Annotated in this window: 51 protein-coding genes (2 of these 51 running past the window's edge); 20 read left to right on the forward strand and 31 right to left on the reverse strand. The window is 75.2% G+C overall.

Going from position 1 to position 57,019, the window contains the following annotated elements:
• Positions 1-3,022, reverse strand: partial view of an exodeoxyribonuclease V subunit gamma gene (gene recC / locus LQ327_RS06350; RefSeq protein ID WP_230730664.1) — the 5' portion only. Its footprint begins 332 nt before the window's first position; the window shows 3,022 of its 3,354 coding nt (coding positions 1-3,022); its start codon is at positions 3,020-3,022; its stop codon lies off the left edge, out of view.
• A 101-nt stretch (positions 3,023-3,123) separates the two neighbouring features.
• Here recC and LQ327_RS06355 point away from each other — a divergent pair, with 101 nt between their 5' ends.
• Positions 3,124-3,564 (forward strand): DUF3293 domain-containing protein, encoded by a 441-nt coding sequence (locus LQ327_RS06355; RefSeq protein ID WP_230730665.1) that lies wholly within the window; start codon positions 3,124-3,126, stop codon positions 3,562-3,564.
• 6 nt (positions 3,565-3,570) lie between these two features.
• Here LQ327_RS06355 and LQ327_RS06360 read toward each other — a convergent pair whose 3' ends face one another.
• Entirely contained in the window at positions 3,571-4,050 is a 480-nt protein-coding gene (locus LQ327_RS06360; protein WP_230730666.1) for a hypothetical protein, read from the reverse strand.
• A gap of 77 nt (positions 4,051-4,127) precedes the next feature.
• The gene (locus LQ327_RS06365; protein ID WP_230730667.1) at positions 4,128-4,778 is read right to left on the reverse strand and encodes a hypothetical protein; all 651 of its coding nucleotides are present in this window, start codon (positions 4,776-4,778) and stop codon (positions 4,128-4,130) included.
• A gap of 38 nt (positions 4,779-4,816) precedes the next feature.
• Between LQ327_RS06365 and LQ327_RS06370 the strand changes: the two genes are divergently transcribed.
• Together LQ327_RS06370 and LQ327_RS06375 are read left to right on the forward strand one after the other, a co-directional pair.
• Entirely contained in the window at positions 4,817-5,239 is a 423-nt protein-coding gene (locus LQ327_RS06370; RefSeq protein ID WP_230730668.1) for a nitroreductase family deazaflavin-dependent oxidoreductase, read from the forward strand.
• A gap of 363 nt (positions 5,240-5,602) precedes the next feature.
• Complete coding sequence (locus LQ327_RS06375; RefSeq protein WP_230730669.1) at positions 5,603-6,202, forward strand: L,D-transpeptidase; 600 nt, start codon at positions 5,603-5,605, stop codon at positions 6,200-6,202.
• Positions 6,203-6,280: 78 nt separating this feature from the next.
• Here the strand turns inward: LQ327_RS06375 and LQ327_RS06380 are convergent, their stop codons facing one another.
• The 5 genes from LQ327_RS06380 to LQ327_RS06400 form a co-directional block, all read right to left on the reverse strand.
• Positions 6,281-8,812: an HAD-IC family P-type ATPase gene (locus LQ327_RS06380; protein ID WP_230730670.1), complete on the reverse strand. Its 2,532-nt coding sequence runs from the start codon at positions 8,810-8,812 to the stop codon at positions 6,281-6,283.
• A gap of 96 nt (positions 8,813-8,908) precedes the next feature.
• Positions 8,909-9,685 carry an FAD:protein FMN transferase gene (locus LQ327_RS06385; RefSeq protein ID WP_230730671.1) on the reverse strand — a complete coding sequence of 259 codons (777 nt, stop codon included), beginning with the start codon at positions 9,683-9,685 and terminating at the stop codon, positions 8,909-8,911.
• On the reverse strand, positions 9,682-10,167 hold the full coding sequence (locus tag LQ327_RS06390) for an FMN-binding protein (RefSeq protein ID WP_230730672.1): 486 nt from the start codon (positions 10,165-10,167) through the stop codon (positions 9,682-9,684). The genes LQ327_RS06385 and LQ327_RS06390 overlap by 4 nt, the downstream gene beginning before the upstream one ends.
• An 8-nt stretch (positions 10,168-10,175) precedes the next feature.
• Entirely contained in the window at positions 10,176-11,594 is a 1,419-nt protein-coding gene (locus tag LQ327_RS06395) for a ferredoxin reductase family protein (RefSeq protein WP_230730673.1), read from the reverse strand.
• 113 nt (positions 11,595-11,707) lie between these two features.
• Entirely contained in the window at positions 11,708-12,250 is a 543-nt protein-coding gene (locus tag LQ327_RS06400) for a MarR family winged helix-turn-helix transcriptional regulator (protein ID WP_230730674.1), read from the reverse strand.
• Positions 12,251-12,382: 132 nt separating this feature from the next.
• Between LQ327_RS06400 and LQ327_RS06405 the strand changes: the two genes are divergently transcribed.
• A complete protein-coding gene (locus tag LQ327_RS06405; protein WP_230730675.1) occupies positions 12,383-13,015 on the forward strand; it encodes an FMN-dependent NADH-azoreductase in 633 nt (210 codons plus the stop codon).
• Between the two features lie 15 nt (positions 13,016-13,030).
• On the opposite strand, the gene LQ327_RS06410 is transcribed toward LQ327_RS06405, so the two are convergent.
• Together LQ327_RS06410 and LQ327_RS06415 are read right to left on the reverse strand one after the other, a co-directional pair.
• Positions 13,031-13,705, reverse strand: coding sequence for a DUF427 domain-containing protein (locus LQ327_RS06410; protein WP_230730676.1), 675 nt, complete (start codon positions 13,703-13,705; stop codon positions 13,031-13,033).
• A 55-nt stretch (positions 13,706-13,760) separates the two neighbouring features.
• A complete protein-coding gene (locus tag LQ327_RS06415; RefSeq protein ID WP_230730677.1) occupies positions 13,761-15,044 on the reverse strand; it encodes a cytochrome P450 in 1,284 nt (427 codons plus the stop codon).
• A gap of 32 nt (positions 15,045-15,076) precedes the next feature.
• On the opposite strand from LQ327_RS06415, the gene LQ327_RS06420 reads away from it, so the two are divergent.
• The 3 genes from LQ327_RS06420 (at position 15,077) to LQ327_RS06430 (ending at position 17,735) form a co-directional block, all read left to right on the forward strand.
• Positions 15,077-15,790 (forward strand): uridine kinase family protein, encoded by a 714-nt coding sequence (locus LQ327_RS06420; RefSeq protein WP_230730678.1) that lies wholly within the window; start codon positions 15,077-15,079, stop codon positions 15,788-15,790.
• Positions 15,787-16,767 (forward strand): EcsC family protein, encoded by a 981-nt coding sequence (locus LQ327_RS34595; protein WP_230730679.1) that lies wholly within the window; start codon positions 15,787-15,789, stop codon positions 16,765-16,767. Before LQ327_RS06420 ends, LQ327_RS34595 begins: the two co-directional genes overlap by 4 nt.
• A 128-nt stretch (positions 16,768-16,895) precedes the next feature.
• Positions 16,896-17,735, forward strand: a complete 840-nt coding sequence (locus LQ327_RS06430; RefSeq protein ID WP_230730680.1) for an EcsC family protein — start codon at positions 16,896-16,898, stop codon at positions 17,733-17,735.
• Between the two features lie 9 nt (positions 17,736-17,744).
• On the opposite strand, the gene LQ327_RS06435 is transcribed toward LQ327_RS06430, so the two are convergent.
• Entirely contained in the window at positions 17,745-19,640 is a 1,896-nt protein-coding gene (locus LQ327_RS06435) for a hypothetical protein (protein ID WP_230730681.1), read from the reverse strand.
• 139 nt (positions 19,641-19,779) lie between these two features.
• Here LQ327_RS06435 and LQ327_RS06440 point away from each other — a divergent pair, with 139 nt between their 5' ends.
• The 3 genes from LQ327_RS06440 to soxR all read left to right on the forward strand — a co-directional run bounded on the left by LQ327_RS06440 (position 19,780) and on the right by soxR (position 22,214).
• Positions 19,780-20,982: a DUF2786 domain-containing protein gene (locus LQ327_RS06440; protein WP_230730682.1), complete on the forward strand. Its 1,203-nt coding sequence runs from the start codon at positions 19,780-19,782 to the stop codon at positions 20,980-20,982.
• A 48-nt stretch (positions 20,983-21,030) separates the two neighbouring features.
• The gene (locus LQ327_RS06445) at positions 21,031-21,459 is read left to right on the forward strand and encodes a hypothetical protein (RefSeq protein ID WP_230730683.1); all 429 of its coding nucleotides are present in this window, start codon (positions 21,031-21,033) and stop codon (positions 21,457-21,459) included.
• A gap of 314 nt (positions 21,460-21,773) precedes the next feature.
• A complete protein-coding gene (gene soxR / locus LQ327_RS06450; RefSeq protein ID WP_230730684.1) occupies positions 21,774-22,214 on the forward strand; it encodes a redox-sensitive transcriptional activator SoxR in 441 nt (146 codons plus the stop codon).
• Between the two features lie 51 nt (positions 22,215-22,265).
• On the opposite strand, the gene LQ327_RS06455 is transcribed toward soxR, so the two are convergent.
• Positions 22,266-23,150 carry a TroA family protein gene (locus tag LQ327_RS06455; RefSeq protein ID WP_230730685.1) on the reverse strand — a complete coding sequence of 295 codons (885 nt, stop codon included), beginning with the start codon at positions 23,148-23,150 and terminating at the stop codon, positions 22,266-22,268.
• 105 nt (positions 23,151-23,255) lie between these two features.
• Here LQ327_RS06455 and LQ327_RS06460 point away from each other — a divergent pair, with 105 nt between their 5' ends.
• Positions 23,256-24,029, forward strand: a complete 774-nt coding sequence (locus LQ327_RS06460; protein WP_230730686.1) for an EI24 domain-containing protein — start codon at positions 23,256-23,258, stop codon at positions 24,027-24,029.
• Here the strand turns inward: LQ327_RS06460 and LQ327_RS06465 are convergent.
• Complete coding sequence (locus LQ327_RS06465) at positions 24,001-25,182, reverse strand: DUF2399 domain-containing protein (protein WP_230730687.1); 1,182 nt, start codon at positions 25,180-25,182, stop codon at positions 24,001-24,003. The two genes, LQ327_RS06460 and LQ327_RS06465, sit on opposite strands and share 29 nt — an antisense overlap.
• Positions 25,183-25,233: 51 nt before the next feature.
• On the opposite strand from LQ327_RS06465, the gene LQ327_RS06470 reads away from it, so the two are divergent.
• Positions 25,234-25,671, forward strand: coding sequence for a VOC family protein (locus LQ327_RS06470; protein WP_230730688.1), 438 nt, complete (start codon positions 25,234-25,236; stop codon positions 25,669-25,671).
• A gap of 1 nt (position 25,672) precedes the next feature.
• On the opposite strand, the gene LQ327_RS06475 is transcribed toward LQ327_RS06470, so the two are convergent.
• The 4 genes from LQ327_RS06475 to LQ327_RS06490 all read right to left on the reverse strand — a co-directional run bounded on the left by LQ327_RS06475 (position 25,673) and on the right by LQ327_RS06490 (position 33,562).
• Complete coding sequence (locus LQ327_RS06475) at positions 25,673-26,833, reverse strand: TIGR02678 family protein (RefSeq protein ID WP_230730689.1); 1,161 nt, start codon at positions 26,831-26,833, stop codon at positions 25,673-25,675.
• Positions 26,830-28,356: a TIGR02677 family protein gene (locus LQ327_RS06480; RefSeq protein ID WP_230730690.1), complete on the reverse strand. Its 1,527-nt coding sequence runs from the start codon at positions 28,354-28,356 to the stop codon at positions 26,830-26,832. The genes LQ327_RS06475 and LQ327_RS06480 overlap by 4 nt, the downstream gene beginning before the upstream one ends.
• Positions 28,353-32,570, reverse strand: coding sequence for a TIGR02680 family protein (locus tag LQ327_RS06485; protein ID WP_230730691.1), 4,218 nt, complete (start codon positions 32,568-32,570; stop codon positions 28,353-28,355). The genes LQ327_RS06480 and LQ327_RS06485 overlap by 4 nt, the downstream gene beginning before the upstream one ends.
• Positions 32,571-32,632: 62 nt before the next feature.
• Positions 32,633-33,562 (reverse strand): aminoglycoside phosphotransferase family protein, encoded by a 930-nt coding sequence (locus LQ327_RS06490; protein WP_230730692.1) that lies wholly within the window; start codon positions 33,560-33,562, stop codon positions 32,633-32,635.
• Between the two features lie 101 nt (positions 33,563-33,663).
• Between LQ327_RS06490 and yaaA the strand changes: the two genes are divergently transcribed.
• Positions 33,664-34,395: a peroxide stress protein YaaA gene (yaaA, locus tag LQ327_RS06495; protein WP_230730693.1), complete on the forward strand. Its 732-nt coding sequence runs from the start codon at positions 33,664-33,666 to the stop codon at positions 34,393-34,395.
• A gap of 44 nt (positions 34,396-34,439) precedes the next feature.
• On the opposite strand, the gene LQ327_RS06500 is transcribed toward yaaA, so the two are convergent.
• From LQ327_RS06500 to LQ327_RS06510, 3 genes are all read right to left on the reverse strand, one after another.
• Entirely contained in the window at positions 34,440-35,258 is an 819-nt protein-coding gene (locus LQ327_RS06500) for a serine hydrolase domain-containing protein (protein WP_230730694.1), read from the reverse strand.
• Between the two features lie 24 nt (positions 35,259-35,282).
• Positions 35,283-36,185: a serine hydrolase gene (locus tag LQ327_RS06505; protein WP_230730695.1), complete on the reverse strand. Its 903-nt coding sequence runs from the start codon at positions 36,183-36,185 to the stop codon at positions 35,283-35,285.
• 98 nt (positions 36,186-36,283) lie between these two features.
• A complete protein-coding gene (locus tag LQ327_RS06510; protein WP_230730696.1) occupies positions 36,284-37,300 on the reverse strand; it encodes a mechanosensitive ion channel family protein in 1,017 nt (338 codons plus the stop codon).
• Positions 37,301-37,449: 149 nt separating this feature from the next.
• On the opposite strand from LQ327_RS06510, the gene LQ327_RS06515 reads away from it, so the two are divergent.
• From LQ327_RS06515 to LQ327_RS06525, 3 genes are all read left to right on the forward strand, one after another.
• Positions 37,450-38,820 carry a sodium/calcium exchanger protein gene (locus LQ327_RS06515; protein WP_230730697.1) on the forward strand — a complete coding sequence of 457 codons (1,371 nt, stop codon included), beginning with the start codon at positions 37,450-37,452 and terminating at the stop codon, positions 38,818-38,820.
• Positions 38,817-39,812, forward strand: a complete 996-nt coding sequence (locus LQ327_RS06520) for a hypothetical protein (RefSeq protein ID WP_230730698.1) — start codon at positions 38,817-38,819, stop codon at positions 39,810-39,812. The genes LQ327_RS06515 and LQ327_RS06520 overlap by 4 nt, the downstream gene beginning before the upstream one ends.
• 62 nt (positions 39,813-39,874) lie before the next feature.
• Complete coding sequence (locus tag LQ327_RS06525; RefSeq protein WP_230730699.1) at positions 39,875-40,735, forward strand: hypothetical protein; 861 nt, start codon at positions 39,875-39,877, stop codon at positions 40,733-40,735.
• A 104-nt stretch (positions 40,736-40,839) separates the two neighbouring features.
• Here the strand turns inward: LQ327_RS06525 and LQ327_RS06530 are convergent, their stop codons facing one another.
• From LQ327_RS06530 to LQ327_RS06555, 6 genes are all read right to left on the reverse strand, one after another.
• Positions 40,840-42,456: a glycoside hydrolase family 13 protein gene (locus LQ327_RS06530; protein WP_230730700.1), complete on the reverse strand. Its 1,617-nt coding sequence runs from the start codon at positions 42,454-42,456 to the stop codon at positions 40,840-40,842.
• Between the two features lie 199 nt (positions 42,457-42,655).
• Positions 42,656-43,297, reverse strand: coding sequence for a TenA family protein (locus tag LQ327_RS06535; RefSeq protein WP_230730701.1), 642 nt, complete (start codon positions 43,295-43,297; stop codon positions 42,656-42,658).
• Positions 43,298-43,466: 169 nt separating this feature from the next.
• A complete protein-coding gene (locus tag LQ327_RS06540; RefSeq protein ID WP_230730702.1) occupies positions 43,467-44,300 on the reverse strand; it encodes an aldo/keto reductase in 834 nt (277 codons plus the stop codon).
• 116 nt (positions 44,301-44,416) lie between these two features.
• Entirely contained in the window at positions 44,417-45,976 is a 1,560-nt protein-coding gene (asnB, locus tag LQ327_RS06545; protein WP_308286259.1) for an asparagine synthase (glutamine-hydrolyzing), read from the reverse strand.
• A gap of 125 nt (positions 45,977-46,101) precedes the next feature.
• Entirely contained in the window at positions 46,102-46,773 is a 672-nt protein-coding gene (locus LQ327_RS06550; protein WP_230730703.1) for an NUDIX hydrolase, read from the reverse strand.
• A complete protein-coding gene (locus LQ327_RS06555; RefSeq protein WP_230730704.1) occupies positions 46,770-47,054 on the reverse strand; it encodes a DUF3024 domain-containing protein in 285 nt (94 codons plus the stop codon). Before LQ327_RS06555 ends, LQ327_RS06550 begins: the two co-directional genes overlap by 4 nt.
• A 218-nt stretch (positions 47,055-47,272) precedes the next feature.
• On the opposite strand from LQ327_RS06555, the gene LQ327_RS06560 reads away from it, so the two are divergent.
• Genes LQ327_RS06560 through LQ327_RS06570 form a run of 3 tightly spaced genes read left to right on the forward strand, consistent with a single transcriptional unit; the run spans position 47,273 to position 49,274 of the window.
• Entirely contained in the window at positions 47,273-47,782 is a 510-nt protein-coding gene (locus tag LQ327_RS06560; protein ID WP_230730705.1) for a hypothetical protein, read from the forward strand.
• A 19-nt stretch (positions 47,783-47,801) separates the two neighbouring features.
• On the forward strand, positions 47,802-48,407 hold the full coding sequence (locus tag LQ327_RS06565) for a peroxidase-related enzyme (protein ID WP_230730706.1): 606 nt from the start codon (positions 47,802-47,804) through the stop codon (positions 48,405-48,407).
• A 9-nt stretch (positions 48,408-48,416) separates the two neighbouring features.
• Positions 48,417-49,274, forward strand: coding sequence for an NAD(P)-dependent oxidoreductase (locus LQ327_RS06570; RefSeq protein ID WP_230730707.1), 858 nt, complete (start codon positions 48,417-48,419; stop codon positions 49,272-49,274).
• 66 nt (positions 49,275-49,340) lie between these two features.
• Here the strand turns inward: LQ327_RS06570 and LQ327_RS06575 are convergent, their stop codons facing one another.
• The 4 genes from LQ327_RS06575 to LQ327_RS06595 form a co-directional block, all read right to left on the reverse strand.
• Positions 49,341-50,345, reverse strand: coding sequence for a glycoside hydrolase family 6 protein (locus tag LQ327_RS06575; protein ID WP_230730708.1), 1,005 nt, complete (start codon positions 50,343-50,345; stop codon positions 49,341-49,343).
• Positions 50,346-50,551: 206 nt separating this feature from the next.
• A complete protein-coding gene (locus LQ327_RS33695; RefSeq protein WP_269069160.1) occupies positions 50,552-53,959 on the reverse strand; it encodes a glycosyltransferase family 2 protein in 3,408 nt (1,135 codons plus the stop codon).
• A 335-nt stretch (positions 53,960-54,294) separates the two neighbouring features.
• A complete protein-coding gene (locus LQ327_RS06590; RefSeq protein WP_230733108.1) occupies positions 54,295-54,825 on the reverse strand; it encodes a metallophosphoesterase family protein in 531 nt (176 codons plus the stop codon).
• Between the two features lie 21 nt (positions 54,826-54,846).
• Positions 54,847-55,245, reverse strand: coding sequence for an SRPBCC family protein (locus tag LQ327_RS06595; RefSeq protein WP_230730709.1), 399 nt, complete (start codon positions 55,243-55,245; stop codon positions 54,847-54,849).
• Positions 55,246-55,390: 145 nt separating this feature from the next.
• Here LQ327_RS06595 and LQ327_RS06600 point away from each other — a divergent pair, with 145 nt between their 5' ends.
• Positions 55,391-56,707, forward strand: coding sequence for a cytochrome P450 (locus LQ327_RS06600; RefSeq protein WP_230730710.1), 1,317 nt, complete (start codon positions 55,391-55,393; stop codon positions 56,705-56,707).
• A gap of 14 nt (positions 56,708-56,721) precedes the next feature.
• Here LQ327_RS06600 and LQ327_RS06605 read toward each other — a convergent pair whose 3' ends face one another.
• Positions 56,722-57,019, reverse strand: the 3' portion of a protein-coding gene (locus LQ327_RS06605) for a hypothetical protein (protein ID WP_230730711.1). Its footprint extends 17 nt past the window's final position; the window shows 298 of its 315 coding nt (coding positions 18-315); its start codon lies off the right edge, out of view; its stop codon occupies positions 56,722-56,724.

Genomic DNA, 57,019 nt, shown 5'->3' on the forward strand with positions numbered 1-57,019 from the left:
CGGCGAGCACGGCGCGGGCGTGCTCGGGGTCGATCCGGTCGATCTTCTCGGTGCGGGGTCCGTCCTGGCCCTTGCCGATCGTCGCCGACGACCACGCCTCGTCCGGGTGCGCGACGGCCAGCGCCAGCAGCTGGACCCACGCCCCGACGCGGTGCTTCGCGCCGAGACGGGAGAACGTGACCGAGGCGAGGGTCGAGCCGCGGACCCCGGGCACCGTCCCGACCACGGTGGAGCCGTCGTCGAGCGCCGCGGAGATCGTGAGGTCGCGCGCCGGGGCCTCCCACAGCGGCGTCGCGGTCCGGACCAGATCCTCGGCCTGGCGCCCGATCGAGCGGACCAGCCGGTTCCCCAGGGCACCGGGCGGGAGGGTCCCGCGCCGCATCTCGGCCGACAGACAGGCGGTGACCCCGTGCCCGGCGAGCCGGTCGGTCAGCAGCCGCTCCCCGATCGCCCAGCGCGCCAGGCCGTCGGGCTCCACCGGGAGGGCCTCGTCGGGCTCGTCCTCGTCGCCCCGCGGGATCAGCGAGAGCCGCTGGCGCAGGAACGCCTTCACCGGGTGCTCGACGAAGCGCACGAGATCGACCAGGTCGACCTCCTCGGGGCCCGCCGCGGCCGGCAGCGGGCCGTCGAGGAACCGCGGTGGCGTGGCCCGGCCGGAGAGCAGCGCCCGGGCCCCGGCCAGCTGGGTGGCGTCGAAGCTGAACGGCCGGCCCGCGCGGGTGCTGAACTCCGCCGCGGCGAACGGCTGCAGGGGGTGCCGCCGCACGACGTGCTCGCGAGCCGGCCGCCCGTCGACGGACACGGTCCGGTCCAGCGTGTCGAGCAGTTCCCCGACCGGGACGGCCGGCGGGCGCGGCGCGTTGGTGCGCTCGTCGGCCCCGGAGTGCACGACGACGAGCCGCTCGGTGGCCGCGAGGATCGCGTCGAGGAGCAGCTGGCGGTCCTCCGCGGCGGCGTCCCGTTCCCCCACGCACGGGTCCCGGGCGAGGACGTCGTCGCCGTCGGTGCGGGTCTCGCGGGGGAAGACCTGGTCGTCGAGACCGAGCAGGCACACCACCCGGTGCGGCACGCTGCGCATCGGCAGCAGGGTGGCCACGGTCAGCGTGCCGGTGCGGAAGTTCGCCCGGGTGGGCCGGCCGGCGAGGTGGTCGGCGAGCACCGCGCGGAGGTCGTGCAGCGTCAGGGCGGGAGCCCCGGCGTCCGCGGCACCCGAGCCCCGGACCTCGGCGAGCACCGCCCGGGTCTGGGTGAGCTGCCAGACGTCGGCGGGCGGGGTCGCGGTGAGCCCCTCGACGGCGAGGGTGAGCGCGTCGAGCCAGGCGTCGAGGGGCTGCGCGCCGGTGTGCCCGCCCGCGCCTGTCCGCTCGCCGCGCATCCGGTCGAGCACCTCGCCGACCCGGTCGACCAGCTCCGCGAGCCGGCCCACCAGGTCGGCGTCCCTGGAGTCGACCTCGTCGAGCGGCAGCGCGGTGTCGAGCCAGACCTGCTCGTCGCCGGACATCGCGACGCCGAGGAGCAGCCGGTCGAGGCCGCGCTCCCAGGTGTTGTCGGCGACCTTCCCGAGCCGGTACGCGGCGCGGTGGTCCTGGTCGAGCCCCCAACGGACCCCGGCGCGGGCGACGAGGGTCCGCAGCCGCTCGAGGTCGTCGTCGTCGAACCGGAAGCGCCGCCGCACCGGGCCGGTCTCCGCGAGGTCGAGCAGCTCGCTCGCGGACAGCCGGGCGTCGGCGAGGTCCAGCACCGTGCCGAGGACGCCGAGCAGCGGGTTGACCTGGGTGAGCGCGCGGTCGGCCAGCCGCACCTGCAGCTGGTGCCCGGGATGCTCGCCCTCCCCCGCGCCGCCGAACGCGGCGGTGATCAGCGGGGCGAACGTCTCGACGTCGGGGCACATCACGACGACGTCGCGCGGCTCCAGCGAGGGGTCGTCCGCCAGCAGCCCGAGCACCGCCTCGCGGAGCACTTCGACCTGCCGGTCCGGCCCGTGGCAGGAGTGCACGACGACGCTGTCGTCCCCCGGTCGCTCGGTGAGCACCGGCGCGTGGTCGTGCCGCAGGTCGTCCTGCAGCCGCTCCAGCAGCGTCGTCGGGGGGTGCTCCGGCGCCGGGTGGTGCACGTCGACGACGTCCCGGCCGTCGGGCGCGGGCAGGCGCAGCTGCAGCTCGCGGGCGTCGCGCGCGAGGGAACGCAGCAGCGGGTGCGCCGCGGCGTCGGCCGTCGGGTCCTCCCGACGGCGTCCCGGTCCGGCGCCGTGCGCGGCGCGCACCGCGTCCCACAGCGCCGGCGACGGGTGCGGCAGCCAGAGGTGCACCTCGCGGGTGCGGGCGAGGGCCTCGAGGACCTCCAGGTGGGCGGTGGCGAGGCGCGTCGGGCCGAACACCGACAGCCGCGCCGGGAGGTCGCCGACGCCACCCGCCAGGGCACGGCAGTGTTCCGGCAGCGTCTCGGCGGGCCCGGGGACGCCGAGCCGGTCCCGCAGGCGGCGCCACAGCTCGGACTGCCAGCGCAGGTCCGCCGGCACGTCGCCCCCGGCGCCGTCGTCCTCCTCCTTCGCCGCCCAGGCCCGCAGCATGGCCGGGCGGTGGTCGCCGTAGGCGTCGAAGAGCCGCGCGAGGTGGCGGGCCGCCGCGAACCGCCGGCCCGCCCGGGTGCCCGAAGTGTCCCCGACGACCCCGAGGTAGGTGCCCAGCGGGGCGCACCAGTCCTCGACCGCGCACGCGTCGATCACCTCGAGCAGCGGCCAGACCAGGCGCTCGGGACGCCAGGGATCGTCCTCGGCGCGACCGCGGGCCCGGGCGACGAGCTCGGCGGGGGCCGGGAACTCGACGCGGGCGCACACGCCGTCCTCGCCGTCCGCCGCGCCGAGCCGGTGGGCCAGGCGCTGGGCGAGCCAGCGCTCCACCCCGCGGGTCGGCACCGCGACGACGTCGGCCGCGAACGGGTCCTCCGGGGGCGCGGCGAGCACCTCGGCCAGCGCCTCGGCCAGCCGGTCGGCGCGCTCGGCGCGGTGCACGTGGAGCCCCACGTCACCCCCCTCGCTCGGTCTCGCGTCCCTCGTCCCGGCACGCTAGACGCGCCCCCCGACAGCGTGATCCGCCCCCCGGCGACGACCACGGAAGGCGCGCCGTGCCCGACCTCGACGACCGTCTCGCCGGCTACGCGCACGCCCGGGTCGTCTTCGAGTTCCCCGACGGCCGCCTCACCCTCCGGCCCGCCGAGCACCCCGGTCGCTACCCGCTCGACGCCTCTCCGGTCCACGTGCTGACCGCCCACAACCCCGGCGCGGCACGGCCCGGCGCCGTCGAGAACCGTCGCAACCAAGCGGCCCTGGAGGCGGAGCTGACGGCCTGCGGCCTCACCGTGACGCGGGCCGTGGCGTCCGCGACGGACGGCTCGCACGCCGAGGAGTCCGCGGCCGTCCTCGGGTGGGACGACGACCGGGCGCTCGCCCTGGCGCGGCGGTTCGGGCAGGACGCGATCTTCCGGTGGTCACCGACCGCGTGGGCGGTGGTGCCGTGCGACGGCGGGTCGGCGCTGCGGCTGGGATGGACGCTGCACCCGGGGTGAACCCGGTCAAGGGCAGCCGGAGGAGACCTTCACCCGCCACCAGCCCGCGAGCCGGCCGACGACGCCGAGCACCGGTCGGACCTGCCAGCGGCAGCAGCCGGGGAGCCCGAGGTCGTCGGTCGTCAGCCGGACGCCACGGTGGGCGCCGGGATCGTCGTACATCGCCTGGAGCAGGGCGCGGGCCCGGACGTGCTCCTCCTCGCGGCGGGCGCTGACGGCCCGGACGTCGTCGAGGTGAGCGAGCAGGTCGTCACGCAGGGCCTCCAGCTCCCCGAGACCGAGCAGCCGCGGCCCGCCGGGGCTCCCGCCCCGCGCCGCCGTGAGCGCCTCGGAGGTCCAGTCGGCCGCCAGGGTCCGCCGCAGCTCCTCCCCGAGCGCGGTGACCTGCTCGCGCAGCGCCCGGCGCGAGGCGACCGTCTCGGGCGCGTCGAGCGTGGGGAGCACCGGCGCGGGGGTGAGGTCCGCCCGCGGTTCGGTGGAGGTCATCGTGCCTCCCGGTTCCGGCCTGTTCCGACGACGACGTGGGTGAGTGTCCGTGTCCGCGGCGGCGGGCGCCACCCCGGTCAGTGCCCGGAGAGGTAGCGCGCCGCCCGCCACACCGCCTCGCTGACCTCCCAGCTCGGCATCCCGGGGACACCGATCGCGTAGAGCACGACCCGACGGGCCCGCGTGCCGGCGCCGAGTCCCCGCGGCGGATCCCCCACCACCGGAGCGACGGGGCCGTCGGCGTCCGCCATCACGACCTCCCCGACGGGGACCGCCGCGCCGCGCCGGCCCCACCGCTCACCGCGCGCGGCCGGGCGCACGTGCCACGGCCCCCGGGTGCGGCGGGCGTCGAGCGCCCCGAGGGACACGCCGACCTCGGCGAGGATCGCGAGCTGCACGTCGTGGGACGGATCGCGGGAGAGCAGGTGACCGGTCACGACGACCTCCCGCGCCTCCCGTTCCAGCGCCGTCGGCGGGACGGCGGGGTCGAGGCCGAGCTGCCGCTCGAAGTCCGCGTACGCCGGGTGCGCGAGACGGCCGGCGCGCTCACGCATCCGCTCGGCGGCGTGGAGGGAGCCGGACAGCCGATCGAGCCGCTCCCGCCCGGCGTCGTGGGCGCCGCGACCGAGGGTCGCCGTCGTCGTCCACAGTTCGATCTCCCCGAGCTCGGCGAGCACCGTCGCGTCGACGGCGCCGGGAGCCGGCTCACCCTCATCCGGGGGTGTCATGGCACGCAGACCGGTCTGCGGAGGGGTTCACTGGGGGTGTGAGCGACTGGAACCAGCAGATCATCGAGGACTTCCGATCCCACGGTGGGCACGTCGGTGGGCAGTTCGAGGGCGCACCGCTGCTCCTCCTGCACCACGTCGGCCGCCGCAGTGGCACCGAGCGCCTGAGCCCGATGATGTACCAGGTGGTGGGCGACGACTGGGCGGTGTTCGCGTCGAAGGCGGGCATGCCCGACAACCCGGACTGGTACCACAATCTCCTCGCCCGGCCCGACGTCTCGGTCGAGATCGGCGACGGGACGAGCATCGAGACGATCCCGGTGCACGCCCGGGACCTGCCCGCCGACGAGCGGGCCCCGATCTGGGAGACCCAGAAGCAGCGCTACCCCGGGTTCGCGGACTACGAGGCCAAGACCTCCCGGACGATCCCGGTCGTGCTGTTGACGCGGCGCGCCGACTGAGTCCCATCCCCCGATCGGGGAGGCAGGCCGACCCCTCAGCGTGGTCGCTTGCTCACGCTGACTACCGTAGGGGTGTTCCGAAGCACGCCGCGGGTCGCGCAGGAGAGGAGACGTGCCATCGCGCCACGCCACTCCGCACGGTCGGGCCGCGAGCGCACCCAACGGTCGCCCGCACGCCCCCTGGCCCTGGAGAACCGGCCGAACTCCGTCCGGCGCGCACCCGCACCCCGGCGTCCCTCGCCCACCGAGGGACGCTCCGGCGACGGACGCTCGCCCGACGGGCGCCCGAGGACGCCGCGGCCCGCCTCCGAGGCGCGTAGCCCGTCGACCGCACTCGCCCGCCGGGAGCCCACCGGCCGCCCGGTGCGACGCACCCCCGCGCCCGCGGCCCGCTGGCGGACGGGACCGGCGCTGCTGCTCTCGCTCGGGGTCCTGCTCGCCATGGGCGCCGTGCTGCTGGTCTTCGCCGGTGGCACCGACAACTCCGCTCCCGCCGCGGCCGCACCCGTCGCCCCGGCGGCGCCCGCGGTCGCCGCCGTGCACCCCGCCGACACCCCCTCCGGTCCGGTCGCCCTGACGCCGGCGGAGCTCGCCAAGTGCTCCGCGGCGGCGACGGCCTGCGTGGACCTCGCCGCTCACACGGCGTGGCTGCAGCAGGACGGCAAGCCGGTCGGCGGGCCGGTCGAGATGCTGCCCGGCGCCGACACGTTCAAGCGCCCGCCCGGCCCGACCTCCTCGGCGACCCCGACCGGCACCTTCCACGTGCTGCGCAAGGACAAGGACGGGTACAGCACCGAGTTCGACGAGCCGATGCACCACGCGGTCTACTTCGCGCCGGGCGGCATCGCGTTCCACGAGGGCAGCCTGACCACCTCGTCGAACGGCTGCATCCACCTCTCGGCCGCGGACGCGACGACGTTCTTCGACGCGCTGCGCATCGGCGACGGGGTGACGGTCTTCTAGGTGGGCTCCGCGCTCGTGAGCACTAACTGACGTCCTGGCGTCAATTAGTGCTCACAGGCGCGTCAGCGCACCTGCTGATCACGGGCCGGTGGAACCCAGCCCGATCAGCCGCTCGAGCACCCGGTGGCGCAGCGCGAGGCTCAGCACGACGAACCACGCGACGACCGCGGGGACGACCATGTAGACGACCGGCGGGTCGGGTGCGGTGAGACCGAAGTAGCTGCGGGTGGCCGGCACCAGGAGCACGACGACGAGGGCGACGAACAGCCCGCCGGCCAGCCACGCGGGCCGCCGGTCCGGGCTGACCGGCGCCCAGGCGGTGAAGAGCCGGGCGGGGGGTTCCAGGAGCAGGATGAGCACGATCGCCGTCACCGAGACGAACATCGAGAGCCCGCTCTGCGCGCCGAGCGTCGCCGACGCCGTCACGAAGTCGGCGTCCACGCCGTAGCGCAGGCCGGTGTAGCTCTCGAAGAGCGTGTAGACCTGCTGCGAGAGGTGCGGTCGGCTCAAGCCGCTGAGCACCATCTCGTAGAGCACCGCGTAGACCGCCGCCCCGAACCCGGCGGTGAGGATCCCGACCGGCAGGACGAACCGGGCGAGCGAGACGAGCAGGTCCTCCGCGGGTGGGGCGGGGCGGGCCCACATCGTCAGGAACAACGTCGGCAGGCCGACGGTGAACAGCGTCAGCCCGACCTGCGTGGGCGTGTACGGGAAGCCCAGCCCGAGCAGGGTGACGATGAGGATGACCAGCATCTGGGTGATCACCCGGGACAGGAACAGGTACATCGAGGAGCCGACGCCCGCGACGATCCGCCTGCCCTCGGTGCGGGCGGGCGGCAGCGTGGTGAAGGAGTCGTCGAGGAGCACGATGTCGGCGACGTCGCGGGTGACCGCGCTGCCCGAGCGCATCGCCACCCCGACGTGGGCCCGCTTGAGGGCCCGGGCGTCGTTGACGCCGTCGCCGACCATCGCGACGTGACGTCCGCGGCGGCGGAGCGCGTCGACGATCTGCTCCTTCTGCTCCGGCGCGATCCGCCCGAAGACCGAGAAGGTGTCGATCGCCTCGTCGAAGCGCTCCCCGTCGAGCGCCGCGAGCTCCGGTCCGGCGATCGCGTCCCCGGCGAGGCCGGCGCGGTGGGCCAGGGCGGCGACGGTCACCGGGTCGTCCCCGGAGATCACCTTGGTGGCGACGTTCTCTTCCGCCAGCCCGGCGAGCACCTCCGAGACGCCCTCGCGCAGCTCGTCGCCGAGCACCACGAGCGCCTCGGCGGACAGCCCGGGCAGGCCCGGTCGGCCGTCGTCGTCGTGCAGGCCCGCGCCGCCCGGGGCCCGCGCGAGCAGCAGCACCCGCAGCCCCTTCTCGGCGTGCGCCCGGGCCTCGCGGAGCAGCCCGTCGACGACGTCGCGGGCGTCGGTCAGGTGCGGCGCGAGCGTGGCCGGGGCGCCGAGGACCACGACCTGGCCGCCGCTGACGATCCCGCTCCAGCGCAGCGACGAGCGGAACTCGACCTCCTCGCCGACCTCGGCGGACGTGCCCGGCAGCGCGGCGTCGCCGGCCAGCGCGGCGGTGGTCGCGTTCGGGGCGCGCACCGAGCGGGCGAACGTGCCGAGCAGGGTCCGCGCGTGCTCGTCGGACATCCCGTCGACCGGCACGACGCGCACCAGCGAGAGCCGCCCGCTGGTCAGCGTGCCCGTCTTGTCGGTGCAGATGACGTCGACGCGGCTGATCGCCTCGACCGCGTTCGTCTGCTGGACGAGCGCGCCGCGCCCGGCGATGCGGGTGGCGCCGACGGCATAGGCGACCGCGATGAGGAAGAACAGCCCGTAGGGCACCAGCCCGGAGAGCACGGCGGAGGTCTGCACGAAGCGCAGCACCGTGGAGCCGTCGAGCAGCGCCTGGGCGAGGATCGCGCCGCTCATCAGCAGCACGAGCAGGATGACCATCCGCACGACGACGTCGATGCGCCACTGCAGCGGGGTCTGGTCGGTGGTGTCGGCGCGGGCGGCGAGGGTGAGCTGCCCGGCGTGGCTGGCGACCCCGACCGCCTCGGCCCGCTGCCACCCCTCGCCGGACGCGATCGAGCTCCCGGAGAGCAGCCGGTCGCCAGGCGCCTTCGGCACCGGGTCGGCCTCGCCGGTGAGCAGCGCCTCGTCCACCTCGAGCACGGGCCGACCCGCCTCGCCGTCGCCGATCACCGGCCCGTCGACGACGACCTGGTCACCGCCGCGCACCCGCAGCAGGTCGCCCTCGACGACCTCGTCCGGCGGGATCTGACTTTCGGTGTCGTCGCGGACCACGGTCACCGGCTCGCGGGCGAGCAGCTGGAGGTGGTCGAGCGCCCGGCGTGCCCGCAGCTCCTGGAACGCCGAGAGCGCGGCGTTGATGATGCCGAGCCCCACGCTGACCAGCGCGTCGGAGTAGCGCCCGAGGCCCAGCAGCGCGATGCCGATGACGAACAGGACGTTGTTGTAGAACGAGAAGACCGTGGTGCGCAGGATGCGGGCGGTCGTGCGGCTGGAGCCGCGGACGGGGGTGTTGCCCCGGCCGTCGCGGGCGAGCTGTGCCGCCTCGCGCTCGGAGAGTCCGGACGGGGCCGTCGCCGTCGTCATTCGGCGTCTCCCGGTGTGGTGGTCGGGGTCCGTCCGGCCGGGCCGACGGGGCCGGCGACGTTCCCGGGTCGGCCCGATCATGGCATCGAGCCGGGCTCACGGCCGGTCGGGGGACTGGGTCGTGGTCGTCGTCCCGTCCGCCCAGACGACCAGGCCGGTGCGCCCGACCCGCTGCCCGAGCCACTGCGCCGCCCGGCCGCCGAGGGCGTACGCCGCGGTGGCGTCGACGTCGGCCCACGTGAGCGAGGTCGCGATCACGGTCACCTGCGCGACGACGGCCGGGCGCTCACCGGTGCGGGCGTCGACGAGGTGGCCGCCCCGGTGGGCGACGCCCGAGGTCGCGACGGCGGCGTCGGCGACCGGCACGACGGCGATCAGGCGCGCCGGGTCCCGCGGGTCCTCGATCCCGATGCGCCAGGCCGGGCCGCACGAGGCGCGGCACACCATGTCCCCACCCGCGGAGAGGCAGAAGTCGGTGCCGTCGAGCCCGCGCAGCGCCGCCGCGGCCCGCTCGACGGCCCAGCCCTTGACCACGCCGCTCGGATCGAGCGCCGTCGTGCCGTCGGGGCCGGGGAGCCACACCGAGAAGGCGCCCCCGGTGGCGCGCTCGGCACGGCGGGCGACGTCGAGGACCTCGTGCAGGTCGGCGGGGCCGTCGGCGACCGCGAGCTCGCCCCGCCGGATCGCGGAGACCACCGAATCGTCCCGGTACGTGCTGAACATCCGGTCGGCCTCGCGCAGAGCGGCGAGGGCCGCGGCCCAGGCGGCATCAGCCAGGGGATCGGTGGTGTGCCGGCCGCGCAGCGCGAGGCTGATCGGCAGGCCCATCACGTGCTCGACGCGGCGCGCGACCGGCTCGGTCGCCGTCGTCACGCCGTGCCGGCCCGGTCGAGCGCGGCCTGCAGCGACTGCACGTAGCCGGTCGACGTGAAGGTCGCCCCGCTGACCATGTCGATCCGCGAGCTCTGGGCCGCGATGGTCTCCCGGACGAGCACGGGGACCGCCCGGGCGTTGACCTGCCGGTCGTGGGTGTTCTCGTCCGGGGTGCGCAGCACGTCGACCGCGGTGATCCGGCCCCGCTCGATCGTCGCCCGGACCTGCACCTCGCCCCACTGGATCCGCACGACCGGTCCGGTCACCGTCCCGGACCAGGCGCCGCCCGAGGAGGACCTCCCGGTCGACGGGGCGGCGGGCGGGACGGCGGCCGCTGGCCCGTCGGCCGTCCCGGCCGCCTCCGCGGGCGGATCCGGCGAGGTGGACGTCCGGTACGAGAACAGCAGCACCACTCCGCTCACGGTCGCCAGCCCGCACAGCACGATCCGGCGCACGCCCCGATCGAGGCGCCGGGGAGGCATCGCCGGGGTCACCACGCGAACGTCTCGACGTGGACGCGGTCGGCCGGGACACCCGCCGCGAGGAGCGTGTCCTGGACCAGCCCGGTCCACGGGACGGGTCCGCAGACGAACACGTCGCGCTCCGCGATGTCCGGCACGCGTGATCGCAGGACGGTGGCGTCGTCGGCCGGCCCGACGCCGGGCCCGAGCCAGGAGTCCGGAGCACGCCGCCGGCCGGGCAGCGGGACGAGTGCGAGCCGCCGCTCCCGGGCGAGCACGGCGAACTCGCGGGCGAACAGCGGCGGGCCGGTGAAGCGGTGGAGCACGACGACGTCCGCCCCGGCGCCGAGGTCCTCGGCGAGCGCACGCAGCGGGGTGATGCCGACCCCGGCACCGATCAGCGCCACGCCCGGGCAGGTGCGGACCCTCCCGGTGAGCCGCCCGAAGGGGCCCTCGATCAGCACCCGGGTGCCCGCCCGGAGCCCCGGGACCGCGGCGGTGCCGTCCCCGAGGTCCTTGACGGTGATCCGCAGGCTGCGCCCGTCCGGGGCGGCCGAGAGCGAGAACGGGTGGGCCCGCATCCAGCCGGTGCCGGTGAGGAACCGCCAGGTGAGGAACTGCCCCGCGCGCACGTCGAGCTCCCCGAGGTGCTCGCCGGTCAGGTACACCGACACGCAGCCGTCGCCCTCAGGCACGACGGCGGTGACCACCAGCCGGTGGTGCAGGGTCCGCCACACCGGCAGCCCGACCCGCCACACCAGCACGGCCGCGGCGGCCAGCGCCCACGCGGTCCACCAGAAGAGCGTCCGGGCCATGGAGGCGAGGAACTCCTGGCCGGTCCAGAGCTGGTGGGGCAGCGCCAGCCCGACGCCGAGATAGGCGTAGAGGTGCAGCAGGTGCCACGACTCGTAGCGCATCCGGGCCCGCGCCGCACTCATGCTCGTCACGGTGACCAGGACCAGGCAGGCGGTGCCCGCGGCGGCGAGCAGCATGCCCGGGTAGGAGACGGTGAGGTTCCACAGCTCGCCCGGGGCCGCGGCGAGGTCTCCGGCGGCATAGCCCCAGGTGATCAGCCCGACATGCGCGATCATCCCGGTGAACGAGGTGAACCCGACCAGCCCGTGCATGACCGCCAGCCGGTCCTGGCCGAAGGCCCGCTCGAGCAGCGGCACCCTCGCCATGAGCAGCACCTGGACCAGCATCAGCAACGAGGCCAGCACCCCGGTGAGCCGGCCCAGTGACGTCAGCCCGGAGCTCCACTCGCCGAGATCCGCGAGCCCACCCCCGGTGGCCCACGACAGGGTGATCGCCACCAGCGCGGCGGCCACGGCGGCCCGGGCCACCGCCCGCACGACGCGGTCCCGGACGGCGGGCGACGGCGCGGGCCGCCCAGGAACGCGCCCGACGGGGTCGTCGCGGCGGACGGGGCGCTCGGCGAGAGCGGTCACGGGTCACCTCTCGGGGCGGGACGACCGGCCCGGAGGGCCGGTCAGGTGCCGATCGGGATCGTGACACCGGCCCGGGAGGCGCCGTGGGCGTTTCGGGAAACTCGTGGCTCCGCTCAGGCCTGACCGGCGTCGTCGGCCGTGCTCGCCGCGTCGCGGTCGCGGCTCAGGAGCGTCGCGGCGACCTCGGGGTCGGTCGCGGCGACGATGCGGCGGGCGGCTGTACCGAGGTCCTCGAGCTGGTCGGGCGTCAGGGCGTCCACGACCAGGCGCCGGGCCTGGCGGACGTGCCCCGGTGCGCTCTCCTGCAGCTTCCGCCAGCCCTCGGGGGTCAGGTGGGCCTCGGTCCGCCGTCCCGCTCCCCCGCAGGCCCGGCGCTGCACCCACCCGGCGGCCTCCAGGCGGGAGACCGCGTGGGAGAGCCGCGACAGCGATCCCCGGGTGTGGGCCGCGAGCGACGTCATCACCCGCGTCCGCCCCGGTGCCTCGGCGAGCTCGACCAGCACGTGGTACTCGAAGAGGTTGAGGCCGGCGTCCTTCTTCAGCTGGGCGTCCAGGCTCACCGGCAGCGTCATCAGCATCGCGACCAGCGCCGCCCAGTCGCGGAGCTGCTCGGACGAGAGCCACGGCTCGTCCCGGTCCTGCGTCGCGTCCGCCACGGCGCCGAGCATACCCCTGGACTTGAACATTCAAATTCGACGGCGTAGGTTCCAACTTGCACATTCAAGTTCAACGATCGGACCGGGTCCCACGGGTTCCGGCCACCCCCGCACCCGCCCAGGAGAACCCTCATGTCCCTGCTCCGCGTCGACGCCAGCATCCAGGGCCCGCGGTCGGCCAGCAGCGAGCTCGCCGAGCTGGTCCTCGGCGAGTTCACCGCCGCCGCCCCCGACGAGACCGTGCTGACGCGTCACCTCGGCGAGGAGCCGCTCCCCGCCGACGCCTGGGCGCTCGCCGTCGCGGGCTCCGCCACCCCCGAGGCCGACCGCACCGCCGGGCAGACCGAGGCCCTGGGCCTGGCCGCGACCCTCGCCGGGGAACTGCGCGACGCCGACGCCGTCGTGCTGGCCTTCCCCCTCTACAACTTCGGGGTCTCGCAGCACGTGAAGATCTGGATCGACCTCGTCATCGCCGGGGCGGGCCCGGGCGTGCGGCTGCTCGAGGGCAAGCCCGTGGTGCTCGTGACCACCCGCGGCGGCGCCTACGGCCCCGGCACCCCCCGCGAGGGCTGGGACCACAGCACGGACTACCTGCGCCGGATCCTCGTCGACGTGTGGGGCGCCGACCTCACCCTGATCGAGCGGGAGTTCACCCTCGTCGGCGTGAACCCCGCCCTGGACGAGTTCACCGAGCTCGCCGGGCAGCTCAAGGCCGCCGCCGTGGCGGCGGCCACGCAGACCGGGAAGGCCCTCGCCACGCGGTGAACCTCGGACGGCCCGTCAGGTCCCCGGCACCTCGAAGTGCGTCCGCGGCCGCGTCTGCGCCACGCCGTCGAGACGCAGGTCGACCTTCTCGGTCCACACCGCCGCGAGGCCGGCCACCTTCTGGCTCTCGGGCAGTGGCGCGCGGTAGGTCCAGAACAGGTCGGGGTGCCGGGTGCCGTCCGGCAGCTCGACCGACCAGTAGGTGGCCGTGCCCTTGTACGGACAGTGGCTGACGGTGTCCGACGGGCGCAGCAGGTCGAGCCGGACGTCGGGCAGCGGCAGGTAGAAGCGCGGGGGCAGCCGAGTCTCGAACAGCACCGTCGGGTGGGTCGAGTCGGCGATCACGACGCCGTCGACGGCGACCTCGACGTGCCGCGAGCTCGCGAGCGCGTCGATGCGCACGTACGGGTCGCGGGCGTGCACCGCGACCGGCTCGTCCTCCTCGAACCACTGGTCCATCGCGTCCCAGTCGATCCGCACGACGTCGACCGGCTCACCCTCGACTTCCAGGGTGAGCCGCCGGATCGCACCGTCGGGCAGGCCGTCGAGGTCCACGTCGGCCACCGGCAGGTGGTAGGTCGGATAGAACGGCCACTCCCAGACGAGGACCGGGGCGAGGGTGTCGACGACGACCCGGCCCTCGACGACCGCCCGGACCCGCTTCCGCCCGCGCTCAGGTGGCTTCGCCATGTGAGCACTATTCCGCGCCGGAGCACGGATTTCTGCTCACGGGCGCGCAGCACACCTATTCCGGCGTGAACGCCACCTGCTGGCGCTTCACCCCGCGGATGAAGTTCGTGCCCAGCAGCTCGGGCTCCGCGGTGACGTGGATGTCGGGGATCCGGGTGAGGATCTCCCGGAAGAGCGCCCGCAGCATCGTCTTTGCGAGCTGGTTGCCCAGGCAGAAGTGGGTGCCGCCGCCCCCGAACCCGACGTGCGGGTTCGGGCTGCGGGAGAGATCGAAGGCGCCCGGGGAGTCGAACACCGCGGCGTCCCGGTTGCCGGAGGGATAGAACATGACGACCTTCTCGCCCGCGCGGATCGGCCGTCCGCCCAGTTCGGTGTCCGCGACCGCGGTGCGCCGGAAGGTCATCACCGGCGTGGCGTAGCGGATGAACTCCTCGACGGCGGTGCCGATGCGCTCGTCGAGGTCGGCCGCGAGCCACTCGCGCTGGTCGGGGTTCTCGGTGAAGTGCTTGATCGTCAGCGTCGACGTGTGCTTCGTGGTGTCGTTGCCCGCCACGGACAGCAGCACGAAGAACGCGCCGATCTCCGCGTCGGTCAACTGCCGGCCGTCGACCTCGGCCTGGATGAGGCCGGTGAACAGGTCCTCGGTGGGGTTCTCCCGGCGCTCGGCGATGATCTCCGCCGCGATGGTGTGCAGCTTCTGGGCCGCCTCGAGCTGGACCTGCGCCGGGTCCCGGCCGGCGAGGTGCTCGGGGTCGGCCCACGAGACGATCTCCTGGGCCGCGCTCGCGGTCTCCTCCTGGAGATGCTCGGGGACACCGAACATCGCGGCGAACATCCGCAGCGGCAGCCGCGCGGCGCAGCCCTCCACGAACTCGATCTCGCCGGAGGGCTCCGCCGCGAAGGAGTCGACGACCTCGCGGGCCGCCTGCTCGACCTGGTCGTCGATGCGCCGGATCTGCTTCGGCGTGAAGGCCTTCTGGACGATCTTGCGCAGCTCGTTGTGGCGCGGGTTGTCCATCGCCATGAACGACTGCGTCATCTCGAGGAACTCCGGCGGCAGCGCGTCGAACAACACCCCCTGCCCCGAGACGAACACGTCGTTCGCGGTGCTGACGGCCGTGATGTCGGCGTGGGTGACCACGGCCCAGTACCCGGGGTCGTCCGGGTCGGGCGCCACCGCGTTCTCGATCGGGCGCTGCCAGGACACCGGGTCCTCGGCACGCAGGCGGGCGAAGGTCCGCTCGCGCTCCTCGGCCGTGGCGTCCCAGAACTCCCGGGACGAGATGTCGACGGCGGAGTACCCGCGTCCGGTGGTGGCGGTCCCGCTCTGCACGGACATCGGCGTCTCCTCGCGGTTCGGCGACGTGAGGGATGTGTGCACCGGGCCGGACGCCCGCCAAACGCCGTCTCTCCCCAACGGGGCACCGAAGCACCCCCGGCGACGGGGCGCCGTTCCCGGTTAGCCTCGCCCGCATCGAGACGATCACCGCCGCCGACCTGCTCGCCCGCGCCCGGGCCGCACCGCCGCGCGCGGGCGCCGTCCGGCTCGTCGGCGTCGACGGCTTCTCCGGGGCGGGCAAGACCACCCTCGCCGTGGACCTGCGCCGCGCGGACCCGACGCTGACGGTGCTCTCGGTCGAGACGTTCTACCTCGGGTGGGACGGGCTCGCGGTCGGGCCGCGGCGGGCCCACGACCAGCTCGTGGCGCCGCTGACCCGGGGCGAGGTCCCGGTCGTCGAGCCGTGGGACTGGCGTCACGACCGGGTGGCGCACCCGCGGCCCCGGCCGGTCGGCCCCGTCGTCGTCCTGGAGGGTTGCGGCGCGGGAGCGGAACCGCTGCGCGGCGCGTCCTCGCTGCTCGTCTGGGTCGACGCCGAGCCCGACGAACGGGAGCGCCGCCTGCACGCCCGCGACGACTGGGAGGTCTACGCCCCGCACCGGGCGGCCTTCGAACGGCAGGAGCAGGCCCTCGCCGCCGTCGAGGGCACCCGGGCCGCCGCGGACGTCGTCGTGACCCGCGCCTCGGACGGGACGTGGCTGCGCGGGCGCCCCGGCGACCCGGAATCGGTACGGTCCGGGCCGTGACGGCGACGACGGACCAGCCCGACACGACGTCCGTGAGCAGCGCGGACGTCGACCAGTGGCGCGAGGTGGCGGAGTGGAAGGAGCGCATCACCGACGACGGCGGCGGTCCGCTCGCCCCGCTGCGCGACACCGTCACCGACGTGCGGTCGATGATCCAGGGCGGGCTGCGGCGGGTGCCCGGCGTGCAGCAGATCGACGACGGCGTGCACGACGTCCTGCACCAGCTCGCGGCCGCCGGAGCGGGCGCCGGCGCCGCGACGCTGCGCCGCGAGGCGGTGTTCGCCCGCTACCGCGCCCGGGGTCACCAGGTGGCCGACTTCAAGGACATCCGGGCCCTCGACGTGACCGACGTCCAGGACGCGATGCCCCGCCTCGACCTCGCCTACCCGGTGATCGGGGCGCTGCAGGGCGGCACGACGAGCATGCTGCTCACCACGGGTGCCTCGGCGGCCGCGGGCGGCACGGGTCTGGGTGGCCTCGCCGGCCTGCCGGGGGTCGCGGTCATCGTCGCCTCGCTGACCGGTGACGCGCTGTTCACCGTCGCCTCCTGCACGCGGGCCGTCGCGCACGTGGGCGCCTACTACGGCTACGACGTCACGAAGCGCTCGGAACAGGTGCTCGCGCTCGCGATCCTCGCCGTCGGGCTCTCCAGCGACGCCGACGCGCCCGGGGCGTACGAGGAGGTCTCCTCGCTGGTCGCCTCGCGGGAGAAGGACAAGGAGAAGAAGAAGCGCCAGCAGCGTCAGCTCCGCCGTCTCGCCCACGCGGTGCACCAGCGCCTGCTCTCCCAGGTCGGACAGCGGGAGCTCGCCCAGCTCGTGCCCGTGGTCGGGGTCGGGATCGGGGCGGCGCTCTCGGCGCGGCTGCTCGGGCGCGTCGTGGACGCCGCCGAACACCTCTACCGCGAGCGGTTTCTCCACGACAAGTACGAGATCCCCTTCGGCGACGAACCCCCGGACGAGGTACTCGCCGAGTAGGCCTGAAAGGCCCGACCACGGTCCGGATCGATATTGTCACGCTCTGCGATCACGCCGATACCGTTGATTCACCCGCTGTCCACGTGACCTCCACGACACCGCCGTCCTGGATGCTTAGCGTGCGCGCCATGGCCGCCCCGTTCGCGCCCGACCTGGTCGTGATGACCGCGGGTGACGCCCGCGCGTGGGACGCCGTGCAGCGCTGGCGCGCCGCCGAACCGGCCGGTTCGAGCTGGTGGGGCCGCCTCTCCTCGCTCGCGATGTCCGGCCTGCGGCTGCTCCCGGGTGCGGGGCTGGTCGACGACCTGGTCCTCGGGACCGTCACCGCTGGGCTGCGTGACGCCGGGGTGCGCCTGGGCTGGATGATCGCCGGCAGTCCGGACCACGTCGTCACCGCACTCGCCGCGATCGGGCACGCGGTCGAGGTGCCCGCGGATCTGCGCCGCCTCGACGTCGACGACCTCCGCGCCGCCCGCGCGTCGCTCACCCGCCTCCACGTCGGCGCGGCGGGCCTGCGCGGCGGGCTCACCGGGGCCGCGGCGGGAGCCGCGGCCGGCGCCTCCGGGGCCGCCACCGGCGTCGTCGCCGCGCTCGCCGCGGCCGCGCTCGACACCGTCCTCGCCGCCGCGACCTGCACCCGGGCGGTCGCCCGCGTGGCGCTGCACTACGGCTACGACCCCGCCGAGCCCGCGGAGCGGGACTTCGCGCTGGCGGTCCTCGCCGCGGGCCTCTCCGCCGATCCGGCCCGGGCCGTGGCGGTCCTCCCCACCGGCATGTGCCCCGGGTTCACGCACCCCGCGCACTGCGAGATCGCCCGCGGGATGCCCGCGCTCGGCACCGGGCTCGGCGTGGTGCTCTCCTCCCGGCAGATCGCCCGGGTGCTGGAGACCGCCGAGCACCTCTACACCGAGCGCTTCCTGCGCGAGAAGTACGGCGACGCCCTCGCCGAGGTCCCCGCGGCGTCGTAGCCGCCGGGCTCAGTCCGCCCGCGGCAGCACGAGGAGCCGGCGCCCGTCGTCACCGAACCCGGGCAGTTCCAGCACGTCGTCCGGTCGCTCGCCCCAGGGGGTCGGTGGGTCCTCGTCGTCCACCGGGCCCAGGACGACCAGGTCGACGTCGGCGGTGGCCGCCTGCTCCCGTCCGGCCAGCGCCGCCGTCGTCGTCACGACGCCGGGCGTACGGGCCCGCAGCCACGTCAGCCCGTCGCGGTGGGCCCACGCCTGGGACCAGCGCTCCTCGCGGGGGATCCAGGTCTCGTCGGAGGTGTCGGCGTCCAGGGCCTCGAGCAGGGCCGGCCGGTCGGTCAGCCGGGCGGCGAGGGCGTCGCTGCGGCGCAGGTCGCGCTGCTCGTCGCGGGCGAGGTCGGCGGCCTCGACCGCCCGGGCGTAGGCGTCGACGTCGAGGCGCAGCAGGGCCGTCAGCGCGGCGCGCAGCTCCGGCGCCCGGTCGGCGGGCGATGCCACCGCGTTCAGCCGGGCGACGACGTCACCGAGCTCCCGACGGGCCAGGTCCGCGCTCGCGCGGGCGGTGAGGCGGCGCCCGGTGCCGACCACCCGGCCGAGCGCGGGCAGCCCGTCCGTCGCGGGACGCACCGCGTCGGGCAGCCCGGTGAGCAGGGTCCGCAGCTCGGTGACCGCGTCCACGACGGTGCCGATGCGCAGGCAGAGCTCCCGCAACGAGAGGAGCCGGTGCACCAGCAGCGCCCGCTGCTCTGCGGGGCGCACGGTCCGCCCGAGCCCCGCCAGCGCCGTGGCCAGCCCGGCCTCGAGCTCGCGCAGCCGCAGGTGGTGCCCGACGGCGGCCGCGCCCTCGGCGGTCGTCGGGTCGACGCGGTTGATCGCGAGCGAGGGCAGCAGCAGCTCCACCGCGCGCTGCTCCTCGGACTTGAACATCCGCCGCAGCGTGCCGCCGGTGTCGAGGAAGTCGGCGAACCGCTCGAACGCCTCGGCCGCCGTGCCCGGGTCGACGCCGTCGTCGGTGACGCGGACCTGCGCCGGACCGGAGCCGTGGTCGTGCCGGGAGACCTGGGCGACCTCGGGCAGCGCACCCGCGACCCGTGACCACGCCGCGGCGGTCCGGCCCGCCAGGACCCCGTCGATGACGTGCCGGGCCCACGCCGCGTCCTCGCCGGCGCGCCCGAGCGCCACCACGCCCTCGTCGATGCGACGCAGCAGCGGGTCCAGCGACCCGGCGCCGTCCGGCGGCAGGCAGGCCAGCGCGGCGATCAGGGGGCGGGCGCTCTCCCGGTCGGGCGAGGAGGCCGGTCCGGCGACGTCGAGGAGCTCGTCGGCGAGCTGGTCGACGTGCGGCTCCGGCGGGAGCTCCGCGGGCGGCGGCAGCACCTGGCGGCGTCGGGCCCCGTCCAGTCCTGGGCGGGTGCCGTGCTCGGCGAGGAGCAGCCGGCGCAGGTCGGCGAGCTCCGGGGCGTCGAGCGGCGGAGCGCCGTCGCCGACCTCCTCGGCGAGCCCGAGGAGGACCGTCAGCCAGCCGTCGGCGCCCGCGGTGGCCGCCAGCCGCTCGGCGATCTCGTCCTCGGTGCCGGTCAGCCCGGGGGCGACGCCGTGGGTGGTCGCGGCGGGCTCGCCGAGCTCCCGACGCCAGGTCACCGCGTCGGCGGCGGTCGTCGCCACCACGAGGACCCGCCGACCGGCCCGGCGCAGCCCCCGGACGAGGACCGCGCGGGCCTCGTCGTCCAGGCCGGTGACGACGAGGCCCGAGGCGGCGTCGTCGAGGCGGTGCAGGACGGTGCGGTGGGGCTGGGTGGCCGGGACGGAACGGGTCGCGGTGCCCGTCGGGGCGGCGGGGTCACCGGGGTCGCCGGTGGTCGCGGGGTCGTGCCCGTCCTCCCCCGTCCACTCCGCCGTCGCCGTCACGGTGATCCACCTCCTCGGACTCTCAACGGCCCAGTACCGCCCGCGATTCGGCCCATGTTCACCCCTGGGTCCGTGGCCGGAGGGAACCGGTGGGCCCGTCGTCACCTCCAAGCCGATGACGACGATGATCGGAGGCGCCATGAGCCGTGGATCCAACCCTCCCCGCGAGGACCCGATCGCGCACGCCGCGACGCTGCTGACCGAGCTCGCGGTCGCCTGTCCGGGGGGACCCGACGACGTCGGGCGCATCCGGGCGGTGCTCGCGGACCGGTGGGCGGACGGGGTGCTCGATCCGGCGGCCGAGCGCGCCCTGCTCGACGCGGTGGAGCCGCTGTGGTCACGCGGCTGGACCCCGCGCGACGTCGTGGAGATCCTCCGCCGCCGACTGGGACCGGCCGCGGTGCCGCTGACCGGCGACGTGCTGGTGGCGGACGCCCGGCGGCGCCCGGCGACCTGGTCGCTGGCCGGGGTCGACGCCGAGCTCTGGTGGGACGTGGGGCGCCCGCTCGTCGGGCAGTGGCGCACCGTGCGGAACCTCACCGGCGCCGAGGCGCTCGGGTGGGTGGTGCGCGCGGTCGGGGAGCTGCACCGGCTGCCGCCGTTGCCCGTCGGCGAGGTCCCGGCCGAGGCGCCGGACACCGCGGGCGTGGACCCGCGGGTGCTCGCCCGGGTGCGGGGACTGCTCGCCAAGGCCGAGTCCACGTCCTTCCCCGAGGAGGCCGAGGCGCTCTCGGCGAAGGCCCAGGAGCTGATGTCCCGCCACGCGCTCGAGCAGGTGGTGGTCGCGGCGACGGCGGGCCCGGCGCCCACCACGGCCGTGGTGCGGCGGATGTGGCTCGACGCGCCGTACACCTCGGCGAAGTCGAGCCTGGTGCACCAGGTGGCGGGGGCCAACCGCTGCCGGGCGGTCAGCCTCGCGGCGCTGGACCTGGTCACGGTCGTCGGCTGGCCGACCGACCTGGACACCGTCGAGCTGCTCGCGACCTCGCTGCTCGTGCAGGCCGGGCGGGCGATGGCGGCCGAGGGGTCGCGGGCTTCCCGGGCGGGGCGCTCGCGGACCCGGTCGTTCCGGCACGCGTTCCTGCTCTCCTACGCCACGCGGATCGGGGAACGGCTCCGGGAGGCCGAGGCCACGGCCCAGGAGGAGGCGGTGGCCGCCGCGGGTGACGCGCTGCTCCCGGTGCTCGCCGCCCGGGGCGAGGTGGTGGAACGCACGACCGCGGAGCTCTTCCCGCGGATCACCACCAAGCGGTTCACCGTCGGGAACGACGCGGGCTGGCAGGCCGGCCGCGAGGCCGCCGACGCCGCCAGCCTGCGCGTCGGGCGCGAGGCGCTGGACTGAGCGCCACGCGGTGGTCACCGGACGGGCGACGGCTGCGACGATCGCCGGGTGGGCACCTCCAACCGCGAGCGCCGCGCGGCCAAACAGCGTCGCCGCGACCAGCGGCGCGGCGTCCCGGCCGCGGAGGCCCCGCGACCCGACGTCGGGCGGGGCCTGCCCGCGGAGACCCTGCGGGCGCTGCTGCGCCGGACCGCCGCCGACCTCGCGGCCGGCCGGGAGGACGCGCTCACCGAGCTCCGGCACCTGCTCGCCGAGCACCTGGCGCGGCGCCGCACGGAGATCCTGACGGCGTGCGACGAGGTGGTCGCGGACGTCCCGCGGCCCGCGACGGTCCCGGCCGGGGACGTTCCCGCGGCCCTGGTCGCCGCGCTCGACGAGTCCGCGCACCCGGTGTCGTCCTGGGCCGACGCGGCCGGGGCGAGCACCGAGGAGGCCGCGCTCGCCACGGTCCGCCTCCTCGCCGCGACGACGCCCTGACCCGCCTGGCCGCCTCGACACCTTTGCCGAACACTCTCGGCAGTCGGTCCCCGTGACGGATGTCCCCCGGTCCGGTGACGACGCCGCGTGACCCGTTCTCCGGCCGCCGCTCGGCCGTTGAACCCCCCAGTGAGCGGCGGGCGGGCGAGCGTCCGAGCCGCTCACGGGGGGCGACCGCCGGCGACGGCGGTGCGCGCGACCGGGCCCCGGGGGGAGCGTCGGGCGCGCGCAGGGGCGGGAGGACCGGACCGGTTCCGGTCCGGTCCTCCCGGTCCGGGTTGACCTGGACCAACGTGCAGGTCCACGGTCAGTGCATGACTGCGGCCCCTGCCGAGCTGACCGTCGGGGACGTCTCGCGACGCAGCGGGGTCGCCGTCTCCGCCCTGCACTTCTACGAGCGCGAGGGCCTGATCCAGAGCCGCCGGACCTCCGGCAACCAGCGCCGCTTCAAGCGCGAGGTGCTCCGGCGCATCGCGTTCATCCGTATCGCCCAGCGCGTCGGGGTCCCGCTGTCGCAGGTCCGGGAGACGCTCGACGAGCTCCCGGACGCGCGGACACCGACCCGCGCCGACTGGGAGAAACTCTCGACCACGTGGCGCGCGGAGCTCGACGACCGGATCCGGCGCCTGCAGCAGCTGCGCGACGACTTCTCCGGCTGCATCGGCTGCGGGTGCCTCTCCCTCGACCGCTGCGCCATGGCCAACCCGGGCGACCAGCTCGGCGAGGAGGGTCCGGGGCCGCGGCGGCTCGCATAGGTGCGCTGCGCGCCCGTGAGCAGAAAGCGATGCCAGAGCGTCAATGAGTGCTCACCGGCGCGAAGCGCACCTCCCGGGCGGTGGGGCCGGCACCGCGTCGGGGTGCAGCGCGTGCGCCAGCGCCTCGATCCCGTCGACGAGCCGGGGGCCGGCCCGCACCACGTACGACGCCGAGTCGATCGCCACCACCGGGACCCCCGGCAGCCGCTCGGCGACCGGGCCCGCCTGGTCCAGCGCGCCATCCAGGTCGTAGCCGCACGGGGTGACCAGCACCGCGTCGGGCTTCTCGGACTCCGCGATCTCCTCCCAGCTCACCGCGACGCTGCGGCCGCCGTCGACCCCCGAGATCGGCTCGCCGCCCGCCCGCCGGACGAGCTCGGGCACCCAGTGACCGGGCAGGAACGGCGGGTCGGTCCACTCCAGGACCAGGACCCGGGGGCGCTCCCGGCCCGCGAGCGCGTCGGCCACGGCGTCGAGGCGGCCGCGCAGGTCGGCCAGCAGCGGGCCGGGGTCGGTCACCAGCGCCGCCGCCAGGTCCGCGAGGCCGTCGAGCACCTCGTCGAAGGTGTGCGGGTCGAACGAGTGCACCCGGACGTCGTCGAGCCCCAGCTCGGCCAGCGCCCCGGTCACGGTGTGCCCGGGCAGGGCGCAGACCTGACACAGGTCCTGGGTGACGACGACGTCGGGCGCGGCCGACCGGAGGGCCTCGCGGTCGAGGTCGTATATCGGCAGGCCCGCCGCGGCGCGCTCGCGGACACGGGTGTCGATCTCGGCGGGGGTCATGCCCTCACCCAGGGCCGACCGGACGACGACGGGGACGCGGTCGCGCACCCCGGGCGGGTGGTCGCACTCGAAGGTCACCGCGACGAGGTCGTCGGCGCGGCCGAGCGCGCCGACGATCTCGGTGGCCGCGGGCAGGAGCGACGCGATCCGCATGGGTCCCGAGGCTAGGTGCGCTGTCGCGCCTGTGAGCAGTAAGTGACGCCCTGGCATCACTTACTGCTCACAGGGCCGGAGGCCACCCGGTGGGACGATCCGGACGTGACGGACCTCGTGCTCGGGCTGCGCCTCTACGCGCGCGGGGCGGCGACCGTGCTGAGCTCGCCGCGGCTGCTGCGACTCGGCGCGCTCCCCGCGCTGGTGACGGTGCTGCTCTACGTCGCCGTGCTCGCGGTGCTCGGCGGGTTCCTGCCCGACCTCACCGAGCTGCTCACTCCCTTCGCGGACGGCTGGTCGCCGGGCGCCCGGGAGGCCGCGCACGTCGTCGCCGGGGTGGCACTGGTGGCCGCGGTCGCGTTCGTCGCGGTGCTGGCGTTCGTCGGGGTCACCCTCGCGATCGGCGGGCCGTTCTACGAGCGGCTCTCGGAACTGGTGGACGACGGCGTGGGCGCGGTGCCGCCCGGCCCCTCCCGCTCCACGCTGACCACGCTGCTCCGGGGCGCCCGCGACGGGCTGGTCCTCGTGGCGCTCTCGGTCCTCGCCGCGGTGCCGCTGTTCGCCCTGGGCTTCGTGCCGGTGCTGGGGCAGACGGTGGTGCCGGTGATCGCGGCCCTGGTCGGCGGGCGGCTGCTGGTGCTGGAGCTGACCGCACCCGCGCTGGACCGCCGGGGGATCGGCTTCGCCGAACGGCGCCGGCTGGTGCGCTCGCGACGGCTGCTGGGCTGGGCGGTCGGGGTGCCGACCTACCTGCTGTGCCTGCTGCCCCTCGTCGGGATCCTGGCCGTGCCGGTCGGGGCGGCGGCGTCGACGCTGCTCGCGCGGGAGCTGCGGGGCGAGCCGACGGGGCTCACAGCTCCGCGAGCAGCCCGTCCATGACCCGCTCCTCGTCGACGGCGCGGGTCATCACCCGGCGCAGCGCCGGATCCCAGGGCGTCTCCGGGACCGGGCCGGTGATCGGCCGCAGCTCCACGCCCTCGAGGTCCGCGGCAGCGAGTGCAGCGGTGTAATCGGCCGCCGACATCCGCCACGGCACGACGCCGAGCGCGGCCACCCGGGCGGTGATCGCGACGCCGTCGGGATCGAAGTCGCCGTGGTGGCGCACCTGCGCCCCGGCCGCGAGCAGCTTCCGGATCAGCAGCGACGGCGCCGACGTCGGGTTCCCGGACGTGCAGATCATCGGGGATGCGAGACCCTGCTGGACGGCGGCCTCGAGCAGGCGCGGGTTCTCCACGCTCGTCACGACGGTTCCCGACGGCAGGTCCACCGTGACCTCCCGCAGGCTCAGCACCGTCAACGGCGTGGGTGCTCCGGCGGCGGTCATCGACCGGACCGCGGCGGGGATCCCGTCACCAAGCAGCGGGAGCGCCCAGGTCAGGACCGGGGTGGCGACGAGGTCGCCGGGCAGCCCGGCCGCCGCCCACAGCTCGGGGTCGTCCCAGTGCCCGTCGCCGGCACGCAGCGCCAGCGCCAGGCCGACGGGCCGGCGGTAGGCCCCGCCGCGGTCGAGGTCGTGGGCCCAGCGGACCGCCTGCGCCGCGACCTCGCCGCGGCTGCGCTCGCCCGGGGCGTCGGCCAGCGCCAGGACCCGGGCGACCACCCGCACGGTCCGGCGCGCCGCCTCGTCGTCGGGAATCCGGGAGCGCACCTCGTCGACCCACGCCACCACCCACGGCTCGCCGCCGAGTTCCTCCCGGGCGGCCGCGGTGAGCGCCTCGTCGCGGTCCCGGCGGCGGTCGCGCTCGGCGTCGCGGGCCTCCCGGCGCCCGGTCGGGGGGCACCCGGCGTCGGCGAGGAGGGCGAGCAGGTCGGTGCCGTGGCGGGCGAGTCCCCGCTCGAGGGCGGCCAGGTCGAGGCGGCTCGTCGAGCGGCCCGGGGCGATCTCCCGGAGCCTGGCCCGGACGTCGGTCGGCGTGCCGTCCGGCAGCGGTACCCAGCCGCGGTTGTCCAGCCCTCGCCGCTCGAGCGTGGCCCGGACGTGACGCCAGAGCGGGGTGAACTCCTCGCCGAGGAGCACGGGCGGGACCGGCATGCCCGCAGCGAACCACGCGTGACTGTCAGGGGTTCCCGGCAGGATGCCGGTATGACCCGAGAAGTCCAGATCACGTTCGACTGTGCCGACCCCGGAGCCCTCGCCGCCTTCTGGGCCGAAGCGCTCGGCTACCGCATCCAGGCCCCTCCCCCGGGCTTCGAGACCTGGGAGCAGGCCCTCGAGGCCTGGGGCGTCCCTCCGGAGCGCCGCAACGACGCCTCCGCGGTCACCGATCCCGAGGGCTCCGGGGCACGGGTCTTCTTCCAGCGCGTCCCCGAGGGCAAGCAGGTCAAGAACCGGGTGCACCTCGACCTGCGCGCCGCCCCGGGCCTTTCCGGCGACGAGCGGATGAAGGCCCTGGAGGCGGAGGCGACGAGGCTGATCGGCCACGGCGCGACCCGGCTGCTGCGGGTCGAGCCGGAGCCCCCGTTCGTCGGAGGCAACATCGTCATGGCCGACCCCGAGGGCAACGAGTTCTGCCTCGACTGACCTACAGCAGGGTCGGCTGCTCGTCCTCCGCCTCGCCGTCGGCCACCGTCACCTCGGGCGCGTACCGGGCCGCCGGCGGCAGGACACGGACGGCCCCGTCGTCGGCGAGCTGCACCAGCCGCACCGAGACCAGTAGCGCGAGCACATCGGCGGCGAACCGGTCGCGGTCGGCCAGCGCCCCCTTCGACCAGTACCGGCCGTGCTCGGCCACGAGGTCGTCGAGGACCTCGCGCACCGAGACCCACGGGATCGGGTCCGGGTCGTCCTCGGGTCGGAACTGGTAGACCAGCTCGCTGACCAGCAGCAACGCCGCGTGCGGCACCGTCCCACCGGCCGGGAACGTGACGTCGGAGCAGCCCCCGTCGACGTCGAGCGCCGCGAACCCCTCCGCGCGCGCCTCCAGCACCAGCCCGGTCCGCGCCTCGATCCGCCGCGCCTCGTCGGACGCCCGCCGACGCAGCTCGGCGAACCGCGCCTGATCGAGATCCCCGGAGAGCACCAGCGGATCCTCGATCAACCGGCGCCGTGCCGCGGTCGCCGCCGACCCGCGCTCGCGCGCCCGCTCCACCAGCTCGGCCGGGGTCTCCGCGCCGACCACCGCCCCCGTCGGGAGCAGCGCCATCCGGTCCTGGCGCACCTCGAGCAGCGCGTCCGCGTCGGCGTCGTGCTCGTAGGTCGCCACCCCACGGTCCAGCTCGCGCAGCATCCCCTGCGCGATCAGCCAGCGCAGGGCCGTCACCAGCGCCCGCCGGGACGCCGCGTCGGTGTCCATGACGATGCCCGCCTCGGCCGCCGCCGAGTGCACCGCGTTGACGAGGTCGCGCAGGCTGGTCCGGTCGGGTCCGGAGGTGGTCGCGGCGAGCACCAGGGCGAGCGCGGTGTACTCGGCCGAGGTGAACGCGCGCGGGGTCGCCGAGACGGTGCGCAGCGGCCGGTCCGGCGGCACGTGGCCGGTCTTGACCAGCCGGACGCTGTCCGCGGTGACGACGAGCCGGTAGTTCAGCTCCTGGGTGAACCACGCGTCGAGGGCGTCGGCGTGGCGGCGGATCAGCGCGACCAGCTCGGGATCGGACTCGGCCGTGCGCCACGGACGGGCGAGCAGCGCGCGGGTGGCGGTGACCAGCTCGCCGTCGCGCTGCGGGTCGGAGCGGGGGGCGGTCACGGGGCGGGCTCCACGATCATCGAGAGCCCCTCGATCCGCAGCGCACCGGCGTGGGTGGGCACGGTCGTCGTCGTACCGGGACGCCGGGACACCTCGCACCGGACGCCGTCGAGTGACACGCTGCCGGACGACGCCTCCGGCCCCAGATCCGCGACGGCCCGCGTCAGCACCCGCTGCAGCTCGCGCAGCGCCGGTTCCGAGAGCCGGGCCTCGAAGCCGCCCGCCCCGGCCTCGAGCAGCTCGGCGCGGGCCGCGGCCGCCCGCTTCTCCACCTCCGCGCGCCGGGCGAGCAGGTGACGGCGCTCCTGGCTGCGGTCCTGCACCCGCGAGGTGCGGCCGCGGCTGGTGGTGTCCCCGCGCTCGCGCAGCGAGACCGGGATCGTCGCGACCGGGGCGTCCCACCACGACGTCGCCGAGGCCACCGGGTCGGTGTCGTCCCCGCCCGCACCGCCGAGATGCCGCGCCCCGAACATCCCGAAGGCCGCCGAGGCGAGCTCGTGCGCGCGCGGCGCGTCGGAGCGGGAGAAGAACGTCGCGAGGCGCAGGAAGTCGACGCGGCGCGACGAGCCGGCCGTGCCGGTGCGCGAGAGCCGGGTCAGGTTCTGCGTCAGGGTCCGGACGGCGTCCACCGCGTCCCGCTCGAGGGTCTGGACCCGGCTCGGCCGCCCCGGCGCCGCGAAGGTCCCCGTCGCTCCGCTCGCCCCGCCCAGGAACCACGACGCCAGGTTGTCCCAGTCGGCGACGGCCGCCCCGGGCTCGCGGCGCACCCGCACGCTCGACAGGCCCGCCGCGGCGACCCGCGCGGCGAGGCCGTCCGCGGCGCGCTCCACCATGACGTCGACCGTGGGTTCCACCTCCACGAGCAGCGCCGAGATCGGCCGCGCCGCCCGCCGCAGCGTCTCCAACCGCTCCCCGACGTAGCCGACGAGCACCTCGGAGAAGAACGCGAACTCGTCCTCGTCGAGGTCGAACCGCGACTGCCACTGGTTGATCGCGGCGAAGAACTGGGTGATCTCGGCGGAGAAGGCGACGTGCGGGTCGAACACCGCCCGGACGGCCTCGGCGAGCCGGTCCGGCGGGGCGGTCCGGGCGTCGAGCCGGGTCAGGGCCTCGAGCGCCGCGCGCAGCTGCTCGAGCCGGCCGAGGGACACGTCGCGCACGTCGTCGACCTGGGCGAGCACGCCCTCGACGAGGTCGTGCACCTCCTGCCCGACCCGGGTGATCAGGTAGCGGTTCCGCCGGCGGTAGTAGTCCTCGACGGTGCCGACCTGCCCGACCGACGCGGACACCTCGAGGTTGCCCCACTCGCGCAGCTGCTCGAGCCGCCCGGTGACGGTGGCCTCCTCGAGCTCCAGCCCGGCGTCGGCCAGGCGCGCGGTGACCTCGGCCGGGGTGAGCTCGGCGAAGAAGGTCCCCGCGAACACGGCGAGGATCGCGCGGTAGTCCGGCGACTCCGTGACGTAGGAGAAGACCGTGGTGCGGATGCCGGCGCGGACGGCCGGCTCGTCCCCGGAGGCCGTCACGACGCCGCGACCGCCAGCTCGGTGCCGTTCCAGCGGTAGTGCACCAGCGCGATGGCGCGCAGCTCCGGGTCGCGCAGCACCTCGGTGATCGCCAGCGCGGGCACGTTCGCGTGGGTGCCCCAGAGGCGCTCGGAGGTGACGACGAAGTCCACGTCGAGATCCACGAGCAGGCCGAACAGCTTGGCGTGGTTGTCCTCGGAGACCTTCGCGAACGCGTCGTCGAGCAGCACCAGCCGCGGCGCGCCGACGGCGTGCGGGTCGTGCGCGGCGGCACTCGCGGCGGCGGCGCTGGCCATCGGCAGCACCGTGACCAGCTTCTTCTCGCCCTCGGACAGCGTGGTCCGGCGCGTCAGCAGCTCGTCGTTGCGGTTCGGGCGCCGCAGGTAGATGCGCATCTCGTGCCAGGTCCGGTAGTCCAGGACCTCGCCGATGACGGTGCGGTAGGACGCCTCGGGATCCTCGGTGCGGGCCTGCTCGACGAGGCCCTTGACCGCCTCCCGGACCTGGTCGTCCTCCTCGGGGGTGCGCAGGTCGGGGTGCTTGCCGAGCAGTTCCAGCGCGGTCGCGGTGTCCGGGTCGAGGTCGCCGCGCGGCTTCCACTCCAGCCGGACGCCGATGCCCTGGCTGGACGTCACGCCCTTGAGGATCCGGTTGATCCGCTCGACCAGCTCGCGGGCCGCGAACAGCGCGTCGGCGACCTCCCGGGCGACGCGGCCGTGCAGCAGGTTCCGCAGCGCCTGGTCCTGCTGGGCGGAGAGCAGGCTCGTCGCGCGGCGTCGCTGGATCGCGACCCGGTGGACCATCTGGGCCAGCACCGCGCGGGTCGGCCCGGTGACGTGGACCGCGAGCGGGGTGCCGTCGGCGCCGCGGCGGGACTCGATGTCCCAGCCGGACGCCAGGTGGTCCCGCGTCGAACGCAGCGCCTTCTCGAGGGCGTCCTCGGTGACCTGCACGCGCGGCGCCGGGATGCGCTCGCGCAGCGCCGTCACCAGCTCCTCGGCTCCCTCGACGGTCTCCGGGGTGGCCGGGATCGGCTCCGGCGGGGTCTCCTCGGCGGGCGCTTCAGCGTCGCTGTCGTGCCCCGCGAACGGCTCGTTCGTCACGGTGGAAGGTGACGAACGCGCCGTTCGTGACTCCGGGGTGGACGGCTCCCCGGCCCGCTCCGCCGCCGCCAGCAGCCCGGGCACCTCGACGGCCTCGACCAGCCGCGCCCGACCCGCCGTCGCGGCTTTCTCCCGCTCGGTCACCGTCTCCCGCGCCGACTCCACCCGCAGCTCGGCCTCGCGCACGGCCACGGTGGCGTTGGTCTGCTCCTCGCGCGCCGTGTCGAGCCGTCCCGCGACCTCACGCAGGTGCGTGTCCAGCTCCGACACCCGCGCCGCGACCTTCGCCGGCTCCTCACCGAGCGACGCCTCGACGGTGTCGAGCTCGGTGCGCACCGACGCGGCGTGCCCGGCGGCGGCGCGGTGGTCGGTGACGGCCGAGGCGAGATCGGTGACCTCCCGCTCCCAGCCCGTGATGGCCTCCCGCCACGCGCGGCCGCTCCGCCGGACCCGCTCGGTGGCCGACTCGACGGCTGCGAGCGCCCGCTCCGCGTCCGCGATCGCCTCGAGCAGTTCCTCCAGCCGCGCCGGGTCGGTCGGCAGGTTCGCGTCGGACGCCTCCTGCTGCAGCCGCGCCACCGCGTCGTCGGCACGACGACGGGTCTCGGCCGCCGTCGAGGCCCGCTCGGCCGCCCGGCCCGCGGCCTCCTCGGCGTAGCGGGCGGCGCCGGTCGCCGCGACCACGGCGTCGTCGACCGCGCGGGTCGACGGCAGGTCCCGGACGAGGACCCGCAGCGCCTCGGCGTGCTCGTCCAGCGCCCCGGCGACCCCGCGGGCCGTGGCCAGCCGGGCCTGCGCCTGCTCGATCCGCTCCGCCAGCTCCGCCAGCCGCCGCTCCCGGGCCTGGGCGCGGGCCCCGGCCCCGACGTGCTCGGCGGCCGGCTTGGTGTGCCGCCCGCGCAGGGGACCGGCGCCGAACGACCCGTCGTCGGACACCCACAGCCCGGGCCCCGGCGCGATCCCGATCCCGGCGAGCACCCCCGCGACGACGGCGGTGGGCACCGCGCCGGTGTCGATCGGGGCGAGCAGCTCGCCGAGTCCACCCGAGCCGCCGTCGGGACCGGCCGTGACCAGCAGCTCGCCGCCGTCACCGCGCAGCGCCCCGTCCGCGGTCACCCGCGCGGCCAGCAGGCCGGACGCCTCCAGGGCGGCCTCGAGGCCGGCCCGGGACCCGTCGTCGAGGCGCTCCGCGAAGTCGACGACCGAGGCGAACAGGATCCCGTCGTCGGTGTCGGCGTCGGTGCGCCACGCCTCGCGGGGCAGCGGCAGCTCGTCGGCCGCCTCGACGCGGGCGTATTCGGCGCGCAGCTCCTCGAGCTCGCCGCTCACCTCGTCGACCCGCGCGGACGCCCGGCTGCGCGCGGCCGCGAGGGCCCCCGCGGCGTCGTCCGACACCCGGCGGGCCGCGCTGACGAGGACCTCCGCCCGACGACGGAGGTCGTCACCCCCGTCCCTATCGGCGTGCTCGGTTGCTCTGTCGGGCTGCTCCGTGGCCGGCACCGGGAGCCAGCCGGTCTCGCCGTCGGGCTCGGCCGCGGGCACGGCGGCCAGGTGGGTCGCGAGGCGCTCGTGCCACCCGCCGACGGCCTCGGCGTGCTCGTCGGCCGCGACCCGGGCGGCCCGGCGGGCGGTGTCGGCCTGCTCCGCGGCGGCGTCGGCGCGCTCGCGGGACTCGGTCGCCTCCGCGTCGGCCCGGTCGGCGGCGGCGGTGTCCCGGTCGGCGGCCGCGGCGCGTTCCCGCAGGTCACGGACCGTGCTGCGGTGGGTGCGCAGGCCGTCGGCGACCCCGACGAGCTCCGCGGTGAGGTCGTCCGCGGGGTCGGTGTCCTCGGCGGGCACGTCGACCGTCGTGTCCCCGGCCTCGTCGTGCCGCGGCTCGGTGACCAGGGCGGGCGGGTCGGGCAGCCGGACAGGCGCGGACGCGGTGCGCGCCGCGGTCGCCACCTCCTGGAGGTGCTGGGTCACCCCGGCGAGGTCGGACTCGAGCTGCCCCCGGGCGCCACCGACGGTGTCCGCGGCGGTCGTCGTGCGCGTGTGGGCCCGCTGCCGGACGCCGTCGAGGGTCGCGGCGGCGTCGTCCGCGCGGCCCAGCTCGTCGCGGCGGCGCACCAGGTCGGCGTGGGCCGAGTACTCCGGCAGGCTCACCAGACCCTGCCGCTCGGAGGTCGCCCGGGCGTGCTCGTCGGTCAGATCGCCGACGGTGCGGGTCGCCCCGTCCCGGGCGGTCACCGCGCGGCCCGCCGCCGCCTCGTCGCGCTCGAGGCGCTTGCTCGCCGTGCGGGCGGCGTCCACCGACGAGCCCGCGCCCTCGACCGCCGTCATGAGCACGCGGCGGGCGTAGTCGGCGTAGACCTCGACGACGCCGTCGAGCGCCTCGGCCGTCGCCGCGAGGTCGGTGACGTTGCGGCGGTGGTCCTCGAGGTCCTCGAGGGGCTGGGCGGCGTCCGAGACGGCGTCGTCGGGGACCGGCGGCAGCGCCTCGCGCATGGTGCGCGGCAGGTCGGTGTCGATGCGGTCGCCGACGCGCGGGTTGCGGACCTGGTGCAGCAGCCGGAAGTACGCCGAGGGGTCGGTCCCGCCGAAGAAGCGCCGGGCCACCTCGGCGCGGTACTCGGCGGTGGAGCCGAACACCTGGCCGTGCGACCCGAGCTCGGTGCGCAGCACGTCGGCCGAGAACGGCACGTCGGCCTCGGTGAGCCGGAAGTCGATCTTGGCGCGGCGGTCGGTGGAGAACCACCAGGTGGCGACGCGGTCGGTGCTGCGGTTCGCCCGGACGCCGCAGCCGACGGTGCGGTACTCGGTCCCTCCGCCGTCGGCCTCGCGGACGAACTCGATCCACAGGTAGCCGGTGCGCTGGGTGTCGTCGTTGTCGGAGAGCATCCAGCTGCGCAGCACCCCGCGCTGCTCGCCCGCGGCGTCGATCTTGCGGACGTCCGCCTCGAGCAGGAACGGCAGCAGCATGTTCATCGCGGTCGACTTGCCCGAGCCGTTGACCCCCCGCAGCAGCAGGCGTCCGCCGGCGAAGTCCAGCACCTCGTCCTGGTACTGGTACACGTTCAGGATCCCGGCGCGGGACGGCTGCCACCGCCGCGTGCTCTCCGTCTGCGCCACCCGGAGGAGGGTACGGATCGGCCGCGGCGGGCCCGGCTCACGCCCGTGCGGGGGAACGCGGGTCACACCGCGTCGAACGGGGACGGGTTCCCGAGCGTCGCGAGGGTCTCGCGGGGCGCGCCGGCGAACGGGTGCTCCGGGCCGGCGGCGCCGACCGCGCGGTGCCAGGTCAGGGCGCGGGCGACGACGGCGGCACGGCAGGCGGTCTCGGCGGTCCGGACCAGGTCGTCGTGGCCGGCGAGGTCGGAGAACCCGGCGAGGTACGCGTTGCGGGCTCGGGTGACGGCGGGGTCGTCCGGCGCGACGCCGAGGGTGCGGGCGAGGCCGCCGAGCGCGACCAGCAGGCAGGCGAACGGGTGCGCGAGGACCGCGTCACCCCAGTCGTAGAACCTCGGGCCCCGGCGCAGGATGTTGCCCGGGTGCAGGTCCTGGTGGTCGACGGTGACGAGGTCGGCGCCCGGAGCGTCGGTGAGTCCGGCGGCCCAGCGCGCGACGAGGGCGCGGCGTCGGGGGACGTCGTCGTCGAACCCGGTGGCGGCAACGGCCTCGTCGAAGCGGTCCGTCAGCGCGGCGGGCGTGGCGTCGGGGACCCCGGTGGCCAGGACCTCGGCATGCGCCGGGGCGACGGCGCGCTGCAGGCGGGCGTAGATGCGCAGGGCGGTCGCGACGGCGGCGGCCAGCTGCTCGGGCGGGCCGTCCCGCAGCGTCGGGCCGCCGTCGGGGAGCAGCAGCCAGCCACGGTCGTCGTCGCGGGCGAGCGGGACGAGTACCGCCTCCGGGGCACGCGCGGCGAGCACGCGGTACAGCCCGACCTCGGCGCGGGCGGCCGGGGTGGTGGCCTTGAGCCAGACCGGGCCATCGGGGGTGGGGAGGCGGAGGACCGTCGACCAGGGCCGCGCGCGGGCGACCGGCTCACCTGTGATCCGGACGTGCTCGGCCGCCCAGGCGAGCTCGTCGGTGTGGTTCCCCACCGGCCCCGCCCCCGTCCCCACGCGCTGGTGGGGAGATCATGCCTGCCGCCCCACCCGTGAGGTGTGCGTGCGTTTCCGTGCCCTGGGACGGGAACGCACGCACGAGACCGGAGGTCGAAACCGTGCTCGTCGTGCTGCCCCCGTCCGAGACCAAGGCCGCGGGCGGTCGGGGCGCTCCGCTGGACCTGGAGGCGCTGACGTTCCCGGCGTTGAACCCGGTGCGTCGCGAGCTGGTCGACGAGGTGGTGGCGCTGGCCGACGACGTACCCGGCTCCCGGGAGGCGCTCGGGGTCAGCGAGCGCCAGGACGACGAGATCGAGCGCAACGCCGCGCTGTGGACCTCACCGACCGCGCCCGCGCTGCGCCGCTACACCGGCGTGCTCTACGACGCCCTCGACGCCCGGTCCCTGACGACGGCCGCCCGGCGCCGGATCGCGGTGTGCTCGGCGTTGTTCGGGCTGGTCATGGGCACCGACCCCATCCCGGCGTACCGGCTCTCGTGCGGATCGTCGCTGCCGGGGCGCGGCGGGCTGCGAACGGTGTGGCGCCCGGTGCTCGGTCCGGTGCTGGCCCGACTCGACGAGCACGTGGTCGACCTGCGCTCCGGTGGCTACGCGGCGCTGGCCCCGGCTCCGGGCGCGACGACGCTGGACGTGGTGTCCGAGTCCGGCGACGGGTCACGGACGACGGTCAGCCACGCGAACAAGTCCTACAAGGGCCACGCGGCGCGGCTGCTGGCCTCGACGCGCCGACGGCCGAAGGACACCGGGGGCGTGCTCGCGGTGCTGGCCGACGCCGGGCTGCGGGTCGAGCGGGCGGACGACACGTCGTTGCTGCTGGTGGTCCCGCGGTAGGTGCACTTCGTGCCTGTGAGCACTCATTGATGCCCTGGGATCAATTAGTGCTCACGAGGCCGGAGGCCACCCAGGACGGAATCCGTGAACGCCGGCCACGCCTCCTTGGCCCACTCGCCGAAGTCCCGGTCGGTCAGCACCACGCATGCGGCGTCCACGGCCGGGTCGACCCACAGGAACGTCCCGGACTGGCCGAAGTGCCCGAACGTCCCCGGCGAGCTCTCCGACCCCGTCCAGTGCGGCGACTTGTGGTCGCGCAGCTCGAGGCCGAGTCCCCAGTCGTTCGGCTTCTGGTGCCCGAGCCCCGGCAGCACGCCGTTGAGGCCGGGGAACTGCACCGACCTGGCCTCGGCCAGGGTCTCGGGCGCGAGCAGGGAGGGGTCGCGCAGCTCGGCGGCGAAGGCCGCGAGGTCGGCGACCGTCGACGTCGCGCCGTGCCCGGGGGAGCCGTCCAGCGTCGTCGAGCCCATGCCGAGCGGCTCGCACACCGCCTCGTGCAGGTAGTCGGCGAACGCGATGCCCGTCCGCGAGGCCAGGTGGTCGGCGAGCACCTCGAACCCGGCCGAGGAGTACAGCCGCCGGGTCCCGGGCTCGGCGACGACCTTCTGCTCCGAGAACGCCAGCCCCGAGGTGTGGGCGAGCAGGTGGCGCACCGTGGAGCCCTCCGGCCCGGCGGGCTCGTCGAGGGTGATCGCCTCCTCCTCGACGGCGAGCAGGGCGGCCACCGCGACCAGCAGCTTCGTCACCGACGCGAGCGGGAAGCGCCGGTCCACCTCGCCGTGCGTCGTCGTCCCGGCGGCGGTCACGACGACGGCCGCCGCGTGCTCGACGGGCCAGTCGTCCATGCGGCGCAGGCTCTCCACGGCCGCCGACCCTAACGGGCGGCCCTAGACGCCCAGCCGGTCGCGGATCGCACCGGTGGCGTCGTCGAGCACCGTCCGGGCCGCCGCGTAGCCGAAGGGCTGGTTCGACAGGATCGCGAGCACGTAGCGACCGTCGCCGTCGAGGAAACCGGCGGTGTGCAGATCGATGCTGGAGTCCAGGCAGCACAGCCAGCCCTGCTTGGCGGCCGCCGACCGACGGTCCGGGTCGAGCAGCCCGTAGGCCTGGTCGAAGCCGTCGGCGGCCCGGGCGGGCGCATCGGACATCGTCGACCGCAACAGCTCGGCGTCGGTGGGGGCGAGCCCCTCGAGGACGAACCGCAGCACCGTCGTCGTGTCCCGCGCGGAGAGCTGGACCTCACCCCACTGGGAGGGCTCGCCCGGGAGCGCGGTGTCGGTCAGGCTCAGCCGGTCGACGACCCGCGCGATCCCGGCGGCCCCGCCGTGCCGGGACCACAGCGTGTTCATGGCGGGGTCGTCGCTCGGGCCGAGCGCGGCGCGCAGCAGCGCGCGGTCGTCGTCGGTCGCCGACGACGACCCTCCGGAGAGTACGTCCACCGCGGTGAGGACCTTCGCCAGCGAGGCCGCGTTCATCGGCTCGGCCGCCTCGTCGTTGGTGGCCAGTGTGCCGGTGGTCCGGTCGAGCAGGGCGATCCCGACGACGGCGCCGGCGCGCGTCACCGTCGCGTCGGCGGCCTCGACCGCGGCCTGCACCGGCGCGGGAACGACGGGCGCGGCCGGCGCCGGGGCGGTCGGCACCACGGGAGCCGGCGCCGGGGCGACACGCTCCACCTCGACGGGCGGGTCGATCACGGGCCACAGGAACGGCCCGCCGACGAGCAGCACACCGACGACGCCGAGCACGACGACCGCCCGGCGCCACCACCGGGCGTCCGGGCCGCGCGCCATCCCGAGATGATGCCGCTCAGCCCGGTGCGTTCCCGGTGCGGTCCCGACGAACGTGACGCATCGGACACGTCGCGGGCGGGGTCAGGCGCCCGCGGGAATCACGCCGCCGTCGTCGCGTCCTGGGACGCGGCCGCCGTCGGATTGCCGGCGGACGACGCCCGCAGGTCGGACACGACCCGCTCGGTGATGGCCCGCTTGACCGCCCACTGCTTGTTCGGGCGGGTCTTGGTCGTCAGGCGCAGGGTCAGCGCGGACTCGCTGACCGACTGGACGCCGAGCACCCGCGGCGGGTCGATGATGTCGCGGGCGAGCCCGTTGCCGACCGCGGCCTGCGCCGCCTTCTCGGCGACCCGGCCGGCCTCCTCGACGTCGGTGTCCAGCTCGAGCGGGACGTCGACGACCGCGACGGCGTGGTCCTGCGAGGCGTTCCCGACCCGCTCGATCGTCCCGTTGCGGACGTACCAGACGACGCCGGAGACGTCGCGGACCGACGTGGTGCGCAGGCCGACGCGCTCGATGGTGCCGACGGCGTCGCCGAGGTCGACGTGGTCACCGACCCCGTACTGGTCCTCGAGCAGCATGAAGATGCCGGAGATGAAGTCCTTGACCAGGTTCTGCGCGCCGAAACCGACGGCGAGGCCGAGCACCCCGGCCGAGGCGAGCACCGGCGCGAGGTTCACCCCGAAGCGGGACAGCACCATCATGAACGCCGTTCCGAAGATCAGGATCGTGGCGGCGGACCGCAGCACCGACCCGACCGTCTTCGCACGCTGCGCGCGCCGCGCCGAGCCGAACGCCTCGATGCTCTCGGCGTCCGTGACGCCGCGCTTGCGGCGCAGCACGCTCATCAGGCCGGGCACGCCCGCGCCGGCCGCGACGTGGCCGATGATCCGGCTCACGACGAGGCGCACCAGCACCGCGACCACGGAGATCGCGATCACGGAGAACAGCACGGAGATCGTGGTGTCGGCGCCGCGGGCGAGCCAGGACATGCCGGTCCACGACCAGACCCGGGCGCACCACGACCCGGCGTCGGCGGCGCACTCGGGTGCGACGGCGCCGATCGGGGCGACGGCGTGGGGGAGCAGAGCAGGAAACAGCACGGTGGGGAGCACGGCGCGCGGTTCACCTCAGGACGTTCGATTCGGGGTTCTCGGATCTCGTGCCCCGACACCGTGCCTGACACCGATGGGCGACATGACAACGGGGTGGGGGCGGCGTGGCGCGGGGGTGCCGCGCGGCCCGGCCGGGTAGGGACTCCGCTATGCCCGATTCCGCGGAGAGGTCCGCGCCGCGCGTCCCGACACGGTCGCGCTCACCGCTGCTCGTCGCGGGCGCGGTGGCCGTCGCCCTGCCGGGCGTCGTCATGAGTGTGGCCGGGCTCTCGGTGTCCCCGCCGCTGGACGCGCTGCTGTACGGCCTGGCGATCGTCGGGGCGGCGTTCCTGCTCTCCTGGGCCGCGGAGGCCGCGCAGGTCGACATCTCAGCCGGGCTCGCGATCGCGCTGCTCGCCCTCGTCGCGGTCCTGCCCGAGTACGCCGTCGACTTCGTCTTCACCATCCAGGGCGGCAACGCCTACCAGCTGCACGGCCCGACCTGCCTGCCGCCCGGCTCGACCGACCAGTCGCCCTGCGGACTGGCGCTGGCCAACATGACCGGCGCCAACCGGATTCTCGTGGGCATCGGCTGGGCCCTGGTGGTGCTGCTCGCCGCGGTCCGGCTGCGCCGCGACTCCTCGCGGGGCAGGGACTCCCGCGGCGACGGCGGCACCACCCACCGCCCCGGCCACGCGACCCGGGTCACGCTCTCGCGGACCGACTCGGTGCCGCTGGCGTTCCTGCTGCTCGCGACGGTGTACTCGTTGACGCTGCCACTGCGTGTCAGCATCACGCTCGTCGACCTCGTGGTGCTCGTCGGGATCTTCATCGGCTACAGCGTCCGGGTGGCGCGCGCCCCGGCCGAGGAACCGGATCTGATCGGGCCGTCGGCCTGGGTCGGCGAGAAGGCCGCCGGACCGCGTCGGGCCTGGTACATCGGCCTGTTCGTCGTCGCGGCCGCCGTGATCCTGCTCTGCGCCGAGCACTTCGCCGACTCGCTCGTCGAGACCGGGACCGAGCTCGGCGTCAGCCAGTTCTTCCTCGTCCAGTGGGTCGCGCCGTTCGCCTCCGAGGCCCCGGAGCTGCTCGTGGCCGGGCTGTACGCCTGGCGGTTGAAGACGACCGACGCCCTCGCGACGCTGGTCTCCTCGAAGGTCAACCAGTGGACCCTGCTCGTCGGGACGCTGCCCCTGGTGTTCGCCCTCGCCGCCGGGTCGCTGCACGGGCTCCCGATCGACGTCGAGCAACGCGAGGAACTGCTGCTGACCGCGACCCAGTCGCTGTTCGCCGTCGCCCTGCTCGTCACGCTGTCGATCACGGTGTCGGGGGCGCTCGCGCTGGTCGGTCTGTTCGCGCTGCAGTTCGTGCTCGCCGCCGTGCTCAGCGGACCCGCCCAGGACCTGGAACTCCTCATCATCTCCGGGATCTACGTCGTGCTCGCGGTCGGGCTCTTCGTGTGGCAGCGACGATCACTGGGCAGACTGTTGCGCGACGGCCTGCGCACGCCCTACGTGGAGCTGACCCGGGAGCACCAGTGACCAAGCTCGCCGTGATGTACGTCCACGGCGTCGAGATCGCGGACAGCCGGTTCGCGGAGACCTCGATCGCGCTGCTCCGCGAGGAGTTCGGCCGGATCGCCGGGGTGGATCCCGACGAGGCACTGAGCATCCGGACCGCGTTCTGGGCGCCGGTCGACGAGGACCGCCAGACCGCGCTGCTCGCCCGGCTGGGCGGCGCGCGCGCCACGAGGACGTTCGGCCTGCTCGACCGGCTGGGCGGCGCCACCGACCGCGGATCGGTGACGGCCCTGCTGGGACTGGTCGCGAGTGGGCTGGTCCGCTCGCTGCCCGGCAACCCGGGCTTCCACTTCCCGACCCTGCGCTGGCTGATCGTCCACTACCTCGGCGACGCGATCACCTACCAGGCGGGCGCGGTCGACCGCCGGCACTACGACGAGGTGCACCGGGTGCTCGGCGAGGCACTGCACGACCTCGCCGTGGATGCGGGCCCCACCGCACCGCTGTGTGTCGTCGCCCACAGCCTCGGCACCGTCGTCGTCAGCGACTTCTTCTACGACCTGCAGGTGGCGGGCGGGCTCTACGACTCCCGCTCGGCGGGGGTGCCGCCGAGCGTGGCGGCGGTGCTCGACGACACCCCGGCCGAGCGCGGCGAGACCCTCGCCTGGCTCTACACGCTCGGCAGCCCACTCGCCCTGTGGGCCCAGCGCCACCCCGACTTCGGCATGCCGATCACGGTGCCCCACCCCGCGCTCGCCGGGCTGCACCCGCGCGCCGGCGGGGAGTGGATCAACGTCTGGGACCCCGACGACGTCATCGCCTCCCCGCTGCGCCCGCTGAACGACCACTACGACAAGGCCGTGGCCGAGGACCGCAAGGTGCAGGTGGCGCCGTGGTGGCTGGGCTGGTCGCCGCTGGCGCACCCGTTCTACTGGAACGACCGCCGCGTCATGACCCCGATCGCGACGTCGCTCGCGCGCGCCTGGCACCGGATGCACGTCACGGAGCGGTAACGCGGCCGCGTCGGGCGACGATCTCCCGGACGTCCCCTCCGCCGCGCCCCGGGAGTCCGTGCATGCCCCGCCCCACCCCGACGCCCCGTCAGCAGCCCGGTCGGGTCGCCATGCAGGTGGCGCGCGACGGCGGCCCGGCGGAGGCCGAGGGCGGTGCGGTGCCGTCGAGGGGCAGGCACCGCACGCCGGACACCGGGGAGCTGTCGGCCCCGGACCTCGCCGGCGCGGCGGGGGCCGGCGCGGGCCCCGCCGCGTCGGGCGCCCCGTCCCGGCACGACGTGGTCGCCCGGCAGTCGCGGACCGTCGCGCGGCGGACCGCCCCCGGGGCGCTGGAGCGGGTCGAGGCGGCGCAGGTCGCCGCGTCGCGGCCGGCCTCGGCGCCCCGGCCGGCGGTGGTCCCGAGCGCGTCGGCTCCGGCTCCGGCTCCGTCGCCGCGCCAGGCATCCGCCGGCGCGCCCGCGGCACGGTCGGCGCCCGCCACGCAGCCGGCCGCCTCTCCGTCCTCGGTCTCGCTGTCGTCCCCGGCGCCGTCCTCCGCTGCGCCGTCCTCCGATGCCGATGACGACGCGGTCACGGACCTGGTCGCCGGCCCGACCCGCCGCGGCCGCGCCGCCGTGCCGGACGGCCCGAGCACCGGCCGCGCGCCCGGGGTGATCGGGCTCGTCCTCGGGGTGCTGGCCCTGCTCGGCGCCGTGGTCGCCGCGGCCGCGCCGGACGTCGTCGTCCCCGTCGTCGGCCGGATCGGCGCGTCCCCGCTGGCGCTCGCCGGTCTGCTCGCCCTCGGGCTGCTCGCGACGGCGTGCGCGGGTCTCGGGACCGGGCGCCAGCGGCGGGGTCGGGGCGTGGCGGTGACCGGGATGGTCGTCGGGCTCGCCGCGGTCGCCGCCGCCGTCGTCCCGCTGGTCGCCGTCGCGTCCCTCTGAGCCGCCCGCCGCCGCCCCCGCCCGTCCACCCCCGCCTCGTTCTGAGCGAAGGGCACCTTCAGTCGAATAGACGGGCCGTGGGCGCCCCTCGCCGGAATCCGGACTCAGCCCACGCCGACCCAGACCGCCGTATCCGGCGGGACGAGCCCGTCGGCGAGCGGCCCGCTGGTGAGCAGCACCTCGTCGTGCGCCGGGAGCGCCACCGCCGCGCCCGACCGGTTGACCATGCACACGAACCCGGGATCGCGGCGGAACACGAGCACCTCGTCCCCGGGCGCGGACAGCCACGTCAGCGTGCCCTCGCCCAGCGCCGGGAGCGATCGCCGACGCTCGAGCGCGCCGCGCACCAGTTCCAGCGTCGACCCGGCGTCGCCCGACTCGACGTCCACCGCCCAGCGGCCGAACCAGTCCGGCTGCGGCAGCCACGGGCCAGCCCCACCGTCGGGACCGAACCCGAACGACGACCCGGCGGCCGTCCACGGCAGCGGCACGCGGCACCCGTCGCGACCCCGCTCGGTGTGGCCGGAGCGTTCCCAGGTGGGGTCGCGCAGCGCGTCGTCGGGAATGTCGTCGACCTGCGGCAGCCCGAGCTCCTGCCCCTGGTAGACGTACATCCCGCCGGGCAGCGCGGCCGTGAGCAGCAGCGCCGCGCGGCCCCGCCGGACGCCGAGCGCGACGTCGACGGTGCCGTCGGAACGGCACCCGTAGCGGCTCGGGGCGCGGACGACGTCGTGGTTCTCGAGCACCCACGTCGCGGGCGCGCCGACGGCGTGCAGGTATCCGGTGGTGACGTCGACCGCGTCCCGCAGCGCCGTCGGGTCCCAGGGCGCGAGCAGGAAGTCGAAGTTGAACGCGGTGTGCAGCCGGCCGGGCGCGACGTAGCGGGCGAGGCGCTCGGGGCTCGGCACCCAGGCCTCCGCGACGAACATCCGGCTGCCCGGGTACTGGTCCGCGACCCGGCGCCAGGACTCGTAGATCTCCTGCACCGCGTCGCGGTCGGCGAAGGGGTGCCGGCCCGGGCCGAGCGAGGCGCCGGTGAGGTCGGAGGGGTCGGCGAGGTCCGGGAGGGCGGGGTCCTTGACCAGCCCGTGCGCGACGTCGACGCGGAACCCGTCGACGCCCCGGTCGAACCAGAAGCGCAGCACGTCGCGGAACTCGGCACGGACCTCGGCATTGCCCCAGTTCACGTCCGGCTGGCCGGGGTCGAACAGGTGCAGGTACCACTCGCCGTCGGGGACCCGGGTCCATGCCGGGCCGCCGAAGTGCGCGCGCCAGTTCGTCGGCGGCTCGTCGCCGTCGGGACCGCGGCCGGGGCGGAACACGAAGCGGTCGCGCTCGGGCGAGCCCGGCCCGGCGGCGAGCGCGGCGCGGAACCACGCGTGCTCCGAGGACAGGTGGTTCGGGACGAGGTCGGGGATCACCCGCAGCCCGTGCTCGTGGGCCGCCTCGATGAGCTTCTCGGCGTCGGCGACGTTGCCGTAGGCGGGCTCGATCGCGCGGTAGTCGGCGACGTCGTACCCGGCGTCGACCTGCGGTGACGCGTACCAGGGGTTGATCCAGAGGGCGTCGACGCCGAGGTCGCTCAGGTAGCCGAGACGTTCCGCGAGCCCGGCCAGGTCGCCGATCCCGTCGCCGTCGGAGTCGGCGAAGCTGCGGATGTAGACCTGGTAGATGACGGCGTCGCGCCACCAGGGCTCGTGGGACGGCGGGGGCGTCGTCACGCGGGGAATCCTCCGGCGGTCGTCGTCGACGGCGGTCCTCCGGAGCCTACGGACCGCCGGGCCTCGGCAGCCGGGCGATCATGACCGGTTCGCCCGACCAAGATCACCGGGATGAGGAGGATCTGTGCGCGAGGACCTCAGAATCTCCTCGTTCCGGTGATCATGGCGCGCGAGGTGGCCGGGCGTCAGAAGCGCGAGTTCAGCCGTACGCCGCGTCGAAGAAGGCACGCTCCAGCTCGACGGCCCGCCCGAACACCGCCGCCATCCGCGCCCGCCCGCCGTGTCCGGCGCCGTCGCCGACCCGGTCGAGCTCCGCCCGCAGCGCCGCCACCCACGTCGTGAACGCGGGGCCGCGGTGGAAGTCGATCCACTCGGCGTGGATCCGGTCGGCGGGAGAGGGGGCGTCACGGGCGGCCCAGTCGGCGTAGAGCCACTCCGCGACGAGCAGCACCGCCAGGATGGCGCCGTAGTCCGCGGAGCGCCGCGCGCCGTCCATGAGCTCGAGGAATCCGCGGGTGGGCGGGAGGAGCTCGGGCGACCGGCGGTCGGGAGCGCTCACCTCGAGCCGGTCCAGCGCCCGGGTGAAGTAGTCGTCCTCGTCGCCGGCGATCAGCCCGAGCTGGCGCGCCAGGACCAGGCGCGGCTCCGGGAGATCGGCACTCGCGACCGCCGCCCCCAGCAGCGCCACGAAACCGTCGAGGAACTGCAGGTCCTGGGTGAGGTAGCGGGCCAGGACCGCGTCGTCGACGGTGCCCGCCCACAGCTCGTCGACGAACCGGTGCCCGACGGCGGCGTCCCAGGCCTCGGCGTTCGCCGCACGGAGCTCGTCCGAGAAGGGCACACGGTCCTCCCGAGGATGTGGAGTTGCTGACGTCCAGTGTCAGCTGTGCCGCATCGCTGACAACCCAGCCACATGGCACGGCCCGGACGACGACGTGATCATCACGTCGGCGCCCGGGCCGCTCATGCTCCCGGTCGACGGAGCGCGCGACCGGGGTGGTCGGTGGAACTCAGCGGTCGAACGTGTCGGGGTCGGGCCCGACCCGCTGACCCTTCTCCAGCCCGGCGACGGCGGACATCTCGTCGGCGGTCAGCGAGAAGTCGAAGATCTCGAAGTTCTCGCGGATGCGCTCGGTGGTCACCGACTTCGGGAAGACGATGTTGCCGAGCTGCACGTGCCAGCGCAGCGTCACCTGGGCGGCGCTCTTCCCGTGCGCCGCGGCGATCTTGCCGAGCACGGGCTCGTCGAGCACGCCCTTGCCCTGGCCGATCGGGCTCCAGGCCTCGGTCGCGATGCCGCGGCGCTCGTCCTGCTCCCGCATCTCCTGCTGCTGCATGTGCGGGTGGATCTCGATCTGGTTCACCGCGGGGACCGTGGAGGTCTCCTGGGCGAGCCGGTCGAGGTGGTGGGCCTTGAAGTTCGAGACGCCGATGGAGCGGGACTTCCCGTCCTTCGCGGCCTGCTCGAAGCCCTTCCACGTCTCGACGTAGAGGTCCTTGCCCGGCAGCGGCCAGTGGACGAGGTAGAGGTCCACGTAGTCGAGGCCGAGCTTGGTGAGGCTCTCGTCGAGGGCGCGCTGCGCGTCGTCGTAGCCGTGGTTGGCGTTGTTGCACTTCGTCGTGACGAAGAGGTCGTCGCGGCGCAGGCCCGAGTTCGCGATGGCCTCGCCGACCTCCGCCTCGTTGCCGTACATCTGCGCGGTGTCGATGTGGCGGTAGCCGATCTCCAGCGCGGTCTGCACGGTCTTCGCCGTGTCCTGCCGGTCGATCTGGAACACGCCGAATCCGAGCTGCGGGATGGTGGCTCCGCTGTTCAGCTTCACGCCGGGAACGTTGTTGCTCATACCGACGGACTACCCCGGACCGTCGAAGCGTCAACCATGACGTGGGCCGCAGCCGTGCGTGCGTTTCCGTGTTCTGACGCGACAGCGACACAGCACGCCGATAGGGCACGCACGCGCTACGCGGTAGCGAACGCTCCGAGTGTCCGGTTCGGCTTCACGCCCGAGAACGTCCGGAACCAGGTCCGGTAGTAGGCGATCTCCTCGTCGCTGCGCAGGTCCCAGCCGTTCTCGACGGCGGGTGCCTCGGCCCCCTGCGCACCCTCCTTGGCCTTCTCCTTCTCGACGAGCTCGGCGAGCACCTCGCCGGCGCCCGACCCGTCCCCGAACTGCTCCTTGCCGCGCCAGAGGATGTCGTCGAGGACCATGTCCTGGAAGGCCTCGCGCAGCAGCTGCTTCTCGGTGCGGCCCTCACCCATGAGCTTCCACTCGGCGGGCAGCGCGAGCATCTCCTCCATCACCGTGGCGTCGAGGAACGGCACGCGCGCCTCGAGGCCGTAGTTCATGGTGGTGCGGTCGCAGCGCTGCAGGTTGAGCTCGTGCAGCGTCTCGATCGAGCGGACGAGCTCGGCCTGCAGGGCGTCCGGCGTCGCGAAGGCCGGGTCCTCGTGCACGTAGGAGTAGCCGGCGAACAGCTCGTCGGCGCCCTCCCCGGTGAGCACGACCTTGACGTGCTTGACGGCCTCACGGGCCAGCAGCAGGTTCGGCACCGCGGAGCGCACCAGGGCCGGGTCGAAGTGCTCGATGACCGTGACGGCCTCGTCGAGGGCCTCCTCGAGGTCCTCCGCCGTCGGGATGATCTCGTGGTGGTCGGTGCCGAGGTACTCGGCGACCGCCCGCGCGGCGAGCAGGTCGGCGCTGCCCTCGGTCCCGACGGCGAACGTCGGGAGCCGCTCGCCCTTGGCGTCGGCGACCTTCGCCGCCACCGCCGCGACGATCGCGGAGTCGAGCCCGCCGGAGAGGAAGACCCCGACGGGGACGTCGCTCATCATGTGGCGGCGCACCGAGTCGGACAGCACCATCCGGACCTGCGAGAGCACGGCCTCGTCCCAGGACTTGTCCGGGGCGTAGCGCGCCGGGCGGACCTGCACCGGCACGGCGTCGGCGAAGCGCACCATCGTGCCCTCGGCGACATCGGTGCCGGGCAGACCCGGGCTCCAGACGTAGCCGGGCGGGAAGGCCTCGACCTTCGGCTGGTCCTCCTCGTCGAAGGCGCGCAGCTCGCTGGCGAAGAGGGTGACGTTCCCCAGGCGTGCCCAGTACAGCGGCTTGATGCCGATGGGGTCGCGCGCGACGACGCCGTGACCGTCGGTGTGGGCCATCGCGAGCGCGAACATGCCGCGGACCTCGTAGAGCGCCGCGGACCCGTCGCGGAGCACCAGGCGGAACGCCGACTCGGTGTCCGAGTCGGTCGCGAAGCGGACCTCGGAGAGCGTGTCGCGGATGTCCTCGTGGTTGTAGATCTCGCCGTTGCCGACGACGTAGGCCGACTCCGTCTCGTCCGCGATCGGCTGCTTGCCGCCGGTCACGTCCATGATCGAGAGGCGCTGGTGGCCGAGCCACGCCGTCTCGAGCTGGATCCGGCCCGAGTCGTCGGGTCCGCGGTGGTTGATGCGCGCGAGCATCCGCTCGCACTTGTCCGGGTCGATGTCACCGTAAGCAGCGACGATTCCGCACACGTGTGGTCACACTTCCTTCGTCAGGGTGCCTTATCAGACAACCACGACCACCTGTGCACCCGCATCGGATCGGGGCGCTCGTCACGGGTCGTTAACGGTCCAGATGCCGATCACGATGGGGTCCGTCAGCGCCAGGCGAAGACCGGTTGCTCCAGACCGTCGACCCGGGTGGGCCGATCGCGCAGCGCGACCTCGCGGAACTGGAGCAGGACCGCCGCGGTCGGCGCATGCACCCGGTGGCCCACGATCGGCAGCTGCACCACCGGCCGGTCCGACTCCGGGATCTCGAGGTAGTAGGGCTCGACGTCGAGCTCGCCGAGCGTCACGTGGAAGACCCGCGCCACCTCGTCCGGCGACGGCGCCAGCGAGTCCAGGGGCGCGTCCACCGTCATGACGACCGGGGTGATCACGAAGCCCGAGCGTGTCGGGTAGTCGTCGAGGCACCCCACGACGCGGTCCTCGCCGAGCGCGAGCCCCAGCTCCTCGTCCAGCTCCCGCCGGGCGGCCGTGACGGTGTCCTCCCCGGGGTCCACGGAGCCGCCGGGGAGGGCGAACTGGCCGGGGTGGTCGCGCAGCCGCGAGGTCCTCCGGGTGAGCAGGACGCCCGCGCCCCGGACGGGATCGGAGAGCACGACGACGGCGACCGCGGCTCGCCGGGGCGGGCGCGGCTCGCCGTCCCGGCCGCGGACGGGCGGGAGATCGTCGGGGTCGACCTCCCGACGCTGGCCGGCCGAGAACGCGGCGATCCGCTCGGCGATGGTGGCGGGGTCGGGCTGGGACGGGTCCGCTCCGGTCATCCCCAGAAGATGCCCGTCGGGTCCGCGTCGACGATGTCGAGCAGCGGAGCGGGCGACGCGGCCTTGGTCTCGTCCGGGTAGCGGTGCCACCGGCCGCCGGAGTCGGGCCAGAGCAGCACCCACTGCTGATCGGGCGCGTCGTAGCGCAGCTGCGCGATCGGGGCGGTGGACCACTCCGTCGCGAGCTCGGGGAACACGGGGGCGCGTCGGCAGGAGAGCGTGATGCGACCCGCCCGCTCCGTGTAGGAGATCTGCACAGTGTCGCGTTGCGACTCGGGCACGCGATCCGCACACCACCGTCGGACGATCGCCCGGTGTTCGTCGGTCACGTGCATGTCGCTCACTGTGACACGACGGGTCCCGCAGCGGGAGGTCTGTCCGCTCGGCGTCACCTCTGGCGCGACCAGCGAACGCCGACGACCCGCTCCGGGCGCCCGGCGGGCGGGGTGCCAGCATCGTGCCCCGGACGTGAGGGCGGGCGAGGAGGGAACGACCGGCGATGGGGACGAGCACCGCAGCGACGGCCACCGGCCCGGCGCGACGCCGGGCTGCGACGTGCGTGAGCCTCGCGCTCGCCGGCGGGCTGCTGCTCGCGGGCTGCGGTGGCGGGGGCACCGCCGCCCCGGCGCCGTCGTCCTCGGCTCCCGCCGCGCCCACCCCGACGGTCGCCGCGGCCGACAAGGGCTACTGCGACACCGTCGCCCGCGTGCAGGCCGAGCAGGCCTCGCCCCAGGCGGGCCAGGGCGGCGTCCAGAAGGCCAGCGACGCCGCGCGCCAGCAGGTCGGCGAGCTCGTCGCCGCCGCCCCGGCGGAGCTCACGAACGACTGGAAGACCGTCCAGCGCCTCACCGAGCAGGCGCTGGGCTCGCTCGCCGGCACCGGCGGGGACCCGAAGAAGATCGACCGCGACGAGCTGGCGAAGCTCCAACAGCAGTCCCAGCCCGCCGTCGCCCACATCAAGACGGTGACCGAGCAGCGCTGCCACGTCGCGTTCCGTACGCCGGGCTGATCCGCACTACGGTCGGGCCATGAGCGATGTGAGCCGTTTCGGCGTCGTCGAGCCCGAGGACCTCCCGGACGACCTGCGCGAGCGGGTCGGCGCGATCGCCGAGAAGTCCGGCTTCGTCCCGAACATCTTCCGCGCCCTCGGACGGCGCCCGCGCGAGCTGCGGGCGTTCCTCGACTACCACGACGCGCTGATGGACCCTGCCCCGACGGACCCGGCTCCGCAGGCTTCGCGGGAGGCTCCCGGACTGTCCAAGGCCGAGCGCGAGCTCGTCGTCGTCGCGACCTCCGGGGCGAACCACTGCACCTACTGCATCGTCGCCCACGGGGCGATCCTGCGGGTCCGCAGCAAGGACCCGGAGCTGGCCGACCACGTCGGCACCAACCCGTACAGCGCCGAGCTGACCGGCCGGCACCGCGCGATCGTCGACCTCGCCCTGGCCCTCGCCGTCGACTCCGCGTCCTTCACCGACGACGACATCGACGCCGCGCGCGAGGCGGGCCTGTCGGAGGACGAGATCTGGGACGTCGGGGCCATCACCGCACTGTTCGCGATGTCCAACCGCCTCGCGCACCTGACCGCTCTCCGTCCGAATGCGGAGTTCTTCACGATGGGGCGGCAGGGGTAACCGGTCGGCATGACTTCAGTAGCGGTGCTCGGCACCGGGATCATGGGCGCGGGGATGGCGCGCAGCCTGCTCCGCGAGGGGATCGACACCACCGTCTGGAACCGCAGCCCCGAGAAGGCGAAGCCGCTGGCCGACGACGGCGCGAGGGTGGCCGCCACCGCCGCCGAGGCGGTGGCCGGCGCGGACGTCGTCGTGACGATGCTGTTCGACGTCGAGCCGGTGCTGTCGGTGATGGCCGACGCCGTCGGGTCGTGGCCCGAGGGCGCGGTGTGGATGCAGGCCAGCACGGTCGGCGTCGAGGGGACCCGCCGCGTCGAGGCGTTCGCCGCGGAGCACGGGATCGACGTGCTCGACGCACCGGTGCTCGGCACGAAGGCGCCGGCCGAGAACGGGAAGCTCGTCATCCTCGCGTCCGGCCCGGCCGCGCTGCAGGATCGGGTGCAGCCGGCGTTCGACGCGATGGGCGCCCGGACCCAGTGGGTGAGCGGGACGCTCGGTGACGCCAGCAAGCTCAAGCTCGCGGTGAACGCCTGGATCGGGGCGATGGTCAACGGCACGGCGCAGTCGGTGGCCCTGGCCCGCGGGCTGGGCCTGGACGCGCAGCGGTTCCTCGACGCGATCTCCGGGCAGGCCGTCGACTCGCCGTACGTCCAGCTCAAGGGCAAGGCGATGCTCGACGGCGACTACACGCCCTCGTTCGAGCTCGACGGCGTCATCAAGGACACCGCCCTCATCCGCGACGCCATGACCGAGGCGGGCACTGACCCCACGCTGGCCGACGCGATCGCTGACCGCCTCGCGGCCGCGAGCGCGGCCGGGCACGGCGAGGACGACATGGCCGCCGTGGTGCACGCGTACCGGACCTGAGCTGAGCGACCCCCGACACGAGGGAACCCCCGGCCGCGGTGCGACCGGGGGTTCCTCTCGTGCGGGTCAGGAGCTCTTCGCGGCCTTCGCCAGCCCGAGCGCGTAGTCGGGCATGAACTGCCCGGCGCTGGGCGAGCCGCGGCAGTCGCCGTCGGAGTCGCCCGGCTCCTTGATCCAGAGGTACGCCGCGACCCGGGGGTCACTCGTCTTGCGGGTCGGCGGGGTCCCCAGCGCGCGCCCCGGCGGGTTGCACCAGGTCGGCTGCTCGGGCCCGCTGTAGGACCCGTTGCCGTTCCGGCTGGTGTCGATGACGAACTTCTTGCCGCCGATCTGGTCGGAGACCTTCTTGCCGTAGCTGGTGACGGCGTCGTTCGTCTGGAAGTTCGACACGTTCAGCGCGAACCCGGCCGCCTGGTCGATCCCGGACTTCCGCAGGCCGTCCGCGAGCTGACCCGTGTCCTGGACGAAGCCGGGGTTGCCGGCGTCGATGTAGACCTCGGCGCCCGCACCCTTCAGCGTCTTCACCGCACCGGAGAGCAGCGCCTCCCGGCCGCCCTGCTCGCCCTCGCACTTCGACAGCGTCTGCGCGAGCGCGTCCGGCTCGAGGATGACGACGGACTTGGTGCCGCCGATCCCGGCGGCCATCTGCCCGACGAACGAGCGGTACTGGTCGTCGTCCTGGGCACCGCCCGAGGAGTACTGGCCGCAGTCGCGGTTCGGGATGTTGTAGGCGACCAGGACCGGCGTCCGTCCCGCGGCCTTGGCCTGGGAGACGATGCCCTTGGTCTCGTCGGTCGTGTTGCCCTCGCTGCCGATCCAGTGCGCGACCGGCTGGCGGGCGATCTTCTCCAGCTCCGTCGCGTCCGCGGTCCGACCGTCCTGGCGCCACTGCTCGACCTGCTTGGCCGCCGTCGAGGCCGGGTCCACCCAGAACTCCGACGCCGCGGGCGGCACGACCGTCGCGGGTGCCTGACCCTGCTGGTCGGACGAACCACCCGAGCATCCGGCCAGTGTCAGCGCCGCCATCGCGGCGAGCGCCGCCGAGGCGATCCGCCTCCGTCGTGCCGACATCCTTCCGAGCCACCCCCGGTGTCCCTCGCGACCGTTCCCGACGGGACCGGTCTCGTCGCTGGTAAGAGTCGCATCCCGCCCGATGTGACCCGTTCGCACCCCGGTTCTCACCGGGTTCTCACGGGCCGACCGGGGTTCCCGGCGACTCCTGGAGCGTTCGCACGGGCGGGCGGGACGGATCACTCCGTCACCCGATCCACCGTGCGTCAGCTCGCCTCGGTCTGCTCCGGCTGCCGCGCGCGACGGGCCGCGTCGCTGCGCCCCGCCGCGACCGCGGGCGCGACCGCCGCCAGCGCGACGACCCGGACCGCGACCGTCGACGCGTGCAGCGAGCGCTCCGCGGTGGTCATCCCGTCGTGCTCCTCCTCCGGGGCGTCCGGCGCATCGCCGTCGGCCGGGCGCGCCGTCTCGCCGGCGGGTGCCGGGGTCGGGCGCGGGGACGGCGTCGGGCGTCCCGTGGGAGCAGGCGTGCCTGCGGCGGGGGAGAACGCCCCGTTCCCGGCGACGGGTGCTGCGCCGTTCACGGGCGCCGCGCCGTTCACGGGCGCTGCGCCGTTCACAGGTGCTGCGCCGTTGACGGGCGCCGGGCCGTTCGCCGGCGCGACGCCGTCGGCGGCGGCCGCTCCCGTGCCGCTCGCGGGCTCGCCGTCCTTCGCCGCCGCCGTGCCGTTCGCCGGGGCGGTGCCGTTCGCGGGCACCGCGCCGTCCGCGGGGCGACCGGACGACGACGTCCGGGAGCGCCGCTCCGGCGGGGCGATCTCGTTGCGGTGGACCGCGGCCGTCGGAGCGGCCGGTTCCGGACGGCTCTCCGGGGCCTGGGCCGGCCGGCCCGGCTGCGGTGCGGCCTCCGGACGCGGCCGGGGACCGGGACGCGGGGTCGGACGCCCGTTCTCGGCCGGACGACCCGGCTGCTCGGGGCGGGCTGCCGGCGACGGCCGCTGGCCCTCGGCGGGGCGACCGGGTCCGGCGGCCGGGCGCGGGGCGTCGGCCGGGCGCGGAGCGTCGGCCGGGCGCGGGGCGTCGACCGGACGGCCGGGATCGCCGGCCTGCTCCGCCGGCGACGGACGACCCGCCTCGGCGGCGGGGCGTTCGACGGCGGGTCCGGGCGGCGGCCCGGCGGGCGTCTGGCGCACGGGGCCCGCCGGCTGGGGCCGGGGCGGCGTCCCCGGACGGGGAGCCGGGCTCGGACGCTTCGTCGGCGACGGGCCCGCCGCCGCCGGACGCGCCCCGGGCTGGGCCGGACCGGGCTGGGCCGGACCGGGCTGACCCGCGCCGGGCTGACCCGGAGCCGGCTGACCGGCGGCAGGCTGACCCGCGCCGGGCTGGGCGGGCCGGTGCTGCCCGGGCCCGGGCTGTCCCGCGCCGGGCGGAGTGGGACCCGGGGTCCCGGTGATCGCCGTCGACGGACCGGGCGGGGTCCCGGGGGCACCTGGGTGGGGCCGGTGCTCGCCGTGCGCGTGCACCGGCCGCGGGTGCAGGCCGTTGTTCGCCCGCGGACCCGGGCTGGGCGCGCCGGGGCGGCGCACCTCGGTCTGCGGGCCGCCGTCGCCGGTGCGGACCCAGCCGTCGGGCAGCGCGCGGTAGCGGTCGCCCGTACCGGCGTCGTGCGGCCCGCGGGGCGGGCCGTCGGGGCGGCCGGGCTCGGCGGTCCGCACCGCCCCCGTCGGGCCGTGCCCGTTGGCGGCGGCGACGCCGGCCGGGACCGGCTTTCCGGCCCCGGTGCGGACCCAGCCCTCGGGCAGGGCGTCCGCGTCCGCCAGCGGGGAGCGGAACGGTGCCGAGTCCGGGCCCTCGGCGATCATCGCGTCGAGCGCCGCCCGCTGCAGGGACTCGGTCGTGATGCCGGTCCGACCGCCGGAGGTGCGCGGCTCGGCGGTGATCACCGGCTGGCGCCCGACGACCCGCTCCACGATCCACAGGGCGGGCGGCGCCAGACAGGCCAGGAGCGCGACCGCGGGCCACAGCAGCACCGCGGGGCTCGCGTAGCCCATGACGATCGAGGTGACGATCGCCGCGATCAGCACCAGCCCCCACTGCAGGTGGCGGCGGAAGGTCAGGATGTGGTCGGCGCTCGAGGAGAGGCCCTTCGGGGTGACGACGAACTTCGCCGGCAGCCGCAGCAGCGTCGCGATCAGCGAGGCCGCGAAGATCGGCGACGCGAAGATCGACATCAGCATGCCCTTGACGCCGGAGGATCCCTCGGCCTCGTAGGGGCTGACGTTGTAGCGCCGGTTGCGCAGGTAGACCCAGAGCTGGAACGCGGTGGCGTCGATGTAGAGCGCCAGCCAGAGCTGCACCGGCACGACGACGCCCTGGACGCCGAGTGCGAGGAAGAGCACCGCGTTGACCGCGCCGAGGATCCAGCCGATCGCCATCGACGGGTAGAACGTCGTGATCAGGCAGTAGTGCAGCGCGCGACCGGGCGAGAGCAGCGGCAGGCGCCGCCAGAACTCGGTGAGCAGCACCTCGAACGTGCCGCGCGACCAGCGCATCTGCTGGGAGAAGAAGTCGCCCCACGACGACGGGCCCTCGCCGACCGCGAGGACGTCCGGCGTGTACACCGACTTCCAGCGTGCCTTGGTCGCCGGGTTCCGCCGCGCGTGGAACTTCAGGCCGGTCGCCATGTCCTCGGTGACCGAGTCCGACAGGCCGCCGATGCCCTTGAGGGCGCTGATGCGGATGGCGTTGTTCGTGCCCACCAGCATCGCCGCGTTGTAGCGGTTCGCCGCCCGCTGGATCAGCGAGTGGAACGGGAACTGCTGGGACTCGGCGGCCCGGGTCACGAACGTCTCGTCGTTCGCGTAGCACTGCGGGCCGACGACGAATGAGACGTCCGGGTCGCGGAAGTACCCGAGAATGCGCTCCGCGTAGTTCGGGAGCGGAACGTGATCGGGGTCGACCGACAGGAAAATCTCGTACGAGTCCCCGTGCTCGGCGACCCACGCGTTGTAGTTCCCGTGCTTGGTCTTCGCCTTGAACGGGCCCTTCTTGCGGTTGTACTCGTCGACGCCCTTACGGGTGAAGTGGTTGACGCCGAGCTCGCGGCACATCGCGCGGACGGCCGGGTCGTCGCCCTCGTCGAGGAGCCAGACGTCGAGGATCCCCTGGTAGCGGATCTGCAGCGCCGCCTGCAGCGTGCCGCGGACGACGTCGATCGGCTCCTTGCTCGGGACGATCGTGGTGAGGAAGGCGATGCGCTGGTTCTGCTGGGGCGGGACCGGGACCGGGTCGCGCGAGATCACCGAGGCCAGTGACAGCGAGAAGACGTTGATCAGCCGCAGGAGCTCCATCAGGGCGATGGAGCCGATGACGACCCAGTTCGCGTACTGCGCGATCGGGGGGCCGGTGACCGCGGGGCGGTGCGCGGGGTGGAGGAGCCAGGTGAAGAACAGCGCCTCGAAGACGAAGTTCAGCGCCGCGATGGCCAGCGAGCGCCAGACGCGTCCGCGTCCGTGCACCGCGTCGACCCCGCGGTAGGACACCCGGTAGTCGTGGCCGTCACCGTCCAGCTCGCGGATCGGGCCGGCCAGCTGCGAGAACTCCTGGATGCGACGACCGACGACGAGTTCGTTCTCGTCGACCTCGTCAGCAGGTCTCTCGGCAAGAAGCGTCATCGGGCCGTTTCGTCTCGATGGCAGGGGGAGCGACGGGCCGATCCCGTACGTCCCCTCGTCGTCGTGGCGTCGTCCCCCGTCCCCGTGATGTCCGGGTACAGAGCCGAGCGCCGTCCTCCCGTCGGTGTCCTGGTCGTGATGTGGTCGTGATCGTCCGCCGTCGTCCCCCGACGTCGACGCGACGGGTGAACCGTACGGGCATCACTGAACGTGCTCATCCAGGGGGACGGTCCGGACCACTCCGACGTTGCCCCCGTTCCGGAAATCAGGGCGGGACGGTTGTCACACGGACCTTACGGGCTCCGCATGTCACCCGATCCGCTCACACCTGGTGATCAGCGGTCGCGCCGCCCGACGCGGGGTGGGAGGTCGTGTCGCTCGACGGTGAGCGCACCGCCGGCCACCACGCCCGTCATGAACGTGGCGAAGGGCTGGCGCCGCCGGTCGGTCGGCGATCCGGGGTTGAGCAGCCGGAGGCCGCGCGGTGTCGTGGAGTCCCACGGCACGTGGCTGTGCCCGAAGACCACGACGTCGACCGGGTCGTCCGAGTCCGGCCCGAACCACGTGTCGCAGCGCCGTTCGCGACCCCGCGCGTCGCCGGTCTCGTGCACGACGGCCAGGCGCAGGCCGCCGACCTCGACCCGGGCCACCTCGGGCAGTCGGGCCCGCAGTGCCTCGCCGTCGTTGTTGCCCCAGCACCCGACGAGGGTCGCGGCCCGGGCCTCGAGCGCGTCGAGGGCCTCGGGGGCGACCCAGTCGCCGGCGTGTACGACGACGTCCGCGGCGTCGACCGCGGCCCACACCGGCTCGGGGATCTCCTTGGCCCGGACCGGCAGATGGGTGTCTGACAGCAGGGCGAGCCGGATCGATCCGTCGGGCCGCACCGGTCAGCTCCGTCCGGCGGGCGGGGCCACGAGGGCGTGCAGCGCGACGAACGCGATCGGGGTGTACGGCGCGACGACGAGCGCCGGACCCTCGGTGACGAGCCGGGTCCGGCTGCCCCCGTCGTCGGGCTCGACGTCGTGGTGCAGCACCAGGTGCAGCGGCCCCACCCTGACCCGCCACGACCACGTGCGCGCCGCCTCGTCCACGGCGAGCACCTCGAAGGGGACCCGCACGACCCCCACCGCGTGGACGGTCCCCCGCAGCCCCGGCTCGAGGCGGCGAGCCGGGGCCCGGACGGCGGTGATCTGCGGCGCCCAGCCCCGCCACCGGTCGAGGTCGGCGTAGCGCTCCCAGGCCTCGTCGGCAGTAGCGGGCCCGCGGGCGGAGACGGTGGTGCGCACGGGCGAGGAGTACCCGCCACCGGGGCCAGCAATGGCACGCCCGCCCGAGGCGGCAAGGGCACGTTCCTGTCATCTGACGAGCGGACGGCGCCACTCACCCGACCGGGCGTGCGCCGAGCTGGTACCGCGTCGTACCATCGCCGCCATGGTTCGCGACACGCTGCGCTGGGCGGCCACCCACGGGCTGATGCGGGCGGCCATCCGGCGCGAGGCGCGCCACGGCAACCCGGACGCCGCGCTGCTGCTCGACCCCGACCTGCAGGGCGACCCCTTCGCCCACTACGAGCGGCTGCGCGAGACCAGGCCGTTCGCCCGGGGAGCGTTCTCACGGGTGAGCGTGCACCACGATGTCTGCACCGAGGTGCTGCGCAGCGAGGACTTCGGCGTCGCCGACCGGGATGCGGCGATGCCCGCGGCGGTGCGGCTCGCCCTGCGTCTCGCCGGCCCGCCGCCGTACCCGGGACCGATCGACCCGCCGTCGATGCTCGCCGTCGACGCCCCCGACCACACCCGCTACCGGCGTCTGGTCACCCGGGCGTTCACCGCGCGCCGGGTCTCGGCGCTGCGCGGGCGCACCGAGCAGATCGCGACCGAGCTGCTCGACGACCTCGCGAGCCCGGACGGCGCCCCGGTCGACCTCGTCCACCGCTACGCGAGCCTGCTCCCGGTCACCGTGATCTCCGAGATGCTCGGCGTGCCCACGACGATGCGCGAGCAGTTCCTGGCCTGGGGCGATGGTGCCGCCGCCTCGCTCGACCTCGGACTGCCCCGCGACCGCTGGTCGACCGTGCAGACCAACGTCGCCGCCCTGCACGGCTGGATGAGCGAACACCTGCGCCGGCTGCGCGCCGATCCGGGCGAGGACCTGCTCTCCCAGCTCGTCACGGTCGCCGACGACGACGGCACCGGGCTCACCGAGCACGAGCTGGTGTCGACGGCGCTGCTCGTGCTCGCCGCGGGCTTCGAGACGACGGTGAACCTCATCGCCAACGGCACCCGGTTGCTCTTCGACCACCCGGACCAGCGCGAGCGCCTCGCCGCCGACCCGTCCCTGTGGCCGACGGCGGTGGACGAGGTCCTGCGCGTGGAGTCCCCGGTGTCCCGCACCGCGCGGCGGGCCCGCCGGGACACCGAGGTGGCGGGCCGGGAGATCCCCGAGGGCGCGCTGGTCGTGACGGTGCTGGCGGGCGCGAACCGCGACCCGGACGTCTTCACCGACCCGGGAGTGTTCGACGTCGGGCGCGCGAACGCCCGCGAGCACGTCGCCTTCTCCAGCGGCATCCACTACTGCCTCGGCGCCGCGCTCGCGCGCATGGAGGGCGAGGTGGCGCTGCGCGCGCTGTTCGAGCGCTACCCGGATCTCGCCCCGGCCGGGGAGGCGCGTCGCCGGCCGACGCGCATCCTGCGGGGCTACGAGGCGATGCCGGTCGCGGTCGGTCCGGCCCGCCGCGAGGCGGCCTGATCCACCGAGCGGCCTCAGACGCTGATCGGCAGGCCGAGCAGGGCGATCGCGGCGGCCGTCAGCACCGTCGTGCTGGGACGGCCCGGCGGCTCGGCGACGACCGCCATGAGGCCCGCGCGGACGAGTCGCCGCCCGGCGAACTGGTCGGTGCAGGGCTGACCGTCGATCAGCAGCGCGCCGCCGGGATCGCTGCTCACCGTGCAGCGGCCCGCCGCGACGGCGAACAGGACGGCACGGTCGCGCGGGGAGATCATCGGGCGCGACTCCGGCGACCGGCGCGGTCGCGGGAGCGGGCGGGACGGTACGCCGGGG

Source organism: Actinomycetospora endophytica (assembly GCF_021026375.1).
In the GTDB taxonomy this organism is placed as follows: domain Bacteria; phylum Actinomycetota; class Actinomycetes; order Mycobacteriales; family Pseudonocardiaceae; genus Actinomycetospora; species Actinomycetospora endophytica.

Coding starts and splice junctions, on each gene's coding strand:
- LQ327_RS06525 (WP_230730699.1), top strand. CDS start 39,875: ATGCCCCGCCCCACCCCGACGCCCCGTCAGCAGCCCGGTCGGGTCGCC.
- soxR (WP_230730684.1), top strand. CDS start 21,774: ATGACTGCGGCCCCTGCCGAGCTGACCGTCGGGGACGTCTCGCGACGC.
- LQ327_RS06540 (WP_230730702.1), bottom strand. CDS start 44,300: ATGAGCAACAACGTTCCCGGCGTGAAGCTGAACAGCGGAGCCACCATC.
- LQ327_RS06440 (WP_230730682.1), top strand. CDS start 19,780: ATGAGCCGTGGATCCAACCCTCCCCGCGAGGACCCGATCGCGCACGCC.
- LQ327_RS06565 (WP_230730706.1), top strand. CDS start 47,802: ATGAGCGATGTGAGCCGTTTCGGCGTCGTCGAGCCCGAGGACCTCCCG.
- LQ327_RS06415 (WP_230730677.1), bottom strand. CDS start 15,044: ATGTCCGTGCAGAGCGGGACCGCCACCACCGGACGCGGGTACTCCGCC.
- LQ327_RS06405 (WP_230730675.1), top strand. CDS start 12,383: ATGTCCCTGCTCCGCGTCGACGCCAGCATCCAGGGCCCGCGGTCGGCC.
- LQ327_RS06390 (WP_230730672.1), bottom strand. CDS start 10,167: ATGCCTCCCCGGCGCCTCGATCGGGGCGTGCGCCGGATCGTGCTGTGC.
- LQ327_RS06455 (WP_230730685.1), bottom strand. CDS start 23,150: ATGCGGATCGCGTCGCTCCTGCCCGCGGCCACCGAGATCGTCGGCGCG.
- LQ327_RS06560 (WP_230730705.1), top strand. CDS start 47,273: ATGGGGACGAGCACCGCAGCGACGGCCACCGGCCCGGCGCGACGCCGG.
- LQ327_RS06570 (WP_230730707.1), top strand. CDS start 48,417: ATGACTTCAGTAGCGGTGCTCGGCACCGGGATCATGGGCGCGGGGATG.
- LQ327_RS06360 (WP_230730666.1), bottom strand. CDS start 4,050: ATGACCTCCACCGAACCGCGGGCGGACCTCACCCCCGCGCCGGTGCTC.
- LQ327_RS06515 (WP_230730697.1), top strand. CDS start 37,450: ATGCCCGATTCCGCGGAGAGGTCCGCGCCGCGCGTCCCGACACGGTCG.
- LQ327_RS06430 (WP_230730680.1), top strand. CDS start 16,896: ATGGCCGCCCCGTTCGCGCCCGACCTGGTCGTGATGACCGCGGGTGAC.
- LQ327_RS33695 (WP_269069160.1), bottom strand. CDS start 53,959: ATGACGCTTCTTGCCGAGAGACCTGCTGACGAGGTCGACGAGAACGAA.
- LQ327_RS06380 (WP_230730670.1), bottom strand. CDS start 8,812: ATGACGACGGCGACGGCCCCGTCCGGACTCTCCGAGCGCGAGGCGGCA.
- LQ327_RS06550 (WP_230730703.1), bottom strand. CDS start 46,773: ATGACCGGAGCGGACCCGTCCCAGCCCGACCCCGCCACCATCGCCGAG.
- LQ327_RS06505 (WP_230730695.1), bottom strand. CDS start 36,185: ATGGCGCGCGGCCCGGACGCCCGGTGGTGGCGCCGGGCGGTCGTCGTG.
- LQ327_RS06600 (WP_230730710.1), top strand. CDS start 55,391: ATGGTTCGCGACACGCTGCGCTGGGCGGCCACCCACGGGCTGATGCGG.
- LQ327_RS06470 (WP_230730688.1), top strand. CDS start 25,234: ATGACCCGAGAAGTCCAGATCACGTTCGACTGTGCCGACCCCGGAGCC.
- LQ327_RS06420 (WP_230730678.1), top strand. CDS start 15,077: ATGTGTGCACCGGGCCGGACGCCCGCCAAACGCCGTCTCTCCCCAACG.
- LQ327_RS06365 (WP_230730667.1), bottom strand. CDS start 4,778: ATGACACCCCCGGATGAGGGTGAGCCGGCTCCCGGCGCCGTCGACGCG.
- LQ327_RS06465 (WP_230730687.1), bottom strand. CDS start 25,182: ATGCCGGTCCCGCCCGTGCTCCTCGGCGAGGAGTTCACCCCGCTCTGG.
- LQ327_RS06575 (WP_230730708.1), bottom strand. CDS start 50,345: ATGTCGGCACGACGGAGGCGGATCGCCTCGGCGGCGCTCGCCGCGATG.
- LQ327_RS06410 (WP_230730676.1), bottom strand. CDS start 13,705: ATGGCGAAGCCACCTGAGCGCGGGCGGAAGCGGGTCCGGGCGGTCGTC.